At 68.6% G+C, this 55,542-nt stretch carries 59 protein-coding genes and 4 tRNA genes (1 of these 63 only partly in view); 36 read left to right on the top strand and 27 right to left on the bottom strand.

Annotated features, from left to right (window positions below; genetic code table 11):
* Nucleotides 1–86, top strand: partial view of a hypothetical protein gene (locus WEE69_05045; protein MEX1144655.1) — the 3' end only. Its footprint begins 358 nt before the window's first position; the window shows 86 of its 444 coding nt (coding positions 359–444); the start codon falls outside the window, past its left edge; its stop codon occupies nt 84–86.
* Here the strand turns inward: WEE69_05045 and WEE69_05040 are convergent.
* Nucleotides 76–477: a hypothetical protein gene (locus tag WEE69_05040; GenBank protein ID MEX1144654.1), complete on the bottom strand. Its 402-nt coding sequence runs from the start codon at nt 475–477 to the stop codon at nt 76–78. The genes WEE69_05045 and WEE69_05040 overlap by 11 nt on opposite strands.
* A 195-nt stretch (nt 478–672) precedes the next feature.
* Between WEE69_05040 and purL the strand changes: the two genes are divergently transcribed.
* Nucleotides 673–2,970, top strand: a complete 2,298-nt coding sequence (gene purL, locus WEE69_05035; protein ID MEX1144653.1) for a phosphoribosylformylglycinamidine synthase subunit PurL — start codon at nt 673–675, stop codon at nt 2,968–2,970.
* A gap of 11 nt (nt 2,971–2,981) precedes the next feature.
* Here the strand turns inward: purL and WEE69_05030 are convergent, their stop codons facing one another.
* Entirely contained in the window at nt 2,982–3,410 is a 429-nt protein-coding gene (locus WEE69_05030; GenBank protein MEX1144652.1) for an adenylyl-sulfate kinase, read from the bottom strand.
* A gap of 56 nt (nt 3,411–3,466) precedes the next feature.
* On the opposite strand from WEE69_05030, the gene purF reads away from it, so the two are divergent.
* The 3 genes from purF to WEE69_05015 all read left to right on the top strand — a co-directional run bounded on the left by purF (nt 3,467) and on the right by WEE69_05015 (nt 6,432).
* Nucleotides 3,467–5,080, top strand: a complete 1,614-nt coding sequence (purF, locus tag WEE69_05025) for an amidophosphoribosyltransferase (protein ID MEX1144651.1) — start codon at nt 3,467–3,469, stop codon at nt 5,078–5,080.
* Nucleotides 5,077–6,156 carry a phosphoribosylformylglycinamidine cyclo-ligase gene (gene purM, locus WEE69_05020; GenBank protein MEX1144650.1) on the top strand — a complete coding sequence of 360 codons (1,080 nt, stop codon included), beginning with the start codon at nt 5,077–5,079 and terminating at the stop codon, nt 6,154–6,156. Before purF ends, purM begins: the two co-directional genes overlap by 4 nt.
* 66 nt (nt 6,157–6,222) lie before the next feature.
* Entirely contained in the window at nt 6,223–6,432 is a 210-nt protein-coding gene (locus tag WEE69_05015) for a BldC family transcriptional regulator (protein ID MEX1144649.1), read from the top strand.
* A gap of 88 nt (nt 6,433–6,520) precedes the next feature.
* Here WEE69_05015 and WEE69_05010 read toward each other — a convergent pair.
* The 4 genes from WEE69_05010 to WEE69_04995 all read right to left on the bottom strand — a co-directional run bounded on the left by WEE69_05010 (nt 6,521) and on the right by WEE69_04995 (nt 7,594).
* Nucleotides 6,521–6,596 (bottom strand) — tRNA-Phe (locus WEE69_05010).
* 29 nt (nt 6,597–6,625) lie between these two features.
* A tRNA-Asp gene (locus tag WEE69_05005) sits at nt 6,626–6,700 on the bottom strand.
* A gap of 32 nt (nt 6,701–6,732) precedes the next feature.
* Nucleotides 6,733–6,805 (bottom strand) — tRNA-Glu (locus WEE69_05000).
* A 48-nt stretch (nt 6,806–6,853) separates the two neighbouring features.
* Entirely contained in the window at nt 6,854–7,594 is a 741-nt protein-coding gene (locus WEE69_04995; GenBank protein MEX1144648.1) for a DUF1698 domain-containing protein, read from the bottom strand.
* Between the two features lie 28 nt (nt 7,595–7,622).
* Between WEE69_04995 and WEE69_04990 the strand changes: the two genes are divergently transcribed.
* Both WEE69_04990 and WEE69_04985 read left to right on the top strand, forming a co-directional pair.
* A tRNA-Lys gene (locus tag WEE69_04990) sits at nt 7,623–7,696 on the top strand.
* 3 nt (nt 7,697–7,699) lie between these two features.
* Nucleotides 7,700–8,437 (top strand): class I SAM-dependent methyltransferase, encoded by a 738-nt coding sequence (locus WEE69_04985; protein ID MEX1144647.1) that lies wholly within the window; start codon nt 7,700–7,702, stop codon nt 8,435–8,437.
* Between the two features lie 4 nt (nt 8,438–8,441).
* Here the strand turns inward: WEE69_04985 and WEE69_04980 are convergent, their stop codons facing one another.
* From WEE69_04980 to WEE69_04965, 4 genes are read right to left on the bottom strand one after another with little or no spacing between them, the layout of a single operon-like run.
* Nucleotides 8,442–9,656, bottom strand: a complete 1,215-nt coding sequence (locus WEE69_04980) for a saccharopine dehydrogenase C-terminal domain-containing protein (protein ID MEX1144646.1) — start codon at nt 9,654–9,656, stop codon at nt 8,442–8,444.
* Nucleotides 9,657–9,663: 7 nt separating this feature from the next.
* On the bottom strand, nt 9,664–10,794 hold the full coding sequence (gene ald, locus WEE69_04975; protein ID MEX1144645.1) for an alanine dehydrogenase: 1,131 nt from the start codon (nt 10,792–10,794) through the stop codon (nt 9,664–9,666).
* Nucleotides 10,791–12,179 (bottom strand): aspartate aminotransferase family protein, encoded by a 1,389-nt coding sequence (locus WEE69_04970; GenBank protein MEX1144644.1) that lies wholly within the window; start codon nt 12,177–12,179, stop codon nt 10,791–10,793. The genes ald and WEE69_04970 overlap by 4 nt, the downstream gene beginning before the upstream one ends.
* Nucleotides 12,176–12,652 (bottom strand): Lrp/AsnC family transcriptional regulator, encoded by a 477-nt coding sequence (locus tag WEE69_04965; protein MEX1144643.1) that lies wholly within the window; start codon nt 12,650–12,652, stop codon nt 12,176–12,178. Before WEE69_04965 ends, WEE69_04970 begins: the two co-directional genes overlap by 4 nt.
* 125 nt (nt 12,653–12,777) lie before the next feature.
* On the opposite strand from WEE69_04965, the gene WEE69_04960 reads away from it, so the two are divergent.
* Nucleotides 12,778–14,085 carry an FAD-binding oxidoreductase gene (locus tag WEE69_04960; GenBank protein ID MEX1144642.1) on the top strand — a complete coding sequence of 436 codons (1,308 nt, stop codon included), beginning with the start codon at nt 12,778–12,780 and terminating at the stop codon, nt 14,083–14,085.
* Here WEE69_04960 and WEE69_04955 read toward each other — a convergent pair.
* The 3 genes from WEE69_04955 to bioA all read right to left on the bottom strand — a co-directional run bounded on the left by WEE69_04955 (nt 14,082) and on the right by bioA (nt 17,311).
* A complete protein-coding gene (locus WEE69_04955) occupies nt 14,082–14,735 on the bottom strand; it encodes a dethiobiotin synthase (protein ID MEX1144641.1) in 654 nt (217 codons plus the stop codon). The genes WEE69_04960 and WEE69_04955 overlap by 4 nt on opposite strands.
* 40 nt (nt 14,736–14,775) lie before the next feature.
* Nucleotides 14,776–15,885, bottom strand: coding sequence for an 8-amino-7-oxononanoate synthase (locus WEE69_04950; GenBank protein MEX1144640.1), 1,110 nt, complete (start codon nt 15,883–15,885; stop codon nt 14,776–14,778).
* 70 nt (nt 15,886–15,955) lie between these two features.
* A complete protein-coding gene (gene bioA, locus WEE69_04945; GenBank protein MEX1144639.1) occupies nt 15,956–17,311 on the bottom strand; it encodes an adenosylmethionine--8-amino-7-oxononanoate transaminase in 1,356 nt (451 codons plus the stop codon).
* Nucleotides 17,312–17,406: 95 nt separating this feature from the next.
* On the opposite strand from bioA, the gene WEE69_04940 reads away from it, so the two are divergent.
* The 5 genes from WEE69_04940 to WEE69_04920 are packed head-to-tail and all read left to right on the top strand — an operon-like array spanning nt 17,407 to nt 21,869.
* Complete coding sequence (locus WEE69_04940; protein ID MEX1144638.1) at nt 17,407–18,612, top strand: thiolase; 1,206 nt, start codon at nt 17,407–17,409, stop codon at nt 18,610–18,612.
* Nucleotides 18,609–19,067, top strand: a complete 459-nt coding sequence (locus tag WEE69_04935) for an OB-fold domain-containing protein (protein ID MEX1144637.1) — start codon at nt 18,609–18,611, stop codon at nt 19,065–19,067. The genes WEE69_04940 and WEE69_04935 overlap by 4 nt, the downstream gene beginning before the upstream one ends.
* A gap of 11 nt (nt 19,068–19,078) precedes the next feature.
* A complete protein-coding gene (locus WEE69_04930; protein ID MEX1144636.1) occupies nt 19,079–19,987 on the top strand; it encodes an NAD(P)-dependent oxidoreductase in 909 nt (302 codons plus the stop codon).
* Nucleotides 19,984–21,060 (top strand): amidohydrolase family protein, encoded by a 1,077-nt coding sequence (locus WEE69_04925; GenBank protein ID MEX1144635.1) that lies wholly within the window; start codon nt 19,984–19,986, stop codon nt 21,058–21,060. Before WEE69_04930 ends, WEE69_04925 begins: the two co-directional genes overlap by 4 nt.
* Nucleotides 21,057–21,869 (top strand): enoyl-CoA hydratase, encoded by an 813-nt coding sequence (locus WEE69_04920; GenBank protein ID MEX1144634.1) that lies wholly within the window; start codon nt 21,057–21,059, stop codon nt 21,867–21,869. The genes WEE69_04925 and WEE69_04920 overlap by 4 nt, the downstream gene beginning before the upstream one ends.
* On the opposite strand, the gene WEE69_04915 is transcribed toward WEE69_04920, so the two are convergent.
* Nucleotides 21,866–23,110: a threonine ammonia-lyase gene (locus WEE69_04915; GenBank protein ID MEX1144633.1), complete on the bottom strand. Its 1,245-nt coding sequence runs from the start codon at nt 23,108–23,110 to the stop codon at nt 21,866–21,868. The two genes, WEE69_04920 and WEE69_04915, sit on opposite strands and share 4 nt — an antisense overlap.
* 35 nt (nt 23,111–23,145) lie before the next feature.
* On the opposite strand from WEE69_04915, the gene WEE69_04910 reads away from it, so the two are divergent.
* Nucleotides 23,146–25,485, top strand: a complete 2,340-nt coding sequence (locus tag WEE69_04910) for a xanthine dehydrogenase family protein molybdopterin-binding subunit (protein ID MEX1144632.1) — start codon at nt 23,146–23,148, stop codon at nt 25,483–25,485.
* Between the two features lie 71 nt (nt 25,486–25,556).
* Here WEE69_04910 and WEE69_04905 read toward each other — a convergent pair whose 3' ends face one another.
* Nucleotides 25,557–26,669, bottom strand: a complete 1,113-nt coding sequence (locus tag WEE69_04905; GenBank protein MEX1144631.1) for a hypothetical protein — start codon at nt 26,667–26,669, stop codon at nt 25,557–25,559.
* A gap of 59 nt (nt 26,670–26,728) precedes the next feature.
* On the opposite strand from WEE69_04905, the gene WEE69_04900 reads away from it, so the two are divergent.
* Nucleotides 26,729–27,637 (top strand): nucleoside hydrolase, encoded by a 909-nt coding sequence (locus WEE69_04900; GenBank protein ID MEX1144630.1) that lies wholly within the window; start codon nt 26,729–26,731, stop codon nt 27,635–27,637.
* A gap of 92 nt (nt 27,638–27,729) precedes the next feature.
* Nucleotides 27,730–28,617 carry an aminoglycoside phosphotransferase family protein gene (locus WEE69_04895; GenBank protein MEX1144629.1) on the top strand — a complete coding sequence of 296 codons (888 nt, stop codon included), beginning with the start codon at nt 27,730–27,732 and terminating at the stop codon, nt 28,615–28,617.
* Here WEE69_04895 and WEE69_04890 read toward each other — a convergent pair.
* Nucleotides 28,614–29,969, bottom strand: coding sequence for an aspartate aminotransferase family protein (locus WEE69_04890; protein MEX1144628.1), 1,356 nt, complete (start codon nt 29,967–29,969; stop codon nt 28,614–28,616). The genes WEE69_04895 and WEE69_04890 overlap by 4 nt on opposite strands.
* Nucleotides 29,966–31,387, bottom strand: a complete 1,422-nt coding sequence (locus WEE69_04885; GenBank protein MEX1144627.1) for a gamma-aminobutyraldehyde dehydrogenase — start codon at nt 31,385–31,387, stop codon at nt 29,966–29,968. The genes WEE69_04890 and WEE69_04885 overlap by 4 nt, the downstream gene beginning before the upstream one ends.
* Nucleotides 31,388–31,552: 165 nt before the next feature.
* Here WEE69_04885 and WEE69_04880 point away from each other — a divergent pair, with 165 nt between their 5' ends.
* The 4 genes from WEE69_04880 to WEE69_04865 are packed head-to-tail and all read left to right on the top strand — an operon-like array spanning nt 31,553 to nt 35,855.
* The gene (locus WEE69_04880) at nt 31,553–32,716 is read left to right on the top strand and encodes an ABC transporter ATP-binding protein (protein MEX1144626.1); all 1,164 of its coding nucleotides are present in this window, start codon (nt 31,553–31,555) and stop codon (nt 32,714–32,716) included.
* Nucleotides 32,713–33,885: a spermidine/putrescine ABC transporter substrate-binding protein gene (locus WEE69_04875; protein ID MEX1144625.1), complete on the top strand. Its 1,173-nt coding sequence runs from the start codon at nt 32,713–32,715 to the stop codon at nt 33,883–33,885. Before WEE69_04880 ends, WEE69_04875 begins: the two co-directional genes overlap by 4 nt.
* Nucleotides 33,886–33,903: 18 nt before the next feature.
* Nucleotides 33,904–34,971: an ABC transporter permease gene (locus WEE69_04870; GenBank protein ID MEX1144624.1), complete on the top strand. Its 1,068-nt coding sequence runs from the start codon at nt 33,904–33,906 to the stop codon at nt 34,969–34,971.
* Nucleotides 34,968–35,855: an ABC transporter permease gene (locus WEE69_04865; GenBank protein MEX1144623.1), complete on the top strand. Its 888-nt coding sequence runs from the start codon at nt 34,968–34,970 to the stop codon at nt 35,853–35,855. The genes WEE69_04870 and WEE69_04865 overlap by 4 nt, the downstream gene beginning before the upstream one ends.
* Here WEE69_04865 and WEE69_04860 read toward each other — a convergent pair.
* A complete protein-coding gene (locus WEE69_04860; GenBank protein ID MEX1144622.1) occupies nt 35,842–36,267 on the bottom strand; it encodes an HIT family protein in 426 nt (141 codons plus the stop codon). The genes WEE69_04865 and WEE69_04860 overlap by 14 nt on opposite strands.
* Nucleotides 36,268–36,410: 143 nt before the next feature.
* Between WEE69_04860 and WEE69_04855 the strand changes: the two genes are divergently transcribed.
* Genes WEE69_04855 through WEE69_04840 form a run of 4 tightly spaced genes read left to right on the top strand, consistent with a single transcriptional unit; the run spans nt 36,411 to nt 39,288 of the window.
* Nucleotides 36,411–36,854: a VOC family protein gene (locus WEE69_04855; protein MEX1144621.1), complete on the top strand. Its 444-nt coding sequence runs from the start codon at nt 36,411–36,413 to the stop codon at nt 36,852–36,854.
* A gap of 18 nt (nt 36,855–36,872) precedes the next feature.
* Nucleotides 36,873–37,658: an SDR family oxidoreductase gene (locus tag WEE69_04850; GenBank protein MEX1144620.1), complete on the top strand. Its 786-nt coding sequence runs from the start codon at nt 36,873–36,875 to the stop codon at nt 37,656–37,658.
* The gene (locus WEE69_04845) at nt 37,655–38,239 is read left to right on the top strand and encodes a thioesterase family protein (protein MEX1144619.1); all 585 of its coding nucleotides are present in this window, start codon (nt 37,655–37,657) and stop codon (nt 38,237–38,239) included. The genes WEE69_04850 and WEE69_04845 overlap by 4 nt, the downstream gene beginning before the upstream one ends.
* Nucleotides 38,236–39,288: a DUF2332 family protein gene (locus WEE69_04840; GenBank protein MEX1144618.1), complete on the top strand. Its 1,053-nt coding sequence runs from the start codon at nt 38,236–38,238 to the stop codon at nt 39,286–39,288. The genes WEE69_04845 and WEE69_04840 overlap by 4 nt, the downstream gene beginning before the upstream one ends.
* Before the next feature lie 3 nt (nt 39,289–39,291).
* Here the strand turns inward: WEE69_04840 and WEE69_04835 are convergent, their stop codons facing one another.
* Nucleotides 39,292–40,098 (bottom strand): TIM barrel protein, encoded by an 807-nt coding sequence (locus WEE69_04835; GenBank protein ID MEX1144617.1) that lies wholly within the window; start codon nt 40,096–40,098, stop codon nt 39,292–39,294.
* Between the two features lie 5 nt (nt 40,099–40,103).
* Nucleotides 40,104–40,886 (bottom strand): SDR family oxidoreductase, encoded by a 783-nt coding sequence (locus WEE69_04830; GenBank protein ID MEX1144616.1) that lies wholly within the window; start codon nt 40,884–40,886, stop codon nt 40,104–40,106.
* Nucleotides 40,887–41,153: 267 nt separating this feature from the next.
* Between WEE69_04830 and WEE69_04825 the strand changes: the two genes are divergently transcribed.
* Nucleotides 41,154–42,191 (top strand): peptidoglycan DD-metalloendopeptidase family protein, encoded by a 1,038-nt coding sequence (locus WEE69_04825; GenBank protein MEX1144615.1) that lies wholly within the window; start codon nt 41,154–41,156, stop codon nt 42,189–42,191.
* On the opposite strand, the gene WEE69_04820 is transcribed toward WEE69_04825, so the two are convergent.
* The 3 genes from WEE69_04820 to WEE69_04810 all read right to left on the bottom strand — a co-directional run bounded on the left by WEE69_04820 (nt 42,164) and on the right by WEE69_04810 (nt 44,341).
* Nucleotides 42,164–43,009: a metal ABC transporter permease gene (locus WEE69_04820; protein MEX1144614.1), complete on the bottom strand. Its 846-nt coding sequence runs from the start codon at nt 43,007–43,009 to the stop codon at nt 42,164–42,166. The two genes, WEE69_04825 and WEE69_04820, sit on opposite strands and share 28 nt — an antisense overlap.
* Entirely contained in the window at nt 43,006–43,764 is a 759-nt protein-coding gene (locus WEE69_04815) for a metal ABC transporter ATP-binding protein (protein ID MEX1144613.1), read from the bottom strand. The genes WEE69_04820 and WEE69_04815 overlap by 4 nt, the downstream gene beginning before the upstream one ends.
* Before the next feature lie 70 nt (nt 43,765–43,834).
* Nucleotides 43,835–44,341 (bottom strand): DUF1775 domain-containing protein, encoded by a 507-nt coding sequence (locus WEE69_04810; GenBank protein ID MEX1144612.1) that lies wholly within the window; start codon nt 44,339–44,341, stop codon nt 43,835–43,837.
* 91 nt (nt 44,342–44,432) lie between these two features.
* Here WEE69_04810 and WEE69_04805 point away from each other — a divergent pair, with 91 nt between their 5' ends.
* Nucleotides 44,433–45,374, top strand: a complete 942-nt coding sequence (locus WEE69_04805; protein ID MEX1144611.1) for a cation diffusion facilitator family transporter — start codon at nt 44,433–44,435, stop codon at nt 45,372–45,374.
* A 51-nt stretch (nt 45,375–45,425) separates the two neighbouring features.
* Here WEE69_04805 and WEE69_04800 read toward each other — a convergent pair whose 3' ends face one another.
* Entirely contained in the window at nt 45,426–45,578 is a 153-nt protein-coding gene (locus WEE69_04800; GenBank protein ID MEX1144610.1) for a hypothetical protein, read from the bottom strand.
* Between the two features lie 17 nt (nt 45,579–45,595).
* Between WEE69_04800 and WEE69_04795 the strand changes: the two genes are divergently transcribed.
* From WEE69_04795 to WEE69_04785, 3 genes are read left to right on the top strand one after another with little or no spacing between them, the layout of a single operon-like run.
* Nucleotides 45,596–47,425, top strand: a complete 1,830-nt coding sequence (locus tag WEE69_04795; GenBank protein MEX1144609.1) for a copper resistance protein CopC — start codon at nt 45,596–45,598, stop codon at nt 47,423–47,425.
* Nucleotides 47,426–47,429: 4 nt separating this feature from the next.
* Complete coding sequence (locus WEE69_04790; GenBank protein ID MEX1144608.1) at nt 47,430–47,987, top strand: disulfide bond formation protein B; 558 nt, start codon at nt 47,430–47,432, stop codon at nt 47,985–47,987.
* Complete coding sequence (locus WEE69_04785) at nt 47,984–48,607, top strand: TlpA disulfide reductase family protein (GenBank protein ID MEX1144607.1); 624 nt, start codon at nt 47,984–47,986, stop codon at nt 48,605–48,607. Before WEE69_04790 ends, WEE69_04785 begins: the two co-directional genes overlap by 4 nt.
* 2 nt (nt 48,608–48,609) lie before the next feature.
* Here WEE69_04785 and WEE69_04780 read toward each other — a convergent pair whose 3' ends face one another.
* Nucleotides 48,610–49,041, bottom strand: coding sequence for a Fur family transcriptional regulator (locus tag WEE69_04780; protein MEX1144606.1), 432 nt, complete (start codon nt 49,039–49,041; stop codon nt 48,610–48,612).
* 25 nt (nt 49,042–49,066) lie between these two features.
* On the opposite strand from WEE69_04780, the gene WEE69_04775 reads away from it, so the two are divergent.
* From WEE69_04775 to WEE69_04765, 3 genes are all read left to right on the top strand, one after another.
* Nucleotides 49,067–49,834, top strand: a complete 768-nt coding sequence (locus WEE69_04775) for a transglutaminase-like domain-containing protein (GenBank protein MEX1144605.1) — start codon at nt 49,067–49,069, stop codon at nt 49,832–49,834.
* Between the two features lie 5 nt (nt 49,835–49,839).
* On the top strand, nt 49,840–50,457 hold the full coding sequence (locus WEE69_04770) for an LON peptidase substrate-binding domain-containing protein (protein ID MEX1144604.1): 618 nt from the start codon (nt 49,840–49,842) through the stop codon (nt 50,455–50,457).
* A gap of 225 nt (nt 50,458–50,682) precedes the next feature.
* Nucleotides 50,683–50,925 carry a MoaD family protein gene (locus WEE69_04765; protein MEX1144603.1) on the top strand — a complete coding sequence of 81 codons (243 nt, stop codon included), beginning with the start codon at nt 50,683–50,685 and terminating at the stop codon, nt 50,923–50,925.
* Here WEE69_04765 and WEE69_04760 read toward each other — a convergent pair whose 3' ends face one another.
* Nucleotides 50,926–51,837, bottom strand: coding sequence for a class I SAM-dependent methyltransferase (locus WEE69_04760; GenBank protein ID MEX1144602.1), 912 nt, complete (start codon nt 51,835–51,837; stop codon nt 50,926–50,928).
* 109 nt (nt 51,838–51,946) lie between these two features.
* The gene (locus WEE69_04755; GenBank protein ID MEX1144601.1) at nt 51,947–52,573 is read right to left on the bottom strand and encodes a superoxide dismutase; all 627 of its coding nucleotides are present in this window, start codon (nt 52,571–52,573) and stop codon (nt 51,947–51,949) included.
* Nucleotides 52,574–52,673: 100 nt separating this feature from the next.
* Between WEE69_04755 and WEE69_04750 the strand changes: the two genes are divergently transcribed.
* From WEE69_04750 to WEE69_04735, 4 genes are all read left to right on the top strand, one after another.
* Nucleotides 52,674–53,192 carry an aerial mycelium formation protein gene (locus WEE69_04750; protein ID MEX1144600.1) on the top strand — a complete coding sequence of 173 codons (519 nt, stop codon included), beginning with the start codon at nt 52,674–52,676 and terminating at the stop codon, nt 53,190–53,192.
* A gap of 10 nt (nt 53,193–53,202) precedes the next feature.
* Nucleotides 53,203–53,553, top strand: coding sequence for a helix-turn-helix transcriptional regulator (locus WEE69_04745; protein MEX1144599.1), 351 nt, complete (start codon nt 53,203–53,205; stop codon nt 53,551–53,553).
* Between the two features lie 24 nt (nt 53,554–53,577).
* Nucleotides 53,578–54,801: a glycosyltransferase gene (locus tag WEE69_04740; protein MEX1144598.1), complete on the top strand. Its 1,224-nt coding sequence runs from the start codon at nt 53,578–53,580 to the stop codon at nt 54,799–54,801.
* A gap of 76 nt (nt 54,802–54,877) precedes the next feature.
* The gene (locus tag WEE69_04735; protein ID MEX1144597.1) at nt 54,878–55,321 is read left to right on the top strand and encodes a YbjN domain-containing protein; all 444 of its coding nucleotides are present in this window, start codon (nt 54,878–54,880) and stop codon (nt 55,319–55,321) included.
* Nucleotides 55,322–55,542: the final 221 nt, after the last annotated feature.

Genomic DNA, 55,542 nt, shown 5'->3' with positions numbered 1-55,542 from the left:
TGACCGCGGACCGACGGATCGAGCTCGACGCCGCCGACGCCAAGGGCGTCAACGCCACCTTCATGCAGGCGATCTCTACCGCGTGATGCCGGCCTTCTTGAGCACGTCGGCGGAGACGCCGAAATCACGCCAGGTCGCGTAGGCGATCCCCTTGCGCTGCGCGTAGCCGTTCGCCACCTGCACGAAGCCGGCTTCGAGCGCCGTGACGTCGGCCGTTGTTCCCGCTTCCATCGCCGCGAGCTCGGCCTTGAGGTCACGCCGCTCCTGGGTGAGCTGGAGCCGATGGAGCGACGACGCGCCGTTGAACTCGGCGTCGATCGCGACGAGGCGCTTCTGGATGGAATCGGTCGTCCGGCGCCGGCCGCGGCGGGGTCGGTGCTGCTCGAGTGCGTCGAGGTAGGCCTTCACGGCCTGCCCCTCTTTGCGGCCTGCGGCCATCGCTTGCTTGTGCTGAGGTGTGAGCGCCTTGGGGGGCATTTCGAACACATCCTTGTTCGCAATTGCGGAGTCACGCTTTTCCCAATTGTGGCACGAGTCATTTCCGTAAATCGACCCGCAGACCAGAGGCGAGCGACGGCGCCGCAGGTACCCTGCGGCGCGGCAAGCCGTTCGCCGAGGTAGAGAGGTGCGGCCCGGCGCGGAGCGCCGAGAGCGGATGCGTAGGCTCGCCGCGTGACGCCTGCGCAGCCACTCCACCGGCAGCTGGGCCTCACCGACGACGAGTTCGGAGACATCGAGCAGCTCCTGGGTCGTGCGCCTTCCGAGCTCGAGCTCGCCATGTACGCGGTCATGTGGTCCGAGCACTGCTCGTACAAGTCGTCGAAGGTGCACCTGCGCCGGTTCCCGACGGAAGCCCCGTGGGTGCTCGTCGGTCCTGGTGAGGGTGCCGGGGTGATCGACGTCGGTGACGGGCTCGCCGTCGCCATCCGCATCGAGAGCCACAACCACCCGTCCGCGGTGGAGCCGTACCAGGGCGCGGCGACCGGCGTCGGCGGCATCATCCGCGACGTGTTCTCGATGGGCGCGCGCCCGATCGCGCTCATGGACCCGCTGCGCTTCGGACCGCTTGACGACGCTCGCACGCGCTACTTGTTCGAGGGTGTCGTCTCGGGCATCAGCGGCTACGGCAATGCGGTGGGCGTACCGACCGTCGGCGGCGAGGTGGTGTTCGACGACTGCTACCGCGAGAACCCGCTCGTGAACGTCTTCTGCCTCGGATTGCTCCCGAAGGAGAGGCTCGTGCTCGCGCGCGCCGAGGGGGAGGGCAACCTGGCGGTGCTGCTCGGGTCGTCGACCGGCCGCGACGGGATCGGCGGCGCGAGCGTGCTCGCGTCCGCGGGCTTTGAAGAGGGATCCGAGGCGAAGCGACCATCGGTGCAGGTCGGTGACCCGTTCGAGGAGAAGCGCCTCATCGAGGCCTGCCTCGCGCTGCTCGATGCGGGCCTGGCGGTCGGCGTGCAGGACCTCGGCGCGGCGGGGCTGTCGTGCGCGGCGTCTGAGACCGCGGCCAACGCCGGCGCGGGGATGGACGTTGATGTCGCGCGCATCGCGCGGCGCGAGCCGGGCATGAACCCGGTCGAGGTCATGACGTCCGAGAGCCAGGAGCGAATGCTGGCGATCATCGAGCCGAGTCGCCTCGACGAGGTCATGGCGTTGTGCGAACGCTGGGAGATCAGAGCGACGGTTGCCGGGCGCGTGACCGACAACGGACGCTTTCGCGTGTTCGATGGCGTCTTCGACGCGATCGGCGTTCCCGGAGCCAACCCCTTGCCGCCGCGCGGCGACCAGCCTCCTCCTGTCTCTTCCGATCGCGCGCCGATCGCCGACGTTCCGTGCGACAGCCTCGGCGACGGACCGGTCTACACGCGACCACTCGAGCCACCGGCGGAGCAACGCGCGCTGAACGCGTCCAATCCTTGGCCCGAGCTCGCGGGGCGCTTCGGCGCGGGCACCGACCTTTCCGACGAGCTGCTCGCGCTGCTCGCGACGCCGACGATCGCCGACAAGTCGTGGGTGTGGCGCCAGTACGACCACCAGCTCTTCCTCAACACCGTGGTGGGTCCCGGGGCTGACGCGGCGGTCCTTCGCCTCAAGGGCACGACGCGCTCCCTTGCGCTGGCCACCGACGGCAAAGGTCGGTTCTGCCGACTCGACCCCCGAACCGGTGGTCGTTTGGTCGTGCTCGAGTCGGCGCGCAACGTGGCCTGCGCGGGCGCCGAACCGCGCGCGCTGGTGAACTGCCTGAACTTCGGCAACCCCGAGCACGCCGCGGTGATGTGGCAGTTCGAGGAGGTCGTCGAGGGCATCAGCGAAGCCTGCGAAGCCCTCAGTATCCCGGTGATCGGCGGCAACGTCAGCTTCTACAACGAGTCGCGCGGCGCCGACATCGACCCCACACCGGTCGTGGCGGTCGTCGGCCTCGCGGAGCAGTCCGATGTGCCGCCCCTGCCGCGGACCGTCGAGCGCGAGCACCTGGTCGTTCTCGGCGCGACGCGCGCCGAGCTCGGCGGCTCCGAGTGGGCCGCGGCGGTCCACGGGTTCGACGGTGGCATGCCACCCGAGGCCGATCTCGACGCCGCGAGTCGCGTGCACGCGCTGGTTCGTGATCTGGTCGCCGAGCGCACCGTGGGCGGCGTGCACGACTGCTCGGACGGCGGCATCGCGGTTGCGCTCGCGGAGATGGCCTTTGGCAGTGGCGTCGGCTTTACGATCACGCCCGAGACCGATGTCCCCGCGGCCGCGTGGTGCTTCTCGGAGTCGGCCAGCCGCGTGGTCGTGTCCGTCGACGCGCGCCCGTTGCCGCAGGTGTTGCGCCGAGCCGAAGACGCTGGCGTGCACGCGGTGGATCTCGGTGCCGCGGGCGGCGACCGGCTCGTCGTGGAAGGCGCCATCGACGTAGCACTCGCCGACGCCGAACGCTCCTGGCGCGACGCGATCCCCAACGCGCTCGGCGCACCAGTCGCCGGCTGACGCTCCGCCGGCTACTCCGCTGCGTGCAGCTCGCCGGAATGCTCGAGCCACGACACCACGAGCGCGATCGAGGCGGTGGGCTCGCGGTCGTGCGTCGGAACCCGGAGCTCGGGCGCGAACGGCTCCTCATAGCTGTCGTCGTCGCTGGTCGCACCACCGCCGTCGACGAAGACCTCGACGAACTGTGTGATGGCCTCGCGCACGTGCTCTCGGTCGGCGCGCGCTGGGAGATCAGACGCCACGATCGTGGTCACGCCGGCTTCGGTCAGCACGCGCACGAGCCACGCGATCGGGGCTCGGCCGTCGACGAGATGGCTGCGCACGTCCTCGTCGAGCAGCACGACCGCCGCTCCAGACCTACCGAGCTCGTCGGCAACCGCACGCGCAATCGTGCTCTTCCCTGCTCTGGCGCGGCCTGTGAGCCAGAGACACGTCGCCACGCCGCTGACGCTACGTGTCTGTCGGCCCGAAGCGCGCATGGGATACTTGTGGGGCGATGGATCGCCAATTAGGGCACGCGTGCGGCGTCTTCGGCATCTACGCACCGGGCGCGCCGGTGGCCCATCTCACCTACCTCGGCCTCTACGCCCTCCAGCACCGCGGCCAGGAGTCGGCCGGCATGGCGGTCAGCGACGGCGAGATGATCACCGTCGTCAAGGACATGGGCCTCGTCACGCAGGTGTTCGACGAGCGCCAGCTCGCGCCGCTCGAGGGCCACCTCGCCATCGGTCACAACCGCTACTCCACGACCGGTTCGAGCACGTGGCGCAACGCGCAGCCGGTGTATCGGTCGGTCGGCGACGCGGGCTTCGCGCTCGGGCACAACGGGAACCTCACGAACGTGATCGAGCTGGCCGAGGGGCTGGGGATGCTCCCGGGCTTCGAGGCCGCGACGGTCGACGTCGACTCGACGACCGACTCTGCGCTCATCGGTGAGCTCGTCGCCAAGGAGTACACCGACCATCCCCGCTCCGACGGACGCGACCTCGAGGTGGCACTCGAGCGCGTGCTCCCCCGTCTCGCGGGTGGGTTCTCGCTCGTGCTCATGGACGACGCGCGCCTGATCGGTGTGCGTGATCGCAAGGGTTTCTGGCCGTTGGTGCTCGGCCGCGTCGAGGGCGGGTGGGTGCTCGCCAGCGAGACGGCCGCGCTCGACATCGTGGGTGCCCACTTCGTGCGCGAGGTGGAGCCCGGTGAGATGGTCGTGATCGACGCCAGCGGCATGCGCGAGCACCGCTTCGCGGAACCCGACCCCAAGCTCTGTCTTTTCGAGTTCGTGTACTTCGCGCGTCCCGACACCTACCTCTACGGCCGTAGTGTGCACGCGGCGCGCCAGCGGATGGGCGAGGAGCTCGCGCGCCAGGCGCCGGTCGACGCAGACATGGTGATGCCGGTGCCCGAGTCGGGCATACCGGCGGCGCAGGGTTACGCGCGCGCGTCGGGGATTCCCTACGGCGACGGTCTCGTGAAGAACCGCTACGTCGGCCGTACCTTCATCCAGCCGAGCGCGCAGCTGCGCACCGGCGGTGTGCGCATGAAGCTGAACCCGCTGCGCGAGAACATCCGCGGCAAGCGGCTCGTCGTCGTGGATGACTCGATCGTGCGCGGCACCACCACCCGCCAAGTCGTGGCGATGCTGCGCGAGTCCGGGGCCGAGGAAGTCCACTTCCGGGTGTCGTCGCCGCCGTACAAGTGGCCCTGCTTCTACGGCATGGACACCGGTCGCCGCTCCGAGCTGCTCGCGGCAGACATGGCCGTCGGCGAGATCAAGGACTTCCTCCAGGTCGACTCGCTGTCGTACCTGGAACTCGACCGCGTGATCACGGCAACCGGTGCCGACGCCAACTCGTTCTGCACGGCGTGCCTGTCCGGCCACTACACCGTGCCGGTCCCCGACCTCGCCGACGCCAAGCTCGTCCTCGAACAAGCGGCGCCGGAGGCGCTCGCCAGCGCGCGAACGGCTGCGGACCGGGCGTCGGGCGGCTTGGCCGCTCGACGCCCAGGAGACGGAGCCCGCGACGTCGACCAGGGAGCCGGTTCCCGGTCCGCAGAGAGCGAGCGAGGCACGGAGGACGTGGCTCTACCCGTGGTCGATACCGGCCGCGCGTGAGGCGTCGCGAGCGGGGTCGCGCCGGAAGCAGGGCGAGTGGGGGCGACGGCCTGACGTACGCGGCGGCCGGCGTCGACATCTCTGCGGGTGAGAAGGCGGTCGAGCTCATCAAGGAGCACGTCCGCTCGACGTTCCGGGCGGAGGTCGTCGGCGACATCGGTGGCTTCGGTGGGCTGTTCTCGCTCGGGAAGCTCCCGTACAGGGACCCGCTGCTCGTGTCATCGACCGACGGGGTCGGCACGAAGTCGGTGATCGCCGCGGAGGTCGGGCGCTTCGACACGATCGGCATCGACGTCGTTGCCATGTCGGTGGACGACGTTGCCGCGCACGGCGCTGAACCGTTGTTCTTCCTCGACTACATCTCCGTCGGCAAGCTCGTGCCCGATCATGTCGAGCAGATCGTGCAAGGCGTCGCGGTTGGCTGCCGCAAGGCTGGCTGTGCGCTCATCGGTGGCGAGATGTCGGAGCACCCTGGCGTGATGGCCGCGGGCGAGTTCGATCTCGTGGGGTTCGCGGTGGGTGTCGTCGAGCGCGCCGACCTGCTTCCCTCGGGCGTGCGCGACGGCGACCGCGTGATCGGATTCGCCAGCCCCGGTCTTCGCTGCAACGGATACTCGCTGGCTCGCAGCGCGCTCGAGCGGGCCGGCCGCACACTCGACGGACCGGCCTGGCGCGGCGCGCGCCACTCTCTCGGCGCCGAGCTCCTCGTTCCGAGCGTGATCTACGCGCCGGCGGTCGCGCAGCTGCGTCGCCATTCCGAGGTGCACGCGCTGTGCCATGTGACCGGCGGCGGCATTCCCGGCAACCTCGAGCGCGTGCTGCCCCACGACTGCGACGCGGTAATCCGGCGCGGCCGATGGGAAGAGCCGCGCATCTTCGACGTGATTCGCACCGCGGGCGAGATCGGCGATGACGAGATGGAGCACGTGTTCAACCTCGGCCTCGGCATGCTCGCGGTCGTCCCTGGCGCCGAAGTGCACCGCGCCATCGACGCCATCCGTACCGGCGGGCATGACGCGTGGCTCGTCGGGGCCATCGTGGACGGCCACGGCCGGGTCACCATCGAACGCGACTGAGCGCGCCCGCGAGAGGGCGCAATGCGCCAAGAGCGGAGAACTCGGACAAAAGAGTACGGTTGCCGCGTGGCGCAGACCGATCCGCCGACTCCCGACGAGCTGTTGACGCCGGCCGAGGTCGCCCAGATGTTCCGGGTGAACCCCAAGACCGTCACCCGTTGGGCCCGCGCCGGCAAGATCTCCGCCATCAGGACCCTCGGCGGTCACCGAAGATTCCGAGCAGCAGAGATCAAGAAGCTCCTAGAAGAAGTAGAAGAGCCGACCGAGCCCTCGTGACACACGCGGCGCCGTAGGCGCTCGCCAGCGAGCGAACGGCCGCGGGCCGGGTATCCCGGTCCGCAGTGAGCGAGGCGAAGAGTGTGGTTGGTGGCCGGGGCCGGCGTCGATCCGGCGACCCCGCGCTTTTCAGGCGCGTGCTCTGCCAACTGAGCTACCCGGCCGGGTTGGGCCCGGCAGCCCGGGCTCCCCGCGGTCCTGACGAGATTTGAACTCGCGACCTCCGCCTTGACAGGGCGGCGTGCACTCCAAACTGCACCACAGGACCTCGTTCGACGACGGCTGGCGACCGTCACCGCGTGCCCCCAGGGGAATTCGAATCCCCGTTACCGCCTTGAAAGAGCGGCGTCCTGGGCCACTGGACGATGGGGGCCCTTCCCCGAAGGGGCGGCTCATGGTAGCAGTCGACCTTCGCGACGCCTCAGGGCTTGCGACGCCGCGCGTGCACCACGACGCGGCCATGGTCGAAGTGGTGCCGCGCCCGTCCCCGAACGAAGCGTGAGCCGAGCGCGTTGCGCAACCTTTGGAGCCGTGGCGTCACGTGAACGACCGTGGCGTCGTCGAACCCGGCCACTCGCAGCATGCCGAGCAGCGCTGGAAGGTTCGGGCCCCACCAGTTCGTCGCGTCGCCGTACAGCTCGGTGCCTGGGTAGAAGGCGGCGGCTGGCCGACGCACGCCGAGGAGGTCGACGTGCGTCTCGAGCACCAGCCGATCGCCGGTGACGCTCGCGACGCGCTCGAGCGCCGTGATCGGGTCGCGCAGGTGGTAGAGCACGCCGAGGAAGAGCACGAGGTCGAAGGTGCCACCCGCGGTGTCGGGTGACAGCGCGAGCACGTCCACTTCGCGGACTTCGACCTTGGAGTCCAGCGCCCGGTGCGCGCAGTCGAAGCCGCGACGGCCGGTTCCGAGATTTTTCCACGCGTACTCGTCGGTTGCGACCACTCGCGCGGCACCCCGACGCTCGGCCTCGAACGAGTAAAAGCCGTCCCACGCGCCCACGTCGAGAACGCTCAGGCCCGCGAGCGATTCCGGGAGCCCGAGCAAGGGCCAGCGCACCGGGGTCTCGTCGCGGCCAGGGGTGACGACCCCGTTGCCGAGATCGATGGTGTGCCACCAGACGATCTCGTCAACCTCGGCGCGCAGCTTGTCTCGGTCGTTCACGGCGGCGCAGAGCGTACGCTCAGAGTGCGGGCCGCTAGCTCAATCTGGCAGAGCAACGGGCTTTTAACCCGGAGGTTGAGGGTTCGATCCCCTCGCGGCCCACCCGTGGTTGACCGTCTGTTCGCTGATCCTGTGCTTGCGCGGTGGTACGACGCGTTTTGCGGATGGGACCAGCGGGATGACCTGGACTTCTATCTCCCGCTCGTGCTGTCGGCGCAGTCGGTCCTCGACGTGGGGTGTGGGACCGGCCTCCTGCTTCGCCGAGCCCGAGAGATGGGTCATGCGGGTCGCCTCTGCGGGCTCGATCCGGCTGACGCAATGCTCGACCTCGCGCGGAAGAGTGTTGATGTCGAGTGGGTCCTCGGCGATCTCGGTTCCGTGAGAGGGGAGAACGAGTTCGAGCTCGTCGTGATGACCGGCCACGCGTTCCAAGTGCTCGTGGACGACAGCGAGCTGCAAGACGGCCTTGCTCGGATTCGATCGCTGCTCAGCGCCGAGGGCCGTTTTGCGTTCGAGACGCGCAACCCGTTGGTGCGTGCGTGGGAGCGCTGGACGCCCGAGCACGCGGTCGAGGCGATCGACTCCTCGGGTCGAGTGATGCGCATGGAACAACACGTGCAAGCAGTGGACGGTGAGGTGGTCCGCTTCACGCTCACGTACACGAGCCCCGATTGGGATGCACCGCGAGTGAGCGAGAGCACGTTGCGGTTCCTCGGCGCAGACGCGCTGTCGCAGGTCCTCGCCGAGGCGGGTCTGCACATCGACGAGCAGTTCGGGGACTGGGACCGCTCACCGCTGACCGACACGAGCCCGGAGATCATCACCATCGCTCGGCGGGCTTGAAGCGTTACGGGCTGCGCTCCTCGATGCCATGGGGGGAGCCGTACTCAGCGAGCAGGTCGAGGAACGGGACGGCGTCGAACGCCTCGGGCCCGAGCACACCCGCGCCTGACCACGTGCTCGCCGCGACGAGCTCGAGCGCGACCACCGGGTTGATCGCGGTCTGCCACGCCACGGCTTGGCATCCGTACTCGGCCATCGAGTCCGCGTTGTCGACCACGTGGTACAGGTAGGTCGCACGCGGCGTGCCGTCGAGGCCGGCGCCGGTCACGAACGTGCCGGCGCAGGTCTTTCCCCGCATCCGGTCGCCCAGGTGCGCAGGGTTGGGCAGGCACGCGGCCACCAAGTCGCGTGGGCTCACTTCCACGTCGCCGACTCGCACCGGCTCGACGCGGTCCAGACCGACGGCGTGCAGCACGCGCAACACGTTGATGAACTCGTCACCGAGCCCGTACTTGAAGGTGACGCGGTTGCAGTCGATCCACTTCGGAACGAGGAGCACCTCCTCGTGTTCCACGTTCACGCACTCGAGCGGCCCGATGCCGTCGGGGAAGTCGAAGATCTCCGGTTCCGAGAATGGCTCGGTGGTGAAGAAGCCACCGTGTGCCTGGTCGTAGACGATGGGCGGGTTCAGGCACTCCTCGATCGTCGTCCAGATCGAGAACGTCGGCGCGAACTCGTAGCCGTCGACTTCGAGGTCGGCGCCGTCGCGCACCGCGACCTCGTCGATCGACGAGAAGAGATGGTCGGCCGCGTAGCGGGCGAACACGTCCGACATCCCGGGCTCGACCCCCATCCCCACGATCGCGAGCAGGCCGGTGTCCTCCCACGCGCTGCTGCGCTCGAACTGCTCGGCACCGAGCGGTGTGCCGACCAGTCGGTAGGGATCGGTCGGGTGGGGGATCGACGGCGTCATGGCCATGTCGACGTACGTCGCGCCAGCCCGGAAGGCGCCGTCGAAGATCGGCACGTTCAGGCGGGGATCGCAGGCGTTCAGTACGGCGTCGGCACCAACGTCGCGGGCCTTGGCCGCGACGGCTTCTGGGTCTCGAGCGTCGATCGAATGCACGACGAGGCGGGGGTCACCGATCTTCCCCACGACTTCGGCGGCGCGCGCCTCGTCGCGGTCGGCGACCACCAATGTCTCGACGAACTCGCGCCGGGCCGCGATAGCGGCGATGCACTCGCCGACTGCGCCGGCGCCGACGAGGAGAACGCGCATGGGGCGTTCAGGCGGCAAGCGCGTCGGCCAGTGGCGTGAACGACTGGCCGATCGCCTCGGCGACGGTCGCATTCGTCACGTTGCCCGCGACGGTGTTCACTCCTGCGGCGAGCTCTTGATCCGCAGCGACGGCATCGGAGACGCCGTGTGCGGCGAGCGCGAGCGCGTACGGAAGCGTTGCGTTGGTCAGCGCGTACGTGGACGTGTGGGGGACAGCGGCGGGGATGTTGCCCACCGCGTAGTGCAGCACGTTGTGCAGCTCGTACACCGGCTCGGCGTGCGTGGTCTCGTGGATCGTCTCGACGCACCCACCTTGGTCGACGGCACAGTCGACGATCACCGCGCCCTGCTTCATGGTGCGAACCATGGCGTCGGTCACGACGACCGGCGCGCGACCTCCCGGCACCAGCACCGCGCCGATCACCAGGTCGGCGTCGGCCACCGCGCGCTCGACCGCACCCCGGTTGCTGGCCAGCGTCATGATCCGGCCTTTGTGGATCTGGTCGACCCAGCGCAGCCGGTCGAGGTTCTTGTCGAGCAGGAGCACCTCGGCCTCCATGCCCTGCGCGATCCACGCGGCGTTCCATCCGACGTTGCCCGCGCCGAGGACGACGACGCGCGCCGGCCGAACGCCTGGTGCACCGCCGAGCAGCACGCCGCGCCCACCGTGGTCGCGTTCGAGGAAGTGCGAGCCGATCTGTGGCGCCATGCGTCCGGCGACCTCGCTCATCGGCGCGAGGAGCGGGAGCGCGCCGGTGTCCAGCTGCACGGTCTCGTACGCGACCCCGGTCACCTTGCGCTCGAGCAGCGCCGTCGCCACCTCCGGGTACGCCGCGAGATGCAGGTAGGTGAAGAGCACGACGCCGGGTCGGAGCTTGCCGAGCTCGGTGCTCTGGGGTTCCTTGACCTTGAGCACGAGCTCGGCCCGCTCCCAGACCGGTCCGGGGCCGTCGACGATCTCGGCGCCGGCCCGGCGGTAGTCATCGTCGGTGATCGACGACCCGAGTCCGGCTCCGGCCTCGACCAGCACAGGTGCACCCGCCGCGACCAGCTCGTGCACGCCGTCGGGTGTGACCGCCACCCGGTGCTCGCCTTCCTTGACCTCGCGCGGCACACCAACCGTCAACGGACCGCTCATGCGCAGAACTTCTCCCAAGCCTCGGTCAGGGTTGTCCGCAGCGTCGCCTCGATGAAGTCGAGCTCGGTGTCACCCGCGATCAACGGGGGCGACAGCTGGACCACCGGGTCGCCGCGGTTGTCGGTGCGGCAGATGAGCCCGGCATCGAAGAGCCGAGGCGACAGGAAGCCGCGCAGGAGCTCTTCGGACTCTTCGCTCGTGAACGACGCCTTCGTCGCGGGATCGCGCACGAGCTCGATGGCATGGAAGTACCCCATGCCGCGCACGTCACCGACGATCGGGATGTCTCGCAGACCGTCGAGCCGTTCCCGGAAGCCCGCCTCGTTCGCGCGCACATGGTCGAGCAGGCCCTCGGTCTCGAAGATGTCGAAGTTGGCGAGCGCAACCGCGCAGCTCACCGGGTGCCCGCCGAACGTGATGCCGTGGAGGAACGACACGCCCGGCTCGAGGAACGGCTCGGCCAGGCGATCGCTGCAGATCACGCCGCCGAGCGGCGAGTACCCGCTCGTGAGACCCTTCGCCATCGTGATCATGTCGGGCTGGTAGTCGAAGGTCTGCGCGCCGAACCAGTCGCCGAGCCTCCCGAACGCGCAGATCACCTCGTCGGAGACGAGCAATACGCCGTACCGGTCGCAGATCTCGCGCACGCGCGGGAAGTACCCCTCGGGTGGCACCAGGCATCCGCCCGCGTTCTGCACCGGCTCGAGGTAGACGGCGGCGACGGTCTCGGGTCCTTCCCGCACGATGGCGTCTTCGATCGCGCCCGTGACCGCGTCGAGGAAGGCGGGCTCGTCATCCCCGAGCGGGTGGTGGTAGCGGTTGGTGTTCTGTACGTGGATGGCACCCGCGGGGAGCGGCTCGAACGGCGCGCGCAACGCCTGCACACCGGTGATCGCGAGCGCTCCGAGCGTGGTGCCGTGGTACGCGACGTCGCGCGCGATCACCTTGTACCGACCTTCTTGACCGCGCACGCGGAAGTACTGCCGGGCGAGCTTCCACGCCGACTCCACGGCCTCCGATCCACCGCTCGTGAAGAACACGCGATTGAGGTTGCCCGGTGCGAGCTCGGCGAGGCGCGTCGCGAGCTCGATCGCCGGCGGGTGGGCATACGTCCAGATCGGGAAGTACTCGAGCGTCTCGGCCTGACGCGCCGCGGCCGCGGCGAGCTCGGGACGGCCGTGGCCGACCTGCACGGTGAAGAGGCCGGACAGCGCGTCGAGGTACCGCTTGCCGTGCGCGTCGGTGACGTAGCACCCCTCGCCCTGAACGATGATCGGCACCTCGTGCCCAGGGCCGTACGCACCAAGTCGCGAGAAGTGCATCCAGAGGTGCCGGCGGGCGAGGTCGCTCAGCTCCGTTGCGTCGCGTCCGGCTGGCGCACTCATCGTGTCCCCCACGCATACGTCTGCTTGGAGAGCCGCAGGTACGTGAAGGTCTCCGTTGAGCGCACACCGGGGATGGAACGAATCTTGTCGTTGAGCAGGCTGAGCAGGTGGTCGTCGTCTTCGCACACGACCTCGACGAGCAGATCGAACGAGCCGCTCACGATCACGACGTAGTCCACCTCGAGGATCGAGGCGATGGTGTCGGCGACCGACCGCACGTCGCCTTCGACGCGGATGCCGACCATCGCCATGCGATGGAACCCCAGCATCATCGGGTCGGTCACGGCGACGATCTGGGTTGCGCCCGATTCGATGAGCCGCTGCACCCGTTGGCGCACCGCCGCCTCCGACAAGCCGACCTCGGCGGCCAGGCGTGTGTACGGCAGGCGACCGTCCTGTTGGAGCGCTTCGATCAGCGCCTTGTCGACCTCGTCGAGGACGATCGTGGACGCGGCGTCGCTGGACCGTGACATGGCCCGAGCATGGCGCGCCCCTTTCAGGCTCGCAAGGGAATCCGCACGAGCGGGCGGCGCTGGTTGCGGATTCCGGTGTCTGCCCCCGGTTCGAGTGCGGATCGCGAGGCCTACGATCCCCGCGGATGGCATCCCGCCCCGCGGCGCCGCTCGCACCCGGCTACCGCGAGTCTCCGCTGTGGCACGAGGGTTTCGAGCGCCCGAGCGCCGGGGAGCGGTCCGCGCTGCCGGCCGATGCCGACGTCGTCGTCATCGGTGGCGGGTACTGCGGACTCACCGCGGGTGCCGAGCTGGCCCGTCGCGGCCGTCACGTGGTGGTGCTCGAAGCCGATGAGCTGGGCGTGGGGGGCGCGAGCACGCGCAACGGGGGGATGGTGATTCCCGAGCTCAAGCACGGTGTGCGCGCGCTCACCCGGAGGTACGGACACCTCGGTCGCGAGCTCGCCATGTCGGTCTTCGAAGCGTGCGAGCTGGTCGCGCACCTCGTTGAGGAAGACGGCATCGACTGCGACTACCAGCGTTGCGGCGGCCTGTTGCTCGCGCACCACGACGCCCAGGTCGACGGGCTTCGCGAGGCCGAGCGCGAGTGGGTCGACGACCTGGAGGCCGGCGCCCGGTTCGTGCCCGGCGAGGAGCTCTCGAGCGAGATCGGCTCGCGCGAGTACGTGGCCGGACTCGTGATGGACGACGTTGCGGGCATCCAGCCGGCCAAGTACCACGCCGGCCTGGTGCGTCGCGCGCGCCGCGCGGGGGCCGAGCTCCACGACCGGACTGCGGCCGAGGTGCTCGAGCGGCGATCGCGCGGTGGTTGGCGGGTCGCCACCACGCGCGGTGTTCTCCACGCGGGTGACGTGCTCGTGGCCACGAACGCGTACGTCGACGCCGTGTTGGCACCGCTGGCCCGACGCGTGCTGCCCGTGGGGAGCTACATCATCGCGACTGCGCCGCTGGACGAACGCGTGGCGCGTGAGCTCATCCCCAACCAGCGGATGGTGTTCGACACTCGGCACCTGCTCGCGTACTGGCGGCTGTCACCCGATGGGCGCATGGTGTTCGGCGGTCGCACGAGCCTGGCACCGATGAGCGTGGCCCGCGCGAGGGATCTGCTGTATGCCGAGATGGTGCGGATCCACCCGCAGCTCGAGGGCACAACGATCGAGTTCGCATGGGGCGGGTACGTCGCGATCACCCTCGACCGACTCCCGCACTTCGGCCGATTGAACGGCGCCGCGTATGCGACCGGCTGCAACGGCACCGGGATCGCGCTGGCCACGTGGTTCGGCGCGCGCGCCGCAGCGTGGCTCGTCGACGAGGAGCCACCGCCCGCCTTCGCTCACCTCAAGTTCCGACCCATCCCGCTCCATCGGCTGCGCGGCGCGTATCTCCCCGCGGCCGGTGTGGCCCTGCGCGCACTCGACCGTCGAGGTCGTTAGGGAGCGACGCGGGTCGCGAGCTCGGTCGGGCTGGTGACGACATCGAGGCCGGCGCGCAGCCCCAGCCAGTCGGCGTTGCGACGATGCACGTCGTCGGCGTCGTCGAACCGGTTGAGCGCCACGACCACAGGCTGCGCCTCGAAAGGCTCCGCGCTGACCCTCGCCGCGTTGATCGCGCCGAGTCCGGCATCGACGACGATGACGACCAGGTCGGGCGCGATCGCCCGTGCAAGGTCAACGGTGTCGCCGTCGGCCGCGAGCGGAGAGCGCGGTCCACCCGCGCCCTCGACCATCCCGACCACCACGCCGTCGGGCCATTGAATCTCCGACGCGAGCTCGCCGATCGTGAACGCGGGCAGTCCGAGTGCCTCGGCGGCCATCGGTGGCGCGAGCGAGCGCTCGTAGCTGCGGTGGGTCGGGCACACGACGCCGGGTTCCTCTCCCGTCGAAGCGGCCAGCACCTCGGAGTCGAGCGGGCTCTCACCTGGGTCGAACGACTGCACGGGCTTGCGCGCCGCGACGAGCAACCCGCGGTCGCGCAGCAGGCCAAGTGTGACCGCGGCAAAGAAGGTCTTGCCCACGCCGGTGCCGGTCCCCGAGACGAGCACCAGACCACGGGGCCGGTGACGGGCGGCGTGGACGTCGGTCACCGGAGGAGACGCCGCTTGCGGTGTCGACCAATGGAGCGGGTCATGACGCGAGTCGTTCGAGCGCGCTCCCCAGCGCGTCGACCTGGGCGTCGGTGTGGGCTGCGGAGAGGGCGACTCGCAGTCGAGAGGTTCCCGGCGGCACGGTCGGGGGCCGGATCGCTGGCACGAGCATCCCCTCTTCGAGCAGCGCGGCTGCCGCGTCGAGCGTGGCGCGCTCTTCTCCGATCACCACGGGCACGATCTGCGACGGGTGGCCAGGGCGGAGGCGCTCGACGTGCGCGCCCAGTCGGGCTCGCAGCGTGTCACCTTCCACCGAGCGCAAAACCGCGAGCGCCGCCATCGCGGCCGCGGCATCGGCTGGTGTGGGCGCGGTCGTGAAGATGTACGAGCGGGCGCGGTTGACGATGAGATCGCACAGGTTGGTCGGCCCAGCCGCGAACCCGCCGAGCGCACCGAGCGTCTTCGACAGCGTGCCGATTCGGATCACGTCCACGCCCTCGTACGAGGGACTCGGCCCGAGTACCGCGTGTGCTTCATCGACCAACAGCAGCGCGCCATGTCGCGCGCAGATCTCGGTCAGGTCATCGATCGGGGCGACGTCTCCGTCCATCGAGAACACCGAGTCGGTGACGACGACCTTGCGCTCGGCGTTCGACGAACCGAGCAGATCTTCGACGTGGGCCGCGTCCGCGTGGCGCGACACGACGACCTCGGCGCGCGCGAGACGGCAGCCGTCGATGATGGACGCATGGTTCAGCTCCTCGGAGACGACGAACGCGCCGGGGCCGGCAAAGGTGGTGATCACGCCGAGGTTGGTGGCGAAGCCGGTTGGGAACAGCACCGCTCGTTCCATGTGCTTCCAGTCCGCGAGCGCCTGCTCGAGCTCGGAGTGGATCGGGCGCGAGCCGACGATGAGCCGCGCCGACCCTGCTCCGGTGCCCCACCGGTCGAGCGCAGCATGGGCGGCCGCGATCACCGACGGATGCTGCGTGAGCCCGAGGTAGTCGTTCGACGCGAAGGACACAACCGGCCGACCGTCTGGCGCGAGCTTGCCTTCGGGACCCGCGGCATCGAGGTCGCGCGGCGCGCGCCATTGCCCGGCGGCGTGAATGTCCGCCGTCTCACCGTCCGCCCACTCGCGCCACGTCATGGCAACTGCAGTTTTGGCGTCGCAGAGTGTCGATATGCGACAGCTATCGACGCCAAAACCGGGGTTAGGGTCATGCGCACACCTCGTCGAGGGACGCCTCGAGGGTTTCGACGATGCGCTCAAGCTCGGAGGTCGTGATCGTCAGTGGCGGCATGATGACCACTACATCACCTACCGGACGCAGGAGCACGCCGTTGCGCACCGCCGCCGCGCAGACGCGTCGCCCCATCATCCCTGTCGACTCCGCGGGCTCCATCTCCTGTGGGGCCGGTCGGCCGAGCCGCCGGTCCCACTTCAAGTCGAGGGCGGGTGGCGCGAGCTCCACGCCGCACATCAGACCGTGGAGCCGCACGTCGCGCACCTCGGGTCGCGATGAGATCCGGGCGTCGAGAAGCCGGTGCAGATCCGCAGAGCGAGCGCGCACATTGGCGAGCACGTCGAGCGCGTCGATCAGCTCGAGGTGCCGCAGCGCGACCGCGCAGGCGAGTGCGTTCCCGCCGTACGAGTGGCCGTGATACAGCGTCTTCTCCGACAGGTCGGGCCCGAGGAACGCGTCGAACACGCGACCGCTTGCGACTGTCGCTGACTGCGGGAGGTAGCCGGCCGTCAGTCCCTTGCCGAGCGCCATGAGGTCGGGGCGCACGCCGCATTGCTCCGACGCGAACAACGTGCCCGTGCGCCCGAAGCCGGTCGCCACCTCGTCACAGATGAGGAGCACGTCATGGTCCCGGCACGCATCACCGAGCACGGCGAACGCGCCGGACGGTGCGATCTGCATCCCGGCCGCCGCCTGGACCAGCGGCTCGACGATCACTGCGGCCAGCTCGTGCGCGTGCTCGGCGACCATCCGCGCCGCGGTGACGAAGCAGTCGGGGTCGGCGAACTGCGGAGCCCGGATCACCGGGAAGCGCAACGGGTCGAACAGGTCGGTACCGAAGCCGCCGTCCCCGACCGAGAGCGCGCCGATCGTGTCACCGTGGTACGCCCCACCGAAAGCGAGGAACGTCGTACGCCCGTCGACGCCACGGTTGGCCCAGTACTGGAAGGCGATCTTGAGCGCCTGCTCCACCGCCGACGCGCCGTCACCGGCGAACAAGAAGTGTGGATCGTCGACGGGTACGAGCGGGGCGAGCGCCTCGCCCAGCTCGATGACCACGCGGTTTCCGTTGCCGAGCATCGTGGAGTGCGCGCCGTGCTCGATCTGCTCGCGCAACGCGTCGTCGAGCCCGGGCACGCGGTGCCCGATCGTGTTCACCCACAACGACGAGACCGCGTCGAGGTAGCGCTTGCCATCGACATCGATGAGCTCGTGCCCGTCGGCCCGGTCGACGACGATCGGGGTGCTCTCCGTGTAGGAAGACATCTGCGTGAACCCGTGCCACACGACGGCCGCGTCGCGCTTGGCCCAAACGGGTGCCTCGTCCACTCGCCTTCCTCCGCTCCCGCTCCGCTACTTCCGCTCGCCCACGCTCGCTCCATCCACTCCGCTCGCTTCGGGGTGCGTGACATGATGCCCCCGCCATGACCCTCCAAGACAAGGCCGCCGTCGTTGGCGTGGGTTCCACGCCGTATTACAAGCGCGGGCGCTCGCTTCCGCAGACCCCGTTCGAGCTCGCGGGCAAGGCAGTGCTCGCGGCAGTCGAGGATGCCGGGCTCACCATCGACGACGTCGATGGGCTCGCGCTGTACTCGATGGGCCTCGGCGGCGACACCTCGTTGTTCGCGCAGGTGCTCGGCATCCCCGAGGTGCGCTTCACCGCCACGCTGACCGGCGGCGGTGGTGGTGCAGCGGGTTCAGTAGGGCTCGCCGCCGCAGCGATCAGCTCGGGCATGGCCGAGTGCGTGGTGAGCCTCATGACGCTCCAGCAGGCGGCGAGCCGGTTCGGCGCGTCGTACGCGCCGCGTGGCAAGCCCGGCGCGCAGTACTCGGCGCCGCCATCACCGGAAGGCAACTTCATCCAGCCGGCGGGCCTGATGGGCCCGGGCCAGATGTTCGCGGTGCTCACGCAGCGTCACTTCCATTTGTATGGCACCAAGCGCGAGCACCTGGCCGAGGTCGCGATCTCGACTCGTGAGAACGCCATCAAGCGTGAGACGTCCATCATGCAGAACCCGCTGACGCTCGACGACTACTTCAATGCCCGGCTCATCGCCGAGCCGCTGTGTCTCTACGACTTCTGCCTCGAGTGCGACGGCGCGGTCGCCGTCGTCACCACGACCGCCGAACGGGCCAAGGATCTTCGCCACCCCCCGGCCTATGTGCGCGCGTCGGCCCACGGCGGCAACGGGCGATGGGGCCAGGCGATCGTGTGGATGGGGATGCCCGACGAGGAGTACGCGTCGTCGGGCCACCGTCCCGTGGCGAAGCGGATGTACGAGATGGCCGGCCTCGGTCCGTCCGACGTCGATGTGGCGCTGCTCTACGACCACTTCTCGCCGATGGTGCTGATGCAGCTCGAGGATTACGGCTTCTGCGGGATCGGGGAGTCGGGTCCGTTCGTGGAGTCGGGCGCGATCCGCTGGCCGAACGGCTCGCTGCCGGTCAACACGCACGGCGGCAACCTGTCCGAGGCGTACATCATCGGCATGACGCATGTGCGAGAGGCCGTCGAACAGATCAGGGGCACCGCGGTGAACCAGGTCGAGGGCTGCGAGGTGGCGCTCGCGACCGGCGGCCCGGCCTCGATCCCTGTGAGCGGGCTGCTGTTGACGAAGGAAACCGGGTGAGCACGGCATACGACGCCGACCAGGTGGCGAAGCTGCCGGACGAGCGCATCATCAGCCTTACGCCGGATGTCTGGACGCAGCCATTTTGGGATGCGGCCGCTCACCATCGACTCGTGGTGCCGCGTTGCACTGCGTGTGGCACCTTCCGACTGCCGCCGAGCGCGTTCTGCTGGAAATGCCGAGCGCAAGAGATTGAGTGGGTCGAGCACGACGGTCGTGGCGCGGTCTACAGCTTCACGATCGTCTGGCACCCATTGCTGCCCGATGTTGCCGACTCGGTGCCGTATGTACCCGCGGTGGTGGAACTTCCCAACACCAACGCGTGTCGCCTGGTGGGCGCGATGGTCGACACCCGGCTGTCGGACATGCGCATCGGGCTGAACGTTGAGCTCGTGTGGCGCGACGTGGAGGGTGGCGTCGCAGTACCCACGTGGCGTCCCGCTGAGGGGGAGTAGTGGCGAAGGGTCTGACGGGCAGCAAGATCCTGGTGACCGGACCCACAGGGCAGGTCGCGCTTCCGATCACGCTCGCACTGGCGCAGACGAACGATGTGTGGGGCGTGGCGCGGTTCTCTGACGCTGCGGCGCGCGAACAGCTCGACGTTGCCGGGGTCACGTGTGTCACGGCCGACCTGTCGACGACGGACTTCTCGGACTTGCCCGACGACTTCGATTACGTGCTCAACCTCGCAGTCGCCAGGGGCGGCAACGACGATTGGGACCGCGACATCGCGGCGAACGCCGAGGCTGTCGGCTTGCTCATGTCGCACTGCCGCGCGGCAAAGGCCGTCATGCATTGCTCGACGACGGGTGTGTACGAGCACCAGGGGCCGGATCACCCGTTGAAGGAGACTGATCCGCTCGGTGACAACCACCGCGTGATGATGCCGACGTACAGCCTGGCCAAGATCGCGGCAGAAGCCGTGGTCCGCACGGCCGCGCGCGAGCACGGAATCCGGACCACGATCGCTCGGCTGAACGTGCCGTACGGCGACAATGGCGGGTGGCCCTGGTACCACTTGCTCTTCATGAAGTCGGGCGCGCCGATCCAAATCCACACCGAGAAGCCCAACCGCTACAACCCGATCCACGAGGACGACCTCATTCGTCAGGTCCCGGCATTGCTGAAAGCGGCCAGCATTCCCGCGACAATCGTGAATTGGGCCGGCGACCCGGCGACGATCGAGGAGTGGTGCGCCTACCTCGGTGAGCTCACGGGACTCGAGCCGAAGTTCGAGGAGACCGACAAGACGATCGGCAGTGTCACCTGTGACCTCACGCGCATGCACGAGCTGATCGGCAAAGCCGAGGTGCCATGGCGCGACGGCATACGTCGCATGGTCGAGGCCCGCGCACCGGAGCTCCTGAAGTCGTGACGCCGCAAGTCATCGACGCCGACGGGCACGTCTTCGAGCCGGACTCCCTGTGGGAGGAGCATCTCGACCCGGCCTTCATGGACCGCCGGCCCCGCATCGCCCGTGACGAGCGCGGCACGACCCGTTACGAGTTCGAGGGGCGGCTGATCCCACCGGGCACCGGACGTGGTGCGTGGGTGCCGGAGGGCATCGTCGAGGCGTCGCTCAAGCGCGACGGCGGCGTGGATCCCAAGGCGCGGCTGGTCGACATGGACGAGGAAGGCATCGACGTCGCGATCCTCTACGCGACCGCGGCACTCGGCCTGTACTCGATCACCGACATTGATCTCTCGATCGCGTGTTGCCGCGCATTCAACGACTGGCTCGCCGCGTACTGCTCGGTCGCACCCGAGCGCCTCAAGGGCACGCCGGTGCTCCCGCTGCGCTCGATTCCCGATTCGGTGGACGAGGCGCGACGCGCCATCACGGAGCTCGGTTTCGTCTCGATCACCGTGCCGTGCGCGGTGTTCGAACGGAATCCCGACGACCCCGAGAACGACCCGCTCTACGCGCTGGCCGAGGAGCTCGGCGCACCGATCGGGTTCCATGCCGGCGGGCCGCGCTTCTGCTACTCGAAGTTCGTCGACACGTACGCCACGCTGCATGCACTCGAGTTCGCGTTCGACGTGATGTTCGCCGCGTCGACCGTGGTGTGCGGTGGTGTGCTCGACCGGTTCCCGAAGCTGCGCGCGCTCTTCCTCGAAGCCGGTGCGGCCTGGGGGCCGTACATGTTCGAGCGCCTCGACGAGCATTGGGAGAAGCGTCCACAGGAGATGCCGAACATCGCGAAGGCCCCGAGCGAGTACTTCGCCGACGGACGCATCGCGATCTCTTGCGAAGGTGAGAAACATCTCCCGCATGCGCTCTCCGGGTTGGGGGTGCACTCGGTCGTCTATGCGAGCGACTACCCCCATTGGGACGCCGAGTTCCCGGACACGGTGCGCCACATCGCTGACCGTGACGATCTCGATGCCGATCAGAAGGCGGCGGTCCTCGGAGTGAACGCAGCGCGGATCTACGGGTGGAACGGGTGAGCGACGTCGTCCTCGTCGACGTGGAGGAACGCGTCGCGACGATCACGATGAACCGGCCCGATCGCCGTAACGCGGTCAACGGGGCGATGGGGTTGGGATTGGCGCGCGCGGTCGGCGATCTCGAGGCGCGCGCCGACGTCGACGTGATGATCCTCACCGGCGCTGATCCTGCCTTCTGTGCCGGTGCCGACCTCAAGGAGATCGGGTCCGAGTCCGCGTCGATGTTCAGCGCGACGAAGGAGGACCCGGACGACCCATACCGGCGGGATGAGTATGGGATGTATCCGTTCCGGGGACCGTTCCCGCCCCGCACGAAGCTGCTCATCGGCGCGATCAATGGCCCCGCGATCACCGGCGGCTTCGAGATCGCGCTCAACTGCGACTTTCTCGTGGCGTCGGAGCACGCCCGTTTTGCCGACACGCACGCGCGCGTCGGGATCATGCCGGGATGGGGTCTGACCGTGCTGCTGGTCGAGTCGATCGGGGTGCGCCGCGCCCGCGAGCTCAGCACGACCGGCAACTTCCTCGACGCGCACACGGCGCTCACTTGGGGTCTCGTGAACCACGTGGTGCCGCACGACCAGCTGCTGCCGTTCACTCGCGAGCTCGCGAAGGCCGTGGCCGGCAACGACCAGGTGGGTACGCGGCGGATGCTCCGCACGTACGACGAGATCGCCGCCAGCGTGTACGAGGACGCCTGGGAGGTCGAGAAGCAGGTGAACCGCGCTTGGCTCGCCGACGGCATCAACGCCGAGGAAGTGGCGAAGCGCCGCGACGCCATCGTGGAGCGCGGGCGAACCCAGCTCTAACAGAGAAGGGGTGGCACGCCCGCGATCGCCTCCAGATGCACCGGCCATCCTTCAACTTCGAGCGCGTCGATGATCTCGTCGACGTGCGCACGGTTTCGAGTTTCGATCGTGACCTCGAGGCGTGCGCGGCGCAGTTGGAGCGATGGCAGATCGCGGCGGTGCTCGATCTCCACGATGTTCGCTCCGTGGTCGCCGATGACGGTGGCCAATCTGGCGAGCGCGCCAGGTGTGTCGCTCAGGTCGACCGAGAGGTGGCTCAGTCGCCCGGTGCGCGCGAGGGAGCGCGTGATCACGGTCGCGAGCACGCGTGGGTCGAGGTTGCCCCCGCTCAGCACGATGCCGACCTTGCGACCACGAAAGCGGTCGCCGTGCTCGAGCAGCGCCGCGAGAGAGGTTGCGCCGGCACCTTCGGCGACCGTCTTCTCGATCTCGAGATAGAGACTGATCGCCTCCTCGATGCTTGCCTCGCTCACGGTGATCACGTCGTCAGCCAGCGCGCTCACGATCTCGCGGGTGATCTTCCCTGCCTCCGGTACTTGGATGCCATCGGCCACGGTCTCGCAGGTCGCAGGCTTCGCCTCGCCCGCCAGGGCCAAAACCATCGACGGGCACGTCTCTGCTTGCACACCGATGAGCTCCACGTCAGGGGCGATGTCGCGCGCCACGAGCGAGATCCCCGAGAGCATCCCGCCGCCACCGACGGGCGCGATGATCGCTTCGAGGTCGGGGTGGTCGGCGAGCATCTCGAGTGCGAGCGTTCCCTGGCCGGCGATCACGATCGGGTCGTCGAACGGATGTACGAACACCAGCCCGTCGCGCTCAGCAATTCCGCGCGCATGGACACCCGACTCGCTGACATTGGCACCGTGCTGGACGACCGTGGCGCCGAGCGCGGTCGTGCGCTCGACCTTCACGAACGCGGTTGTCTCGGGCATCACGATCGTTGCGGGCATGCCGAGTCGAGTGGCGTGGTAGGCGATCGCCTGCGCGTGGTTGCCCGCGGACGATGCGATCACCCCACGAGCGCGCTCAGCGTCGTCGAGCAGCAGGAGCCGGTTCAAGGCGCCTCGCTCCTTGTACGAGGCGGTGAACTGCACGTTCTCGAACTTCACGACCACGTCGGCACCGGTGATCGCAGAGAGGGTCCGCGACGGAGAGCATGGTGTTCGCACGATGCCGCCCTCGATGCGCGCCGCGGCCGCTCGCACATCGTCCACGGTCACCGGGAGCTTGGTCTTCATGCGGGGTAGTTTCACCCGCGACTGAAGGGGAATGCATGAGCTCGACCACCGCGGGGCGTTTCGTGGGGCAGAAGGTAAAGCGGGTGGAAGACCCGCGTCTGCTCACCGGTCGCGGCCGGTATGTGGACGACGTCAACGTGGCCGGCATGCTGCACGCCGCCTTCGTCCGCAGCGACCTCCCGCGGGCGCGGATCGTGCGGATCGATACGGAGGAAGCCCGAGCCCTTCCCGGTGTGCTCGCTGTGCTCACCGGCGCCGACCTCAACCCGAGTACCGGTTCGATGCAGCCCACGATGTGGGCGGCCGCCAGCAACCCACCGGGGCCGTGCGCTCCGGTCACGCCGTTGGCGGGCGACGACGTGCGCTTCGTCGGCGACCCGGTCGCGATCGTCGTCGCCGAGAACCGCTACGTGGCCGAGGACGCCTGCGAGCTCGTCGCGGTCGAGTACGAGATGCTCGAGCCGATCGTCGACTACGAAACCGCGGCCGATGCGACCGATCTGGTTCACTCCGAGCTCGGTTCCAACGTCGCGACGGACGTCGGCGGTCCGCCGTCTCCAGATCTCGAAGCGACGTTCGCGTCCGCCGCGCACGTCATCACCGAGACGCTCCACCAGCACCGGCACACGAACGTGCCCATGGAGACGCGCGGCGTGGTTGCGAGCTACAAGCCTTCGACTGGAGAGCTCGACGTCGAGCTCTCCACGCAGAACCCTCATGAGGTGCGCCAGGTGTGCGCACGCTTCCTCGGTGTTCCCGAGCAGCTCATCCGGGTGCGGGGAGTCGATGTGGGTGGCGGTTTCGGCCAGAAGTACTTCGTGCAACGCGACGAGCTCTCGGTGATCGCCGCGGCGCACAAGATCGGCCGGAATGTGAAGTGGATCGAGGACCGGCGCGAGAACCTCATCGCGTCGAACCACGCACGCGCCGATCGCATCACGGTGCGGATGGCGCTCGACGACGAGGGTCACATCCTCGGCGCACACCTGGATCACCTCGAGGACTGTGGCGCGCTCCCTGTGGGAGGCACCGGTGGCACCGGCGTCTTCGCCGCGATGTTGTTCACCGGGCCGTACAAGGTGCCTGAGCTCGGATTCCGGTCACGCCAGATCTGGACGAACACCTGTGGGCGGGGTGCGTACCGCGGCCCGTGGATGCTCGAGTCGGTCGCGCGCGAGGAGATGATGGACCTCGTTGCTCGCGAGCTCGGTATCGATCCGCTCGAGCTGCGTCGGCGCAACGTGCTGCACCAGGAAGATCTCCCATACACGATGCCGAGCGGAATGCCGATCGACCACGTGACGCTGTCCGAGACGCTCGAGCAAGCAGTCGAGATCATCGGGTACGACGCGTTCCGCGCCGAGCAACGCCGCGCCTTCGACGAGGACGGCCGCCTCCTCGGCATCGGCATCGGCTTGTATGCCGAGCCCACGAGCATGGGCAGCGGCAACCTCGGCGTGGAGACCGCGACCGTGCGTGTGCAGCCGAGCGGCAAGGTGACGGTGATGCTCGGGACGGGCTCGCACGGCCAGGGTGTGGAGACGACGATGACCCAAGTCGTCGCCGAGTACCTCGGCGTCGAGATCGCCGACGTGGTCGTCATCCAGGGTGATACCGCCACGTCACCATTCGGTGCCGGCACCGGTGGCAGCCGGACCGCGGTCATCGCGGGCGGCGCGGCGCGCGAAGCGTCGCTCGAAGTGCGCGAGAAGGTGCTCCAGATCGCCGCGCACCTGCTCGAAGCTGCACCAGAAGACCTCGAGATGGAAGACAGTCGGGTCGCGGTGCGCGGCACCCCTGCGAAAGGGGTGACGCTCGCCGAGGTCGCGCGCGTTGCGCTCAACTCGCCGGCCGAGCTCCCGCCGGATGTCAAGCCGAGCCTCGAAGCGACGGTGTCGTACCAGGCGCCGCCGGTCACGTGGTCGAACGCGTGTCACCTGTGCACCGTCGAGGTTGACGCGGACACCGGCCTCGTCGAGGTGCTCCGCTACGTGGTGAGCGAGGACTGTGGCGTGATGATCAACCCGATGATCGTCGAGGGTCAGGTCGCCGGCGGCGTGGTGCAGGGCATCGGCGGCGTCCTCTACGAGCACCTCGTGTACGACGACGACGGCAACCCGCTGACCACGACGTTCATGGACTACCTCGTGCCGACCGCCGCTGAGGTTCCTGAGATCGAGTACGGCCACATCGAGACGCGTTCACCCACGCCCGGCGGGCACAAGGGGATGGGCGAGGGCGGCGCCATCGGTTCGCCGCCCGCCGTGTTCAACGCAGTCGCCGATGCGCTCGCGCTGCGCGGCATCAAGGCCACGCGCCAGCCCCTCACCCCCAACCGCGTCGTCGACCTGTTGACCGGCCGCGCCGACGGCTGACCCCCCTCCAGAGCAAGTGACGATTTGGTCGAAATATCAGACCAAAGCGTCACTTGCTGGCGAGAACGTGCTTAGGGCGCGCCGTCGAGCATTCCTGTGAGGCCGTACTTGGGGAACGGGCCGAGGAACATGTACTCGTGGAGGCCGTAGCCAACCTTCCCGGTGTTGGTCTCGAAACGAGCCGCGGAATCGACGATGCCCCAGAAGCGCTCGGCGTCCTTCTCGGTGTCGAGGTCGACGCCCTGCACCGTGAGCTCGCCCTGGTACATGCCGTGCTTCCAGTCGGGCTCGGGCGCGTATCCGGTGCCGACTCCGATGTGTGAGTTGATGAGCGGCGTCACCTCGATCTCGATCGCGCCACCCGGCGCGTGCGGGAACGAGAGCTTCGATCGCTTGATCCGGCGCGTGCCGGAGATGAACTCGTGGTCGTGCTCGGGCCGACCCAGATGTTCGTTCGGCTTGTTGAGGTCGTTCCACACGCGCGTGGCGTTCTCCAGGTCGCGTGAGCCGTCGGGCTTCTCGGAGCAGATGTAGACGATCGAGTGGTCGTCGAACATGATCGGGTCGTAGTTCCACATGCTCATCGCCGGGCCGGCTGCGCCGGTCGCGGTGACGCCCGGTGGCTCAGGCTCACCGACCGGGCGCACACCCCACGAGCGGTCACGCGTGCCTTGCCAACGCGCGCCGGTAACCTCGATCGTCTCGTCGCCCACGGTGATCGAACCTTCGTAGTGACCGGTCTGCGCGAACCGCTGCGTGTCGAACATGACCCGCTCGTACTGGCGGATGTAGTGGCGCGCCTCGAGCATGGCTGGCATCGAACCGGTGAAGGTGAGGTCGAACGACAAGCCGTGCTCGTTCGGGTCGAGCACGTAGCGCACGCGCTTCAGTCCCTCGAGCACCTCGATGTGGAACGGGCCCACGTTGAGGTCGGTGCGCTCGGGTCCGAGCACCCTTGAACCGCGCACGACCCGGTGCATCGTGTCCATCCGCACGAGCGCGAACGCGTCCTGCACTGAGAGGTTCGGGTACTGGCCCATGCCGAAGATCAGCATCAACTCGTCGCTCGAGCCGTGGAGCATGAAGTAGTAGCGGTCGTAGAAGTTGCGATCCGAGGTGGCCGGGTGTCGGATCACCTCCGCGGTCTGGTGGATCGGATAGTCGTCGGCGGGCGACAGCGACACGGGTTGCCTCCACTTTTCGTGCGGGCGGCGAGTCTTGCAGAGCCTTACGCTGCCGCGTCGTGCCCGTTCCGCTGTTGCTCGACACCGACATCGGCAGCGACGTGGACGATGCGCTCGCTCTGGCGCTCGCGATCCGCCACCCCGGGATCGACCTGCGCACTGTGACGACCGTCTCGGCCGACACGACCGCGCGCGCCCACATCGCGGCTCGCCTGTTGGCCATCGCGGGCCACGACGGCGTCGAGGTCGCGGCGGGCGTCCGCGTGCCTGGCGACGAGCAGAACTGGTCGGGACGCGAAGGAGAAGGGCTCGCACCCGGCGCCGAAGTGTCGTTGTCAGAGCGTGGCGGCGTGGATGCCCTGTGCGACGTCGAGCGCGACACGGTCGTCGCGACGATCGGGATGCAGTCGAATCTCGCCGCTGCAGTCGAGCGCGATCCGTCGCTCGTCGAGCGGATCGACCGGCTCGTCGTCATGGGCGGCACGTTCGCGCCGATCGTCCTGCTCGACGGTACGGAGTTCGACGCCGCGCGCGACTGGAACCTCGTGGTCGACCCGGCGGGCGCGGTACTGAGTCTGAACGCTGGCTTCCCGACGCTCTACGTCCCGTGTGACGTGACGTTCAGGTTGCCATTGCGCCAGCGCCACCTCGATCGCCTACGGCAGGGCGACGAGCTCTGCCAGGTGTTGGGACGCATGATCGACGACTGGCGCGCTCAAGTGCTGGCGCAATACGACGAGGCGAAGCTCGGCGACGTCGTCGCCCTCTTGCACGATCCGCTCGCGGTGGCGTGCGTCGTCGAGCAGTCGTTCGTGACCATCGAGCGGCTCCCGGTGCACGTCGTCATTCAGGACGCTGTGCCGCACACGATCGTGGATCCAGACGTAGGCCTCGAGGCAGACGTCGTGCGCTCGGTCGACGCGCCGGCGTTCGCCGACTGGTGGCTCGAGACCGTGCTCGGCCGCTAGGCGGGACCGAGTGACGCGTCAGGCGACGTTTCGGGATGAGCGTGCGGAAACTCGATTGACGCTCGCTGTCCCACAGAGTCGCGTGAACGCCGATGTCACGACCGCCGATGCACGACGACGAGTTCGAAACCGACGCCGACCTCGGGCGGCGTCTGCTCGCGTCCCAGCATCCGCAATGGGCAAAGCTCCCCATCGAACGAGTCCTGTCGGCCGGTACCGACAACGCCATGTACCGACTGGGTGACGACCTCGCCATGCGACTCCCGCGCGTTGGCTGGGCAGTGGACTGCGTGGTCAAGGAGCAAGAGTGGCTCCCGGCGCTGGCTCCGCACCTCCCGCTCGCGGTTCCGCTGCCGGTCGCACTCGGCGAGCCGGAAGAGGCCTTTCCCTACCCGTGGAGTGTCGTGCAGTGGCTGCCCGGCGAGCTGGCCACCCTCGACCGACTCGACGATCCGGTCGATGCCGCGCTCGACCTCGCCGCGTTCGTGCGGGCGCTCCAAGCCATCGATCCGACCGGCGGACCGCGGCACCATCGCGGGCTCCCGGTCCGCAACCTTGACGAGATGGTGCGAACGGGCATCCATGGCCTCCGTGGCGAAGTCGACGCCGACGCCGTCACCGAGGCGTGGGACCGAGCGCTGTCCGCGCCGGACTACGACGGCCCGCCCGTCTGGTTCCACGGCGACCTCGCGTACCTGAACCTGCTCGCTCGAGACGGCGCGCTGACTGCCGCCATCGACTGGGGCACCTGCGGCGTGGGTGACCCTGCCATCGAGACGATCATCGGGTGGAGCCTCTTCTCGTCCGATGACCGCCAGACGTACCGCGACGCGCTCGGTGTCGACGACGCCACGTGGGAGCGTGGAAAGGGTTGGGTGCTCACCGGCGTCTACGGCATCCCCTATTACCGCGACACCAACCCAGTGCTCGTCACCAACGCGATCCGGGCGATCGACGCCGTGCTCGCCGACGGGGACTAGGCGTCGAGGGCGGCGCAGAACTCGGCGAAGACCTCCACGTAGCGGTCGATGTCGGCGTCGGTGTGCTGCACCGAGATCGTCCATTGCTCCTCGTCGCCCGGCGTCATGAACACGCCACGGTTCACCACCCAAGGGAACGACGCGGCGTAGAGCTCGGTGCGCGTCTCGAGGAAGTCGCGGTAGTTCGTGAGGGGCTCGGCTCGGTACGAGATGCAGCCCTTGGCCCCGAGGTCGACGGTGTGCGCAGGAAGCCCATGCTCGGCGATCGCCTTCGCGCAGCCCTCGGCGAGGCGGGTGCCGAGCGCACCGAGGTAGTCATACGCGTCGGGCGTGAGCACCTCGGTGAGCGCCGCAAGCCCCGCGGCGGCCACGAGGGGGTTGCCGTTGAACGTTCCCTGCTGTGCCGCGCCGTGCTCGATCACGTCCATGATCTCGGCCTTGCCACCGAACGCGGCGGCCGGCGTGCCGCCGCCGATGGCTTTGGCGAAGCATGCAAGGTCGGGCTGCACTCCGTAGCGCTCGATGGCGCCCCCTTCGGCGATCGTCGCCCCCGACTTCACCTCGTCGAAGATGAACACCACGCCGTGCTTGGTGCAGAGCTCGCGCACCGCTTCGAGATAGCCGGGCGCGGGCGGCACGCAGCCGATGTTCATCATCACCGGCTCCATGATGAGACAGGCGATCTCGTTCCCACGCTCCGAGAAGAGCCGCGCCACCGCATCGGCGTCGTTGAACGGCACGACGGTCGTCCACTTCGCCATCCCGTCGGGGATGCCCTTCGACATGGGTGTCGACGCGGGTTGCTCGCGCCCACCCATCGCGTCGGCGTTCGGCACCACCGAGAACATCACCGCGTCGTGGTGCCCGTGGTACGAGCCTTCGATCTTGGCAACGACGTCGCGACCCGTTGCCGCGCGCGCAATCCGCACTGCGTCCATCGTCGCTTCGGTGCCGGAGTTGGCGAGCCGCACCTTGTCGAGCCGGAATCGCCGACAGAGCTCCTCGGCGAAGGCCACGGTCACCTCGGTGGTGGCGGCGAAATGCGTGCCGGTGCGAGCAGCGCGGTCGATCGCCTCGACGATCTTGGGGTGTGCGTGACCCACCACGTTGCAGCCGAAACCGCCGTGGAAGTCGAGGTACTCGTTGCCATCCACGTCCCACACGTGAGCGCCCGCGCCCTTGGCGACGTAGAGCGGGTACGGGTCGCCGGCCTGGAACGACGACGCCACGCCGAGCGGCAGGTGCTCCGATGCGCGCTCGAACAATGCCTTCGAGGCGGTCGTGCGGTCGAGCAGGCGCGCCTTCTCGGCGAACGTGATGCGCTCGGCGTTGTCGGCGAACTTGTCGATCACCACTTCACCATCACGTGCTTGAGTTCGGTGTAGGCCTCGATCGCGTAGATGGACATGTCCTTGCCGTAGCCCGACTGCTTGAACCCGCCGTGCGGGAGCTCCGAGACGATCGGGATGTGGTCGTTGACCCACACCGTGCCGAACTGGAGCCGCGCGGCCATCTTCATGGCCCGACCGACGTCGCGCGTCCACACGCTCGCCGCCAGGCCGTAGTCGACGCCGTTGGCCCATTCGAGTGCTTGGTCATCGTCGGCGAAGCGCTGCACGGTCACCACTGGGCCGAATACCTCGCGCTGGATGATCTCGGCGTCCTGCTTCGCGCCGACGATCACCGACGGCTCGTAGAAGAACCCGGCGCCCGAACGTGCTGCCCCACCGATCGTGACCTCGGCGCCGCTCTCGCGCGCCCGGTCGACCATCCCGGTGACGCGCTCCAGTTGATCGCTGGAGACGACGGGTCCCATGGCCACGTCGGGATCGTGGGGATCGCCGACCTTGATGTCCTTCACTGCGTCGGTGAGACCGTTCACGAAGGCGTCGTGCACGTCGGACCCTGCCAGCACGCGGCACGGTGCGGTGCAGTCCTGACCGGAGTTGTAGTACGCGCCCTCGGCCAGGTTGGCCACCACCGCCTCGACATCGGCGTCATCGAACACGATCACCGGCGCCTTGCCCCCGAGCTCGAGGTGGACGCGCTTGAGAGAGTCCGCCGCTGCCTTCGCGATCAGCTTCCCCGTCGCGACATCACCGGTGAGCGAGACCATGGCCACGTCGGGATGGGTCACGAGCGCGTTCCCGGCCGTTTCCCCTTGTCCGGTGACCACGTTGAGCACACCAGGCGAAAGGATGTCGGCCGTGATCTCGGCGAGTCGCAACGCGCTGAGCGGCGTGAGCTCGGAGGGCTTCAGCACCGCGGTGTTGCCGGCGGCGAGCGCGGGGCCGATCTTCCAGGTCGCCATGCCGAGCGGGTAGTTCCACGGCGCGATCGAGGCCACGACCCCGACCGGGTCACGCCGCAGGAACGAGGTGTGCTCCTCCATGTACTCGCCGGCGACCGCGGCATCGAGGCAGCGCGCCGCACCGGCGAAGAACCGCCAGTTGTCGACCATGAGATCCATCTCGAACTCGATGATCGACACCGGCTTGCCGACGTTGTCGACCTCGAGGCTCTGGATCGTCTCGAGGTCGGACTCGATGGCGTCGGCGATCTTCAGGAGCGCCTCGGCCCGTTGGCGTGGCGTGGTCGCCGACCACTCGGTGAACGCGCCACGAGCTGCCTCGACCGCGGCGTCGACGTCGACGGCGTCGCTTGCCGGCACCTCGTCGAGCACCTCACCGGTGGCGGGGTTGAGGACCTTGTCGGTCGCGCCACTCTTGGCATCGAGCCACTTGCCACCGATGAAATTCTGCTTCGCCATGAGCACGACCTCTCTCGTGTTGGGCCACGATGTTGGGCCTGTCCAGGGCTCCCGTGCAAGGGAATCCGTGGCGACACCGACAATTCACGAAGGAATCCCTTGCCGCGCGCGGGCGCAGGCCGCGAGGCATGGGTAGTCTGCGGCGCGACCAAGGGGGAACGGTGCGTGGCTGACGACACCGTCATCGGGCTCGAGAAGGTCTCCAAGCGCTTCGGTGGTTTCGTCGCGGTCCACGAGGCTGACTTCTCGATCGCCCAGGGGGGATTCTTCTCCATGCTCGGCCCGTCTGGCTGCGGAAAGACGACGACGCTGCGGATGATCGCGGGCTTCGAGCAGCCGACCTCTGGGCGCATCACGCTCGAAGGCAAGGACGTCTCCCGCGTGCCCCCCTACAAGCGCAACGTCAACACGGTCTTCCAGCACTACGCCCTGTTCCCCCACATGAGCGTGTTCGACAACGTGGCGTTCGGTCCGCGCAGCCGTCGCGTGGCGCGGGGCGACATCGCGAAGCGCGTCAAGGATCTGCTCGAGATCGTGCGACTCGCCGACTTCGCGAACCGCAAGCCTGGGCAGCTCTCGGGCGGGCAACAGCAGCGCGTAGCGCTTGCCCGCGCACTCGTGAACTACCCGAGTGCGCTCTTGCTCGACGAGCCGCTCGGCGCGCTCGATCTCAAGCTTCGTCAAGCGATGCAGCTCGAGCTCAAGCGCATCCAGCGCGAGGTCGGGATCACGTTCGTGTACGTGACGCACGATCAAGAAGAGGCACTCACGATGTCCGACCGCATCGCGGTCATGAACGAAGGTCACGTCGAGCAGATCGGCACTCCCGAGGAGATCTACGGGGCACCGCGGTCGGTGTTTGTGGCGGGCTTCATCGGTGTCGCCAACCTCTTGCGGGTGACGGTCGACTCGGTGAACGGCGAGACCGCGAGGGTGACCCTCCCGGGCGAGACACACTCGCCGGCAATGCTCAGCGGGCCGTCGATCACGGCCGGCTCCACGGCCACGCTCATGCTGCGTCCGGAACGAGTTCGCCTTTCGACCGCGGAGCCCGCCGGCGACGCGGCTCGTCTTGCCGCGACCGTCGCGCAGCTCACGTTCCAGGGTCCCATCGTGCGCACCGAGCTGCGCGCCGCCGACGGGTCCGACGTCGTTGCCCACATCGGACCCGACGACGATCTTCCCGCGCTGCGCCCCGGCGACAAGCTGTGGCTTACCTGGGACGACGACGCAGCCCGGCTGCTGCCACTTGCCGACAAGCGAGTGGCCGGCGAGGCGCGCGAGATCGAAGAGATGGGCCAGGTTCACTTTGCGAGGAGCGACGCATGAGCAAGAGTCATGATTCGATGAACACGAAGCGCCGTGGCGTCTCGCGCCGTGAGTTCCTCACGCGTGGCGCGGCGGCAGCCGGTGGCCTGGCCGCAGCGCCGTACCTGCTCGGCGGCACGTCCGCGTGGGCCGCGGTCGGCGACGGCGCCAACGTCGGCGGCAAGCTCGACGTCCTGAACTGGATCCTCTACATCGACAAGAAGTCGAAGAAGGACTTCCCGAAGCAGACCGGCATCAAGCTGAAGTACAGCGATGGGATCGACGACAACAACACGTTCTTCGCCAAGTACCAGGAGCAGTTCGCGGCGGGTGACCACATCGGCTTCGACATCGTGACGCCCACCACCTGGATGGCCGCGCGCTTGATCGAGCTCGGCTACGTGCAACCGATGCCCCTCGATCTCGTGGAGAACCTCGGCAACCTCAGGCCTGAGCTGCAGAACCCTGCGTGGGACCCGACCGGTGAGTACACGGTGCCGTGGCAGACCGGCTACACCGGCATCGCGTACAACATCGAGGCCACCGGGCGCGAGATCACGAGCGTCGAGGACCTGTTCGACCCGGCGTTCGAGGGCAAGGTCGGGTGGCTGCTCGAGATGCGCGACTCGATGACCTTGGCCATGCTCTCGACGGGGATGACCCGCGACGAGATTGCCGACGGCGTCACGTTCGAGGACGCACGACCGGCGTTCGACCGACTCGAGGACGCGGCTCAGAGCGGGCAGATCCGGCGGTTCACCGGCAACAGCTACCAGCGCGACCTCTTGAGCGGCGACTTCGCGCTGAACGTCGCGTGGTCGGGTGATGTCGGGCAGCTGTCCCAGACCGAGCCCAACCTGCGGTTCTATGTGCCGGACGAGGGGGGTCACGGCTACTGGGCTGACGTGATGTGCATGGTGGCGACGTCCGAGCGCCAGGAGCAGGTCGCGGCATGGTGCGACTACTTCTACGACCCCGTGAACGCGGCGCGGGTCGCGAACTACACCACCTACAACTCACCGGTTGCCGACATCACCGACGAGCTCGCAGCCATCAACCCCGAGGCAGCGGAGAATCCGATCTTCTTTCCTCCGGCGGACGTCCTGGAGCGCCTGGTGCAGTTCCCGCTCCTGGATCCCGACGACGAGGAGAAGTGGGACGAGCGGTACGCGGAGATCACCGGCGCTTGACCCGCGCGTGCTGAGCTGATGGCCGGCGCGGTCGGGGCGACGCGGAAGCGCGGTCGCTTCGCGCCGTATGGGCTGCTCAGTCCCGGGGTCCTCTGGCTCCTCCTGTTCTTCCTCGTTCCCGTCGCGTTCCTCTTCCGGACGGCGCTCTCGAACCAGCCGGAGCGGTTCGTGCCGTCGGACCTCGACTTCGAATGGAAGTGGGACAACTTCTCCGAGGCGTTCGACACCTTCGGCCCGCAGTTCCAGGACGCGATGCGAATCGCGTTCATTGCAACACTCGTGGCACTGGCTGTTTGTGTCGGGATCGTCTTCGTGCGCCGGGGCGTCTGGCAGAACGCGCGCGCCAGACGCTTGCTGATCGGCGCGCTCGTCGGCGTCTTCTTCGGCGCCTACATCGTTACGAGCACGATCGACGGCTGGGGCGATCACTTCCAGCGGTCGTTCCTCTACGCGGGCATCGCGACCCTGCTGTGCATCGCGATCGGCTATCCGCTCGCGTACGTCATCGCGTTTCGCGGTGGCGCGTACAAGAACCTGTTGCTCGGGCTCGTCGTGGTGCCGTTCTTCACGACGTACCTGATCCGGACCATCGCCTGGCAGACGATCCTCTTCGACGATGGACCGGTCGTCGACCTGCTCCAGAGCCTCGGGCTCATGGGTGACTCCGACCGCCTGCTCGCAACACCGGGTGCCGTGATCGGTGGGCTCACCTACAACTTCCTGCCGTTCATGGTGCTCCCGATCTACGTGAGCCTCGAGAAGATCGACCGGAGCCTCGTGGACGCGGCCCGCGACCTCTACTCCACGCCGGCACGAGCGTTCCGGAAGGTTGTGCTGCCACTGTCGTTGCCCGGCGTGTTCGCGGGCAGCCTCCTCACGTTCATCCCCGCCGCCGGCGACTTCATCAACGCCGAGCTGCTGGGGTCGCCGACCACGCTGATGATCGGCAACGTCGTGCAGAACCAGTTCCTCGTGCAGCTCGACTACCCGACCGCGGCAGCACTGTCGTTCGTGCTCATGGCGATCATCACCGTTGCGGTCCTGATCTACGCCAGGGTGCTCGGCACGGAGGACCTCACGGGATGAGCGCGGCCATCACGAGCCCCACTCCGGCCAATGCCCCCGTCGAGGTGCAGCGGTCCTTCCCACCGCCGTGGTTGCGGCGAATCGGCTCCTCTCTCCTCAGCTTCTACGCGGGACTCGGGCTCCTCTACCTCTTCGCACCGATCGCGGTGATCGTCGCGTTCAGCTTCAACGACGAGACGAGCAACTACAACATCGAGTGGGACGGCTTCACGTTCGACAACTGGGCGCATCCCTTCGCCGAGCAGGGGCTCGTCGACGCGTTCGTGCTCAGCCTGGAGATCGCGGCCATCGCCACCGCGGCGGCCGTGGTTCTGGGTGGGCTCGTGGCCCTCGCGTTGACCCGCTACCGCTTCAAAGGCGGCGCCATCGTCAATCTGCTGCTGGTGCTGCCGCTGACGACACCCGAGATCGTCCTCGGCTCTTCGTTGGCGAGCCTCTTCCTCGCGCAGGCCTACCCGTTCGCGCCGCAACAACGTGGGTTCGGAACCGTCGTGATCGCCCACGTCATGTTCTGCGTGAGCTTCGTGGCGCTCTGTGTCAAGGCCCGTCTGCGCGGCTTCGACTGGACGCTCGAGGATGCGGCGATGGACCTCGGCGCGGGGCCAGTGCGTGTGTTCACAAAGGTCACGTTCCCCCTGATGATCCCCGGGATCATGGCGGCCGCGCTCTTGAGCTTCGCGCTGTCGCTCGACGACTTCATCATCACGTTGTTCAACGCGGGGAACGAAGTCACGTTCCCGCTCTACATCTACGGATCGACCCTGCGAGCGGTCCCGCCGCAGATCCAGGTGCTGTCCTCGATGGTCTTGCTCGCCAGCGTGTTCATCCTCGGGTCGGCCACGTTCGTCGGTCGGCGCCGGGAACGCGCTGCTACAGCTCGCTGACTCCCGTGGCACCGGCGTCGCGCAACGCGGCGCGGAGCTCCTCGGCGCTGGCAGCCAGCTCGTCGGGCGTGGCGGTGCTGGCGCGGTCGAGATGGAGATCGGCCTCCCCGGCATGGATCGGCATCACGTGCAGGTGCGTGTGCGGTACCTCCAGTCCCGCGATCAGCAGTCCGACTCGAAGCGGAGAGAACGCATGCTGCACGGCCCGGCCGACGGTCTGAGCAACGGTCATGAGGTGCGCCGCGAGTGCGGGCTCGAGATCGAGCCAATGGTCGACCTCAGCACGTGGCACCACGAGCGTGTGGCCGGGATTGACGGGGTTGATCGACAGGAAACCGACACACTCGTCGTCGTGCCACACGAACGTTCCTGGGATCTCGCCTTCGATGATGCGCGTGAAGACGGTCGGCACGGAGCGAAAGGCTAGGCGCGGCGCCATCGGGCTAGCGGCCCACTCCCGCTTTCGGCGCTGCGCGCCTGGGCCCACCCCTCCACCTCGGCGAACGGTTACCTGCGCCGCAGGCTACCTGCGGCGCGGACGGTAACCTCCGCGCCGTGGCGGGCCGAGTGCATCACAGCGCGATCTGCGCGCAGGACTTCGAGGCGTCGCTGCGCTTCTACCGTGACGGCCTCGGGCTCGAAGTGATCATGGACAGCGAGTTCGACGGCGATTGGCCAGCGTTGTTCGACGCCTCCTCCTCCCGCCTGCACTCGGTGTTCCTCGGCGATCCCGCCGCGCCTGACGCGGGTGTCGTCGAGCTCGTGTCCTTCCCCGACGGCATGGAGACGGCGCCGGTCCTCCCCGACAAGCCACACGTTGGCTTCTTCTTGCTCTCGTTCTATGTCGGTGACACCGACGCGGTACTCGCCCGCCTCTCGGAGCTTGAGCTCGGCGGCGAGGCGCGGCGCATCGAGCTCCCCGCGCCCGACGGCACGGCCGTCGTGATGGCGACGGTGCGCGACCCCGACGGCGTACTCGTCGAGCTCATCGGCCGCTAGCGCAACCCAAGGAGAACCTTGCTGCACCCCGAGATCACGCCCGACGACAGCCGCGCTGTGCACTCCGTCGAGGGTCGGGTGATCATCGTCACCGGATCGGGCCAAGGTGTCGGCCGGGGCATGGCGCACCACCTCGGCAAGGCCGGCGCGACCGTGGTTGTCGCCGACTACCAGGGGGAGAAGCTCCAGCGAACGTGCGACGAGCTCACGTCGTTCGGCGCGCCCAACCTCGGCGTCGAGGTGGACATCCGCGACCAAGGGCGCATCAACGAGATGGTGACCAAGACCGTCGACGCGTTCGGCAAGGTCGACGGGATCATCAACAACGCACAGACCTTCCGGCCGAACGCGCCGGTGGCGGAAGCCGCGGCCGACGACCTCGACGTGTTCTACCGGTCCGGAGTGCTCGGGACGATGTGGGCGATGCAGGCCGTCTATCCCCACATGAAGAAGGCCGGTTGGGGCCGCATCGTGAACTTCGGGTCGTCGATGGGTCGCGTCGGCGGCGCCGGCTTCGGCGCGTACAACGCGTCGAAGGAGGCGATCCGCGGTCTCAGTCGCACGGCGGCGCGCGAGTGGGCGGCTGACGGCATCGTGGTCAATGTGATCGCACCGGCCGCGGCGCCACCCCGCGCCGCCGGCAGCGAGCACTACGAAGAGTTCATGCGGACCTGTCCCATGCACCGCAACGGCGATCCCGAGACCGACATCGGTCCGATTGCGCACTTCCTCTGCACCGATGCCTGCCGTTACCTCACCGGCCACACGTTCATGGTCGACGGCGGCACCTTCATGTGGTCGTGACCACCCCGGAGAAACGCGGCGACGGAGCCGACTGGCAGAACCCGTGGCCGGTGCGCGGGATCGTGCAAGGCGATCCGCAACCCTCGGCCGGTGTCGACACGCTTCGCGCCGAGGGGTTCACCACCATCTTCGATGTGATCCCGGAGCCTGACGACGCCGACGAGTTCCAAGATCACCTCAACAACACCGCGGCCGTCCGGATGTTCAACGATCTCCGGATCGCGTATGTGGCCGCGCGGTTCGCACCCGAATGGCCGCGCTACGTGAGACGGCAAGGGCTCACGTTGGTCGTGCGCGAGCTCCATGTGTCGTACGACAGCGAGGGGTGGATGCACGAGCGGTATGTCGGCGCGACGCGCGTCGATCAACGGCGCGGGAAGTCGCTGATCCTCGACCAGTGGCTCGTCCACGCGACGAGTGGTCGCTCGCTCGCTCGCGCCTGGGTTCTCCAGCTCCTGGTCGGCACCGACGGGAAGGTGATCGAGTTCCCGGAGCGCTACTTCGAGCTGGCCGAGGCCGCGCAGGGGGCACCGGTCGCCGTCGTGCAAGCGGCACGGACGGAATGGGGTCCGCGGGCTTGACCGAACCGCGCGATGCGCTCGCCGAGCTGTTCCGGTTCCAGGGCGCGGCCTGCCGAGACCTGGGATCGTCGCTCTGGGGTGCGATGTGCGATCGCATGGCCGACGACGTCGATCACGAAGGTCCAACGCTCGATCTGCTCGCGGCGCACGTGGATTCGAAGATCGGAGATGCCTACCCCTTGCGCGTGCTCGGTGGCGCCCACCGCCTCGCGCTGGTCGGTGACGCACCCGAGCTCGCCCGCCATCTCCCGTCGACGGGTGGAGACGGCGATGCCGACGCGACGTGGGCGGCGCTCCGTGCGTTGATCGACGAGCCGCCGCCCGCCCTCACCGATGCCTTGACGCGGCCGCCGCAGACCAACGAAGTCGGTCGATCGGCGTCGCTCATCGGCGGGTTCCTCGTGATCGCAGCAGAGACCGGGTTGCCCGTACGTGTCCTCGAGATTGGAACGAGCGCGGGCCTGAACCTGCGCTTCGACCACTTCCGCTACGAGCAGGGCGACGCCGGCTTCGGGAGGGTCGACTCGCGCGTGCAGTTCCTCGGATACTGGCCGTCTGGCATCCCGCCGTTCGACGCCCCGCTGACGGTCGCGTCGCGGCGCGGCTGCGACGTGGACCCCGTCGACGTGTCGGCGCCCGACGGCCGGACCACGCTCCTCTCTTACGTGTGGCCCGATCAGTCCGAGCGCTTCGAGCGAACGGCCGCGGCGATCGCCATCGCGGCGACGGTGCCGGCGCCGATCGATCGCGCGAGCGCACCCGGATGGCTCGCAACCCAGTTGGCCGAACCAACGGCCGGTCATGCCACCGTCGTGTTCCACTCGATCATGTGGCAGTACCTGAGCGGCGATCTGCGGCACGCCGTGCGCGACGTGCTCGAACACGCGGGCTCAGCCGCGACCGAACGCGCACCGCTGGCCTGGCTGCGCCTCGAACCCCGCCGAGATCTCTCGTACCCCGAGCTGCGGCTGACCATCTGGCCCGGCGGCGACGAGCGGCTCCTCGCCAACTGTTCGTTCCACCTCGGCCCCGTCGAGTGGGTTCTCTGACCGTTACACCCCGAGCTTCGTGAGGATCTCGCCGAGCGCGCGCACCGAACGTGTGCAGGCCTGCTCGTAGCCCTCTTCGTCGATCTTCGGGCCGATGAGCTCGAGGTCGAAGCAGCCCGTGTAGCCGGCGTCGAGCACCTGCCCGAGGATGCGCTCGAACGGGATATCGCCGTCGCCGGGAACGAGGCGGTTGGGGGTCGACAGCGTGCCGATGGCGTAGTCGCTCACCTGGACGATGCGAAACGTGTCGACACCGTCGCGGACCGTATCGGCCAGACCGCGCTCGGCCCAACATGCGTTCGTCTCCACGCACACGCCGATGCCGAGGCGCCGAGCCACGTCGACGCAGTCGTGGAGCGAGTGGATGAACCCGACGTCGACGCGCAGCGAGTTCGTGTGCTCCAACCCGAACGGGATGCCGCGGGCGTGGGCGTCCTCGATCACGGGAGTGAGCGCGGCCTCGAGCGCGTCGGCCGCGTCCTCCCATGGGAGCTGACGCGCGGGGCCGGTTGTGAGGATCATGCATTCCGCTCCGACGGCTTCGGCCGCGTCGACTGCGCCGCGGACGCGATCACGCTGGGAGGGCCACTGGTGGGGATTGTCGAGCCTGAAGGGGCCGATCCCGATGAGGTTCGACACGCGCAGGCCGGCGTCACGGAGGCGTCGCGCGCCGGCTTCGAGGCCCGCAGCCTCGAGCTTCGCGAGGGACGCGCCGATTGACGTAACGCCAGCGCGCTCGTAGAAGGCGAGGTCCTCGTCGAGCGTCCACGCGAACGACGAGATGGCAGACAGCGAGACTCGGGGGTGCATGGCGCTCACCCGATGACGAGGGCCCGAGCGATGCTGCTGCCGCCGTCGAGCTGGAGGTTGATGCCGGTCAGGAACCCCGATTCCTGGCTCGCGAGGTACACGGCGGCGTGCGCGACGTCGCTCGCCTCACCGAGACGAGTGAGGTGCATTCCTTCGAACCGCGCCCGACGCTCGGGCGTGATGTCGGCGTCGCGTCGTTCGTTGAGCACATAACCAGGGCTGATCGTGTTGCACCGGATGTCGTCGGCCGCATACTCGACTGCGACGGCGCGCGTCAGCGCGTTCATGGCGCCCTTGCTCGCCGCGTAGGCGCTGAGGCCTCCGCTCGGGCGCTCCGCTTGGCGCGACGAGACGTTGATGATCGAGCCATGACCGGCCGCAACCATCTGCGGGATCGCCGAGCGGCACAGCCACATCGGCGCCGTCGCGTTCATCCGCAGCGCCGACTCCCAGTGGGCGGTGTCCATGTCGCCGATCTTGGAATCGTGCGTCTCGACCCCCGAGAGGGAGCCTCCGACGGCGTTGTTCACGAGGACGGTGAGCCCGCCGGCCCACGCGGCCACCGCTTTGACCAGCGAGCCGCATCCGCCCTCGTCGGCGATGTCGGCGGGGAAGAACTCGGCCTCGCCGCCCGCGGCGCGGATCGTCTCCACCACGGCGGCCCCGCGCTCGGCATTGCGCCCGTGGACGGCGACCGCGGCTCCCTCGGCGCCGAACGCCACGGCGATGCCCTTGCCGATGCCGGATGTGGAGCCGGTCACCAGCGCGCGCTCCCCGGCCAGTCGCATGAGCCGGAGGCTACCGAGCGCGCCGCAGGTAGCCGTGGCCCAAGCAGCCCGGCGCGGAGCGCCGTGAGCGGGAGAGCGGCAGGCTACCGACGGAAGGGGCGAAAGGTGCCGGGTCAGTGGGCGTTGTGCCGGGTAGCGAGCGACGCGTACCCTGGGCGGCTCCCGACGACCCCGTCGTCGGGACGCGCCCCCATGATGTTGCCGATGTTTCCAACGCTGCCCGGAGTTACCCCTGTGCCACCTGTACGCCGGTGGGGGCGCCGATCCGTGGCGCTGCTGGCGAGCTTGGCCCTGTCGGCCGCGGTGGTGGGAGCGGCCGCAGGGCCAGCAGCGGCCAGCGCCCTCGACGACGCCAAGGCCAAGGTGATCGCCGCCCAGCAAGCCGCCGACGCCGCAGCCGCCGAGTACGAGGCCGCGATCGGGCGCTACGAGCAGGTGACCGAGGAGATCGCGGCACTCCGGGAGCAGATCCGCAAGAACCGTGAGGAGGCCGAGGGCCTCCAGCTGATCGCGGAGCAGCGCGCGGTCGCCGCGTACACCGGCCGCGGCGCGCTCCAGGGCGAGGCCTTCCTCACCGACGCTGATCCGCTCGACGGCGTTCGCCGCGAGAAGATGCTGGGGAACACCAAGCGGCGCGAGGACAACGCGATCGAGCGGCTCGCGAAGCTCACCGTCTTGCTCGAAGAGCAGCACACGGCCCTCGAAGTGCGGCGGGCTGAGCAGGAGGACGCGCTCGCCGCGGCCGAGGTGGAGCAGGCCCAGGTGCAAGCACGGCTCGGAGCAGCCCAGACCGCGCTCAACGAGCTCGAGGAGTACCTGCGACTCCAGGCCGAGGCCCAGCGCGCACAAGAGATCGCCGCCTCGATCGCGCGGTCAGCGAGCAACCGCAGCGGTGGCGTCTCGGGGGGTGCCGTCGTCGGCGGCATCATCTGCCCGATCCGCGGCGCCGTCACCTTCATCGACTCGTGGGGCGCGCCCCGTCACCAAGGTCGCCACCAGGGCGTCGACCTCATGGCCGCCCGCGGCACGCCGAACGTTGCGGTGGTGTCGGGCAATGTGCAGTTCAAGTCGGGCGGCACGTCGGGCAACGGCGCCTATCTGAGCGGCGACGACGGCAACCTCTACTACTACTTCCACCTCGACTCGTACGAGGGCGGTGCCCGCCGGGTCGCGCAGGGCGAGGTGATCGGGTACGTCGGCAACACGGGCGACGCCCGTTACACCGCAACCCATACCCACTTCGAGATCCACCCGGGCCACGGCTCGGCGGTGAACCCTTACCCGTCGGTGCGCGCCGTCTGCTGAGCCAGCCCGGTAGCCGCCACGATCGCGTAGAGCACCGCGGCGCACAGCACGATCGAGCCACCCGCCTCGAGATCCCACGCCCGGGCGGCGGCGAGCCCGCCGACCGCTGCGACCACGCCGACGGCAACCGCGAAGACCACCGTGCCGCGGAACGAGCGGGCGACGAGCCGGCTCGACGCCACGGGGAGCACCATCATCGCGGCGACGAGCAAGATCCCGAGCACACGCATCGCAGCCACGATCGTCACCGCGGTCAGCACGGAGAGGGTCGCATTGCACGCGTCGACCGGTAAGCCGGTCACACGAGCCGCCTCTTCGTCCACCGAGATCGCGAACAGCGCCCGCCCCACGATCGCCAGGACCACCAAGATTGCGATCCCGAGCCCGATGATCGTCAGCAGATCGTCAGTGCCGAGGTCGAGGATCGAGCCGAAGAGGTAGTTCTCGATGCGTTCGTGGCTCACGTCGGACTTGCCGATCATCACTGCCGCCGCCGCCAACCCGCTGTAGAAGACGAGCGCGAGCGAGAGGTCGCCCGTCGCGCGCCCGCGACTGCGGAGCAGTTCGATCACGAGCGCGGCCACGATCGCGAAGCCCAACGCGGTCCACACGGGCCACACCTCGAGGAGGAACCCCGCGGCCACCCCGGCGAATGCGACGTGACCGACTCCGTCACCCATCAGGGATTGACGGCGCTGGACGATGAAGACGCCGATCAGCGGCGAGCACGCGGCGACGATCGCGCCGGCACCGAGCGCGAGCTGGGTGGATTCGGTGTCGAACGGCCAGGGCAGCGGCAGTGCCGCAAGCACGCTCACGTGAGGCGTTCGAGCCAGAGCGGCAGGTCGTCTGTGTGCACACCCAGGCTCACGCCGCGCGCCGCGAGCTCGGTGGGCTTGCCATCGAACACGATCGAGCGCTTGAGCACCAGCACGTGGTCGAGGTCGTTCGCGACCGCCCCGAGCTCGTGGGTCACGAGCAGAACCGCGGCGCCGTGCTCGCGCACCTCGTGCACGACGGAGTCGCGAAACTCTCGTTGTGATGCCGCGTCGACGCCGGCGACCGGTTCGTCCAGCACGAGCAGCGCGGGCTCGCTCGAGAGTGCCTTGGCGATGAGCACCCGTTGCTGCTCGCCTCCCGACAGTGAACCGACCGCACGCCGAGCGAACGGTGCGAGCGCGACCGCTTCGAGCGCGTGTTGGACGGCTTCGCGATCGGCGCCCGTCGGGCGGCGCCACCAGCCGCGCCGTGCGAGCCGTCCGGTCGCCACGACCTCCTCGACGGTGGCCGGAAGTGCCGGAGCCAGGGCGTGGCGCTGGGGCACGTAGCCGATGCGCCACCGGTCGGGGACGTGCCCGGGCTCGACACCGAGACAGCGGACGGTTCCGGCAGCGGGGGTCAGGAGCCCGAGGAGGATGCGAACCAGCGTGGACTTGCCGGAACCGTTGGGCCCCACAAGGGCACAGAACTCGCCGGGAGCGACCGTGAGCGCCACGTCGACGAGCACAGGCTCGCGGCCATACGTGTAGGAGACGCCTTCGGCCTTGAGCGCAGGCGCCGCGGTGGCGGTCATGAGACTAATTCTAAGAGTGATTCTCAGTTCATGGCAAGCGCGGAGGTCGGCTTCGCCTGAGCGCTGCGGGTCAGTGACCGGTCTCTTCGGCTTCTTCCCCGTGCTCCTCGGGTGCGTCCTTGCCCACCCCGACCACGGGCGGTGACTCCTCGGCCCCTTCCGACGTGTCGATCCACCGGATCACGCCGTCTTCGCACTTCTGCACGACCTTCCACACCAGCAGCGTCTTCTTGTTGGGTGCGGTGAAGCCGATGGCGAAGCTGTCCTCGGTGTCGGTGTCGAGTGGCCCGCCCTCGAAGACGACGGTCTTGCCCTGCTTCGCGGCCTCCCAGCCGTCCTTGTCCTCCGGCGCGACGTCCGTGCCGCCCTTCGGGATCTTGAACGTCAGTTTCACGGTCGGCGACTCGTCGCAGCCGTGTGTCACCAGGAAGGCGACAGTTACGGCGTCGCCCGGCTCGACGCGGTTCGGGTCGGGCTCGACGTGCGCAGCCGCGGGCGCGCATGCGAGCAGAAGTGCACCGAGCGCCAGGACAGATACGACGATGGAGCGCCGCGAACGTCCGCCGGCCGTCAGCATGGTGCCCTCCTTCGAACGTTGAGGAGCCGAATCCTTGCACGGTCGGGGTCGGACGGTCGGTCACCTCAGTGCCGCGCAGTAGCGTCGACCTGTGACGGCGGCTCACGGTCACTCCCATGTGCGCCCGCACGCGCAGTCCGCGGACGTCCGTCGTGTGCTCTGGATGGTGCTCGGGCTCAACGCGTGTCTGCTCGTTGCAGAAATCGCGGGAGGCCTTGCCTTCTCGTCGCTCGCGCTGCTGGCCGACGCCGCGCACCAGGCTTCCGATGTCGCCGCCCTCTGCATCGCGCTCATCGCGCAGACGATGGTGGAGCGCCCCGGGTCGCGCCGCCACACCTATGGGTTGCTGCGGGCCGAGGCACTCGCGGCGCAGCTGAACGCGGTGCTCTTGATCGGTGTCGCCGTGTGGGTGTTCATCGAAGCTGCTCATCGACTCGACTCGCCTGACGCGGTCGAAGGTGTCGGCGTGATCGCGTTGGCGTCGGTCGCCTTGGTCGTGAACTTGTCGTGTGCCGTCGTGTTGGCCCGTCTCCGCGGCCAGTCGCTCAACCTTCGCGGCGCCTGGCTCCACATGGCTGCCGACGCCGCCGGGTCGGGTGGCGCCGTCCTGGCGGGCGTGGCGGTGGTCGCGTTCGGCGCGACCCGTGCCGACCCCATTGCGTCGATCCTGATCGGTGTGCTCGTGATCGTGAGCGGGTGGCGTCTGCTCAGGGACACCACGACCGTCCTGCTGGAAGGCGCCCCGCGCGGTCTCGACCTCAATGCGCTCCACGAGGCGCTGATCTCCGCACCGAACGTCGAGGCGATTCACCACCTTCACGTGTGGGAGCTCGGTACCGATCTGCCCGCACTCTCGGTCCACGTGGTGCTCGATGGAGAGCCGAGCCTGCACGACGCGCAAGCGAGGGGGAACGCGCTCAAAGCGATGTTGGCGGAGCGATTCGGGATCGAGCACGCAACCCTGGAGCTCGAGTGCCACGACTGCGAATCGGCGGTCAGCGGCCTCCATGCGTCACCCGCGAACGACGGATAGCCACCATGCGTCGCGTGTCGGGATTCGGCGCGCCCCGGCGCGCGGCGACGATCACCACGCCGATCCCGACGCCGATGGCGAGCGCGTCGGTTGGACCCCGCCCAGCCCGTGCGCGGCGGCGGGCGGCGCCGCGAGGACCAACGCGCTGATCGCGAGGAGCCCGGTGAGTGCCGTCGTACGTGCCACCCGCACGAACCGGACCACGACGAGCGACGATACTGGTGCGGCTCGACGTCTCCCGGCATGGACGGCTGATGATCGCAACCAACATCCGACCCAAGGACATCCGCCGCGTCGGCGTGGTCGCGCTCCTCGGCGTCGCATTCGTGATCATCGCAGCTGGCCCGGCATCTGCGCACGCGTCGCTCTTGGAGTCGAATCCCGCGCCCGGCGAGGTGCTGCAGACCTCGCCGAAGAGCATCTCGCTGAGCTTCTCTGAACCGGTCGACGCGTCGTTCGATGCGATCCGCGTCTACGACTCCGACAGCAAGCGAGTCGGTGCCGGGGAGGTGAAGACCCGGAACAACCTCGTGACGCTCCCGCTGGATGAGCTGAAGAACGGCTCGTACGCCGTCACGTATCGCGTCTCGTCGTCCGACTCCCATCCCGTGACGGGAGCATTCACATTCCAGGTTGGAAACGCCGGCAACGCATCGAGCCCACGCGCGCAGGCGCTGGCCGAGCGCCTGCTTGGCATTGAGAGCGGCGACCAAGCGGTGGGTGCGCTGTACGGATTCACGCGCTGGCTGCTCTTCTCGGGCTTGGCCCTGATGATCGGGTGTGCGGCGTTCGGTGTGATCGTCTCGGATCGGGCCTGTGCGTCGAGAGCCAACCGACGCCTCGTGTGGATCGGCTGGGCCATGACGACGATCGCCACCGCGCTTGGCTTCTTCGTCTACGGCGCGTATGCGGCCGGCGTCGGGCTCGGTGACATGTTCAAGTCGACGTTGATCAACGAGACGCTCGACGTGCGCTACGGCGAGATGGGCGTGGCGCGGCTCGCACTCTTGTTGCTCGCCATCCCGATCATCCGGGCCCTCCTCGCGCGCGACGGAGACGAGCCGCGGCCGATTTCCCGGCCGTGGCTCGGAGCGGCGGCGCTGTTCGCGGTGCTGATCGCCGCGACACCGGGACTGTCCGGCCACGCCAGCAGCGGGGATCTCGTGGAGCTGGCGGTCGTCACCGACACGGTGCACGTGCTCGCCATGGGGTTGTGGGTCGGCGGGCTCGTCGCGCTCGCGGTCGTGGTGCTGCGGCGGCACGCAACCGTCGCCGAGATGGAGCAGCCGGTGCGACGGTGGTCCCGGCTCGCGTTCGGGTGCGTCGCGGTTCTCGTCGCCACCGGCGCGTTCCAGGCGTGGCGCCAAGTGGGAAACCTGACCGCGCTGCGGAGCACCGAGTACGGACGGATGCTGATCATCAAGGTCCTGCTATTCGCCGGGCTCCTGATGCTCGCCACGTTCAGCCGGGAGATCGTGAGGTTCCTGTACCCGGCCCGCGAGCCCACGGGGGGCCGGGTGCCGGTTGTGGCGGGAGGCTCCGACGACGATCTCGAGCCGGAGCCGACCAAGGAAGAGATCGCGGAATACGAGGCGTGGGAGTCTGGCCGGCTCCGTCGATCCGTCTGGGGCGAGGTCGGGGTGGCCGTCGTCGTCCTCGTGGTGACCGCGCTGCTCGTCAACGCGCCGCCCGCGAAGGGCGCGGCTGCCCTCGAGGCCGGCAACGCCGTGGGGATCACGCTGAAGTCGAGTGATGTGTGGGTCGACATCGTGGTCGTCCCCGGTCGGCGCGGACAGAACGCGGTCCACGTCAGCGCGCTGACACCGGGCGGCAAGCCCAAGGATGTGGAGGATCTGACGATCACGTTCGCGCTTCCGGAGGATGACATCGCCGGCATCGAGGTGCCGCTCGAGCGGATCAGCGCCGGTCACTACACGGCAGCAGGCTTCTCGGTCCCGATCGCCGGGAAGTGGCAGATCACGGCCAAGGCGGTCGTCTCAGAGTTCACCCAGCGCACCATGCGTACCGAGATCGAGATCGGCGACAGATAGGCCAGTGGTCGATCTCGACACCGCGAACTCCTTCTTCACGGCGCTCACGCTCATCGCCAACGCGGCATTCGTCGCGCTCGTGGGTCTCGGAGTCGCTTCACGCGCCGGCGGCCAACGTCTCTCTCGTCGCGTCGTTGAGCTCGTCGCGCCTGGCGCTCGCAGGCTCGCGCTCGTGGTTGCAATCGTCGCAACCCTCGGCAGCCTCTTCTACTCCGAGGTCAAGGACCTCGTGCCGTGCGATCTCTGTTGGTACCAGCGCATCTGCATGTACCCGCTCGCGGCGATCCTCGCGGTGGGCATGCTCCGGCGCGACCGCTCGGCCCTCTGGTACGCGGCGCCGTTCGTGGTCCTGGGCGCGCCGCTCGCGCTCTACCACTGGCTCGTCGAGCGCGTGCCGTCGCTGTCCGATTCCACGTCGTGCTCGATCGTGGCGCCGTGCGCCGTGCCCTACTTCGAGGAACTCGGGTACATCACGCTGGCGTTCATGGATCTGAGTGCCTTCCTGCTCATCGGCGCCCTGCTGCTCATCGGCCAGCGCCACGACCCGGAGACATCGCCATGACCCCCGCCACCCGATCCCTCGCCGTCTTCCTTGCCGCCGGACTCGCGCTCGGCGTTTGGGCCGCACCGGCGCTCGGCGCCAAGCAGGAGGTGGGCCCCCGCGTGAAGGTGGAGGGCTCTCGCCTTCCTACGCCCGACGCCGACACCTTCGGCACGGCCGACGACCCGGCCGTCGGGCGCACACCGCCGACGCTCGTGGGCGAAGGGTTCAACGGCAAGTCGGTCACGGTCGGCCCGAGCGATGGGCCGAGGATCGTCGTCTTCCTCGCGCACTGGTGTCCGCATTGCCAGGACGAGGTGCCGCTGATCGTGAAGCTGGCCAAGCAGGGGAGCATCGAGGGCGTCGAGGTCGACACCATCGCCACCGGCACCAGCGAGGTCCACCCGAACTACCCGCCGTCGAAGTGGCTCAAGCGCGAGGGCTGGCCGTTCAAGCCGATCCTGGCCGACGATGCGCGGTCGCGTGCACTCGAAGCGTTCGGGGGGAACAGCTTCCCCTACTTCGTGTTCGTCGCAGCCGACGGCACGGTCGCAGCGCGGTATTCCGGTGAGATCGCGGCCGCGGACGTCAAAGAGGTCGTCGCCCGTCTCGTCGCCGGGCGGTCGCTGTTCGGAGAGTAGGCCTAGACGCAGCGTCGGCAGAGGCCGACGAGGTCGATGCGGTGCGCCTTCGTTCGGAAGCCCGTGGTGCTCTCGACGAGCGCCACCGCGTCGGCGAGCGACGCTTCCAAGCCTGACGACGCCGGCACGTCCTCGACGGCTCCGCAGCTCGTGCAGATCAGGTGATGGTGGTGACCGGTGAGCTCCTCTGCGAGCTCGAACCGAGCGAACTCGTTGGTCACGATTCGGTGGACCACGCCGGCTTGCTCGAGCACCACGAGATTTCGGTACACCGAGCTCTGCGCGAGCCCGTCGCCGGCGTCCAGGATCTCGGGGAGCGCGAGCGGCCGAGTGGCAGCTGCGAGCACGTCCACGATCGCAGCGCGCTTGGGTGTCAGCCGCTGGTGTACCCGACGCAGGCGCGTCGAGATCTCCTCGCGCAGATCGGGTGGCACACCGGCGAGTGTACCGTCGCACCGGATGGATCCGACCGAGCGGTTCACCGAGATCGTGCAGCGCGCCGATCAAGACGTGCCGCTCGACGAGGCCGCGCTCCTCATCGCCGCGCACGATCACGGCGTCGACGTCGAGGAACAGCTCGCGCGCCTCGACGAGCTCGCGGCCGGCGCTCCACCCGCCGCTGACGCGCTCTCCACGTACTTGTTCGTCGAGCGCGGTTTCGTTGGCAACTCGGTCGAGTACTCGGACCCACGGAATTCGCTCCTCGATGAGGTGCTCGACCGGCGGCTTGGGCTTCCGATCACGCTAAGCGTCCTCATGATCGAAGTCGGCCGGCGACTCGGACTCGGTCTCGTGGGGATCGGCATGCCGGGGCACTTCCTCGTGCGCGCCGAGACCGGCACGTTCTTCGACCCGTTTCACGGTGGCGAGCGCCTGGATGAGGACGGATGCCGTGAGCGGTTCAGCGCGACGCAGGGCGACGCGGCGTTCCTCTCCGAGTATCTCGAGCCGGTGGGCTCGCACGCGATCCTCGCTCGGATGCTCGCCAACCTCGTGCGGTCATACGTGCTGCTCGACCCGGTGAGCGCGGTCTGGGCGGTGAGGCTTCGTTTGCGAGTGCCCGGTGTCTCGCCCAGCGAGCGACGCGAGGCGGCCGCGCTGCTCGGCACGCTGGGTCGATTCGAAGAAGCCGCTATCGAGCTTGCCGCGATCGCCGATGAGCTCGACGGTCCGGCCGCGAGTCGGGTCGAGCGGGACGCGGCGGCATACCGCGCGCGGGCGAACTGACCGCGGTGAGCGAGTCGCTGCCGATGTTCCCGCTCGGTTCGGTGCTGTTTCCGAACGCCGTGCTCCCGCTGCATGTATTCGAGCCGCGCTACCGCGAGCTCACGGAGCGATGCCTGGCCGGTGATCGTGAGTTCGGCGTGGTGCTCATCGAACGCGGTCACGAGGTGGGTGGCGGCGACACGCGCTTCGACGTCGGAACGGTGGCGCGCATCGTGCAGGCCGGACAGCTCGAGGACGGCCGCTGGGTGCTCGTCAACGTAGGGACGGAACGACTGCGGGTGCTTGAATGGCTGGCCGACGATCCCTACCCGCTCGCTCGCGTCGCACGACTCGAAGACACGACGACGTCGGGCTCGCTCGACCTCGTCAGCGATGTCGGCGCGCTCCTCCGTCGAGTGCTCGCGATGCACGTCGAGCTCGGTGACCTCGCTGCGCCACTCGACGTACAGCTCGACGACGACCCGCAGCTTGCGTCGTACCAGGCGGCGGCGCTCGCGCCCGTTGGCCCACTCGATGCGCAGCACCTGCTCGAGATCGATGACACCGGCGAGCGCCTCCAACGGCTCCAGGAGATCCTCACTGAGGAGTGCGCGGTGCTCGAGCTGCGCCTGTCGGGTGACTGAGGGAGCCGCGAGCGTTCGCCGAGGTAGAGAGGAGCGGCCCGGCGCCGCAGGCGCCGAGAGCGGGAAGGATCTGAGTACGGCCTACGCTGACCCACGTGGGACCGCAGCCGGAACCGGAGCAGGATCGCGACCTCACCGATCTCGAAGCGCTCGAGCGCGAGCTCGCGGCGCTGGAGCGTGAGCTCGAGATCGTCGACGGCCCGCCGGACGAATAGCGCAGTGCCGATGGTTCGGCTGCGGTTGTTCGCAGCCGCGCGAGACGCCGCGGGCACCGCGTCGGAGGACATCGAGGCTGCGACGGTGGGCGAAGTGCTCACGCACGCGCGCGCCGCATACGGATCGCAGTTCGTCGAGGTGCTGGAGCACTCGCGTGTCTGGCTCAACGGTGATGAACCGACCGAGGGCGATGCCACTCCCGTGGCTGACGGTGACGAGGTCGCGGTGCTCCCCCCCGTCAGCGGCGGCTGATCACGCCCGCGCGGTGATGAGCCAGGCGGCCCCGCTGAGGAGCACTCCTTCGTCCGTGGTGCGCGGCTCCAAGGCGTCTCGGACTGCGGCGAGTGCCTTCTCCTGCACGTCGGCCGGCTTGTCATCGAGGAGGGCGTGGGCCATGCCGGTGTTGCGCATGAACGCGACGGCCTCGTCGAGGGTGCCGCGGCCGCCGACGAGCATCGGGGCCGAGAACGGCCCGATCGCTAGGTCGCGGTAGCCCGCCGCGCCGAAGATGGCGCGCACGCGGTCAGTGTCGGCCAACGCATAGGGGCCAGGTGCACCGGGCTCGGCGCTGGGGAGCTCGACGAACTCGAGGATGGCGGCACCAGGCACCGCCATCCACTCGTTGGCGAGGAGCTCCTGCCAGACGACGAACGCCACCCGCTCGTCGGCTCGCAGAGGTGGCGGCTTTGCCGACGGGCTCTGCGGGGAGCCGGAAGCTTGCGACGGCGACCAGGGGTGATGGACCAAGCCGCTGCGGATGTTGGCGAACGCAGCCTCAGGGTCGTCGAAGAACATCACGCCGAACCGGCTGATCGCGCAGTCGAACTCGGGGTCGAACTGACGAGTCTGCGCGTCGCCCGCCTCGAAGGAGACGTTCGTGACGCCTTCTTCCTTTGCGAGCTCGCGAGCCCGCTCGAGCATTGCTTCAGAGAGATCGACCCCGAGCGCCGATCCACTGCTGGCGGCCCGCGCCGCGGCGCGCGTGGTTGCGCCATTGCCACAGCCCACGTCGAGCACACGCTCGCTCGGTTTGATCGCGGCCACATCGAGGAGCGCGGCGCCGAACGGCGCCAGCATCTCGTCGTACCGTCGCTGATGCTCGACCCAATGACGCGCTTCGTCGCGGTTCCAGTACGCCCGCTGCTCCGCGTTGGCCCCGCTCACGGGCCAGAGGCTACCGAGCGCGCCGCAGGTACCCTGCGGCGCAGGTGGCCGGTCGCCGAGGTGGAGGGGAGCGGCCCGGCGCGCAGCGCCGAGAGCGGGATGTGCGACCCTATTGCGCGTCGAGTGCGAGGTCGATGTTGCGTGCGCTGGCGAAGCGGGTGGCGACGTCGTCCCAGTCGACGAGCTCCCAGAACGCGCCGACCCACTCCGCCTTCCGGTTCTCGTACTGGAGGTAGTAGGCGTGCTCCCACATGTCGAGCACGAGGAGGGGCGGACCACCTTGGCCGACGTTGCCCTGGTGGTCGTACACCTGCTCGACGATGAGCCGCTTCCCGACGGGCTCCCACGACAGGGCACCCCAACCCGACCCCTGCACGTTCATTGCCGCTTCGGTGAGCTGCGCCTTGCACGCTTCGAACGATCCGAGGTTGTCGTCGACGGCCGACGCGAGCTCGCCGGTCGGCTTGCCGCCGCCTCCAGGGTCGAGGTTCTTCCAGAAGATCGAGTGCAGGATGTGCCCGGACAAGTGGAACGCGAGGTTCTTCTCCAACTGGTTGATCGAGCCGAAGTCGCCGGACTCGCGCGCGTCCGCGAGCTTCTCCAAGACGGTGTTGGCGCCGTCGACGTAGGCCTTGTGGTGCTTGCCGTGGTGGAGCTCGAGGATGCGTCCAGAAAGGTGCGGCTCCAGCGCGCCGTAGTCGTACGCCAGCTCCGGCAACGAGTACTTCAACACGATCAACCTCCTTTGAGGTTCTTCCCCATTCTGGCGGTTGGCACACCTGGCCAGGTCGCGCCAAGAAGCAGGCGCCCGCGGACCCGCTGGTACTCTCGACGGGATGCCGGCCGGCCACCGACGCCGCCTCGATGTGATGCTCGAGCCGTCGTATCTCGACGACCTCGGCGGACTCGACCTCGATGGCGTACGCGCGCTGCACGAGGAGTGCCTCGCAGTCGAGACCGAGGTCTCGTACGTCCGCCGCCTCGCTCAGGCGCGCATCGACATCGTCGAAGCCGAGCTCGACCGACGCACACGAGGCGGATCGATTGGCGACCTCATCGCCGCGCTTCCCCAGATCCTTGCGGACGACACGCCCCGTTCCTCGCAGTCGTCGAGCCGTCTGCCGCGGCATCTCGGTCCGGCCCCGGTGATCCCGTGGCGGCGGGGGCTCGAGCGACTCATCACCGATGCCACGCTCTTGAACCTGCCGACGCTCTCCGAAGAGGAGCTTCGCTCGACGCTCGAGCAGCTACGCGAGCTCGAGACGGAAGTGTCGGGGAAGCGCCGGGCCCTGCACCGCGTGATCGACGCGATCGAGGCCGACCTCACGGAGCGGCACAAGGTCGACCACGGGTAGCGGCACGCCGGTGCCCGACGCGATCGAACAACGACTGCGCGACCTCGGATCGTTCATCCGCGACCAACGGAGGAACGCGCGGCTGTCGCTCCGAAGCCTGAGCGACCGCGCCGGGATCTCGAACCCGTATCTCAGCCAGATCGAGCGGGGGTTGCGCAAGCCGAGCGCCGAGATCCTTCAGCAGATCGCGAAGGCATTGCGCATCTCAGCCGAGACGCTGTACGTGCGCGCCGGCATCCTCGAGGCTCGGGGTGAGCACCAGGACGTGGAACAAGAGGTCCTGCGTGACTCCACGCTCACCGACCGGCAGAAGCAAGCCCTCATCGAGGTCTACCGGTCGTTCCAGGCCGAGAACCGGTAATCCGAAACGTAGACTCGGGTTCTCATGTCGGTTCGTCGTATCGCGATGCTCAGCCTGCACACGTCGCCCCTCGCTCAACCGGGTGCCGGCGACGGTGGCGGGATGAACGTCTACGTCCAATCACTGGCATCGGCACTCGCCCGCGCCGGTGTCGAGTGCGATGTGCTCACTCGCGCCGAGCACGCCGAGCAGCCCCCGATCGTCGACGTCGAACCAGGCTTTCGGGTAGTGCACCTCGACGCGGGACCCCGCGACGTCGTGGCCAAGGAGGCGCTCCCCTCGCTGGTGGACGAGCTCGTGGTTGCCGGGCGTCGCCACCTCACCGGCACCGACAACTTCGACGCCCTGCACGCCCACTATTGGATTTCCGGCGCGGTCGGGCACCGACTCAAGCATGAGCTCGACCTGCCGCTCGTCACCACGTTCCACACGCTGGCGCGCACGAAGGCCGCGGCTGGCGTGGGCGACGACCCGCCCGAGCGGCACCGGGTGGAGGGTGAAGTCGTCGCTTGCACCGATCGCGTTGTGGCGTCGACGACCGACGAGCGCGATGAGCTGGTCGCGGCGCTCGACGCCGACCTCTCCCGCGTCGAGGTGATCCCTCCCGGCGTCGACCACTCCATGTTCTCGCCCGGCGACCGCGCTGAGGCGCGCCGCCGGCTCTCGCTCGGCACCGAGCCGCTGCTGCTCTTCGTGGGTCGGATCCAACCGCTCAAGGGGGCCGACCTCGCGCTGCGCTGTCTCGCGGCACTCGCCGACGAGCGCGCGGTGCTCGTCGTCGTGGGGGGGCCGAGCGGAGCCGATGGGACGCACGAGCTGGTGCGACTGCACGAGCTCGCGGCTGATCTCGGCGTCGAGGATCGTGTCCGCTGGGTTGCGCCGCAGCCTCACGCCGCGCTCGCTGACTGGTACCGCGCGGCCAACGTATGCATCGTGCCGTCGCGCACCGAGTCGTTTGGCTTGGTCGCACTCGAAGCCGCAGCCTGTGGGACGCCGGTGGTGGCATCCGAGGTGGGCGGCTTGCGATCGCTGATTGCCGACGGAGAGACTGGCTTCCTCGTGCCCGGACGTGCCGCGCCGGACTACGCGGAGCCGGTGGCGCGACTTCTTGGGGACGACGTGCTCGCAGCCCAAATGGGTGTGACCGCGGTTGCGCGCTCGCATCGCTACGCGTGGAGCATCACCGCAGCCCGCCTGCGTCGCCTCTACACCGATGTGGGTGCACGCGAGCTCGTGCAGTGCGCCTGAGCGAGCCAAGTGAGCGTCCGCGGCGCAGGTACCTTGCGCCGCAGCGCGCGTGGCCCGAGCGGCCTGTCGAGCGGGAATGATGGAAGATCTCGACGCACGCGAGCGGGCCGCGCACGCGCTGATCGCGGCTCACCTCGAAGGACCGGTCGCGGCCGAGTCGTACATCCAGACCGTCGAGTACGACCCCGAGCTTCGTCGCTGGTACGTGCGCTTCGGGTGCGACGGCCGCGACGCGACGACGATCTACTTCGACCTGCACCAGCGCACGCTGCGCTACGAGGTTTACTTCCTCCCCGACCCACCGACGAACCACCTCGACCTGTACCGCTTCGTGCTCCAGCGCAACCACACCATGTATGGCGCGCGGTTCTCGATCGGCCCCGACGGCGACCTCTACCTGACCGGCCGGGTCGCGCTCGAGCATCTCACCGAGGCTGAGCTCGACCGCATCATCGGGGTTCTGTACGAGCTGGTCGAGACCTGGTTCCAGCCCATCGTGCGGCTCTCGTATCGCCGCTAGACCGTCGGGCGCCCCGTCATGGTTGGCGCCGCGGTGTGTCGGGTGCCTCGCCGGCGCCGACGGGTTCCGGTGCGGCAGCCCGTTCCACGGGCCACCGGCGTCATCGGGCCCGAGGTGCTCGACGGCACGCCTCGTTCGGGGAAGTGCGGGGCGCGCCTGAAGGTTCCTCGGGCCCATGCGCCTCCATTGGTCGCCGTCGCAGGCGACGGCTCCTGCTCCGG

It is taken from the genome of Acidimicrobiia bacterium (assembly GCA_040881685.1).
Taxonomy (GTDB): Bacteria; Actinomycetota; Acidimicrobiia; order IMCC26256; family PALSA-555; genus SHVJ01.
Note: the sequence above shows the minus strand (reverse complement) of the source record. Positions and strands in the feature narration are given on the sequence as shown.

What these genes read in the sequence shown, in the direction of transcription:
- WEE69_05040 (MEX1144654.1), bottom strand. Translation starts at nt 477, where the DNA reads ATGCCCCCCAAGGCGCTCACACCTCAGCACAAGCAAGCGATGGCCGCA.
- purF (MEX1144651.1), top strand. Translation starts at nt 3,467, where the DNA reads ATGGATCGCCAATTAGGGCACGCGTGCGGCGTCTTCGGCATCTACGCA.
- WEE69_04980 (MEX1144646.1), bottom strand. Translation starts at nt 9,656, where the DNA reads ATGCGCGTTCTCCTCGTCGGCGCCGGCGCAGTCGGCGAGTGCATCGCC.
- ald (MEX1144645.1), bottom strand. Translation starts at nt 10,794, where the DNA reads ATGAGCGGTCCGTTGACGGTTGGTGTGCCGCGCGAGGTCAAGGAAGGC.
- WEE69_04970 (MEX1144644.1), bottom strand. Translation starts at nt 12,179, where the DNA reads ATGAGTGCGCCAGCCGGACGCGACGCAACGGAGCTGAGCGACCTCGCC.
- WEE69_04965 (MEX1144643.1), bottom strand. Translation starts at nt 12,652, where the DNA reads ATGTCACGGTCCAGCGACGCCGCGTCCACGATCGTCCTCGACGAGGTC.
- WEE69_04960 (MEX1144642.1), top strand. Translation starts at nt 12,778, where the DNA reads ATGGCATCCCGCCCCGCGGCGCCGCTCGCACCCGGCTACCGCGAGTCT.
- WEE69_04950 (MEX1144640.1), bottom strand. Translation starts at nt 15,885, where the DNA reads ATGACGTGGCGCGAGTGGGCGGACGGTGAGACGGCGGACATTCACGCC.
- WEE69_04940 (MEX1144638.1), top strand. Translation starts at nt 17,407, where the DNA reads ATGACCCTCCAAGACAAGGCCGCCGTCGTTGGCGTGGGTTCCACGCCG.
- WEE69_04915 (MEX1144633.1), bottom strand. Translation starts at nt 23,110, where the DNA reads ATGAAGACCAAGCTCCCGGTGACCGTGGACGATGTGCGAGCGGCCGCG.
- WEE69_04910 (MEX1144632.1), top strand. Translation starts at nt 23,146, where the DNA reads ATGAGCTCGACCACCGCGGGGCGTTTCGTGGGGCAGAAGGTAAAGCGG.
- WEE69_04895 (MEX1144629.1), top strand. Translation starts at nt 27,730, where the DNA reads ATGTCACGACCGCCGATGCACGACGACGAGTTCGAAACCGACGCCGAC.
- WEE69_04885 (MEX1144627.1), bottom strand. Translation starts at nt 31,387, where the DNA reads ATGGCGAAGCAGAATTTCATCGGTGGCAAGTGGCTCGATGCCAAGAGT.
- WEE69_04875 (MEX1144625.1), top strand. Translation starts at nt 32,713, where the DNA reads ATGAGCAAGAGTCATGATTCGATGAACACGAAGCGCCGTGGCGTCTCG.
- WEE69_04870 (MEX1144624.1), top strand. Translation starts at nt 33,904, where the DNA reads ATGGCCGGCGCGGTCGGGGCGACGCGGAAGCGCGGTCGCTTCGCGCCG.
- WEE69_04865 (MEX1144623.1), top strand. Translation starts at nt 34,968, where the DNA reads ATGAGCGCGGCCATCACGAGCCCCACTCCGGCCAATGCCCCCGTCGAG.
- WEE69_04835 (MEX1144617.1), bottom strand. Translation starts at nt 40,098, where the DNA reads ATGCACCCCCGAGTCTCGCTGTCTGCCATCTCGTCGTTCGCGTGGACG.
- WEE69_04830 (MEX1144616.1), bottom strand. Translation starts at nt 40,886, where the DNA reads ATGCGACTGGCCGGGGAGCGCGCGCTGGTGACCGGCTCCACATCCGGC.
- WEE69_04815 (MEX1144613.1), bottom strand. Translation starts at nt 43,764, where the DNA reads ATGACCGCCACCGCGGCGCCTGCGCTCAAGGCCGAAGGCGTCTCCTAC.
- WEE69_04810 (MEX1144612.1), bottom strand. Translation starts at nt 44,341, where the DNA reads ATGCTGACGGCCGGCGGACGTTCGCGGCGCTCCATCGTCGTATCTGTC.
- WEE69_04785 (MEX1144607.1), top strand. Translation starts at nt 47,984, where the DNA reads ATGACCCCCGCCACCCGATCCCTCGCCGTCTTCCTTGCCGCCGGACTC.
- WEE69_04775 (MEX1144605.1), top strand. Translation starts at nt 49,067, where the DNA reads ATGGATCCGACCGAGCGGTTCACCGAGATCGTGCAGCGCGCCGATCAA.
- WEE69_04765 (MEX1144603.1), top strand. Translation starts at nt 50,683, where the DNA reads ATGGTTCGGCTGCGGTTGTTCGCAGCCGCGCGAGACGCCGCGGGCACC.
- WEE69_04750 (MEX1144600.1), top strand. Translation starts at nt 52,674, where the DNA reads ATGCCGGCCGGCCACCGACGCCGCCTCGATGTGATGCTCGAGCCGTCG.
- WEE69_04740 (MEX1144598.1), top strand. Translation starts at nt 53,578, where the DNA reads ATGTCGGTTCGTCGTATCGCGATGCTCAGCCTGCACACGTCGCCCCTC.
- WEE69_04735 (MEX1144597.1), top strand. Translation starts at nt 54,878, where the DNA reads ATGATGGAAGATCTCGACGCACGCGAGCGGGCCGCGCACGCGCTGATC.